At 45.7% G+C, this 57,671-nt stretch carries 44 protein-coding genes and 1 tRNA gene (2 of these 45 cut by a window edge); 31 read left to right on the top strand and 14 right to left on the bottom strand.

The features are described 5' to 3' along the window. From QUA23_RS06110 to QUA23_RS06090, 5 genes are all read left to right on the top strand, one after another. Positions 1-668, top strand: the 3' end of a protein-coding gene (locus tag QUA23_RS06110) for an AarF/ABC1/UbiB kinase family protein (protein ID WP_333038641.1). Its footprint begins 985 nt before the window's first position; only the last 668 of its 1,653 coding nucleotides appear in the window; the start codon falls outside the window, past its left edge; its stop codon occupies positions 666-668. A gap of 296 nt (positions 669-964) precedes the next feature. Further along, positions 965-1,171 carry a hypothetical protein gene (locus QUA23_RS06105; protein WP_333074364.1) on the top strand — a complete coding sequence of 69 codons (207 nt, stop codon included), beginning with the start codon at positions 965-967 and terminating at the stop codon, positions 1,169-1,171. Positions 1,172-1,404: 233 nt separating this feature from the next. Continuing rightward, positions 1,405-2,349 (top strand): UV DNA damage repair endonuclease UvsE, encoded by a 945-nt coding sequence (gene uvsE / locus QUA23_RS06100; RefSeq protein WP_333074363.1) that lies wholly within the window; start codon positions 1,405-1,407, stop codon positions 2,347-2,349. Between the two features lie 360 nt (positions 2,350-2,709). Then, entirely contained in the window at positions 2,710-3,381 is a 672-nt protein-coding gene (locus QUA23_RS06095) for an SOS response-associated peptidase (RefSeq protein WP_333074361.1), read from the top strand. Positions 3,382-3,530: 149 nt separating this feature from the next. After that, positions 3,531-3,917, top strand: coding sequence for a VOC family protein (locus QUA23_RS06090; RefSeq protein ID WP_333074360.1), 387 nt, complete (start codon positions 3,531-3,533; stop codon positions 3,915-3,917). Between the two features lie 113 nt (positions 3,918-4,030). Here the strand turns inward: QUA23_RS06090 and QUA23_RS06085 are convergent, their stop codons facing one another. Continuing rightward, positions 4,031-4,648: a CP12 domain-containing protein gene (locus QUA23_RS06085; protein ID WP_333074358.1), complete on the bottom strand. Its 618-nt coding sequence runs from the start codon at positions 4,646-4,648 to the stop codon at positions 4,031-4,033. 490 nt (positions 4,649-5,138) lie between these two features. Here QUA23_RS06085 and glpX point away from each other — a divergent pair, with 490 nt between their 5' ends. The 3 genes from glpX (at position 5,139) to QUA23_RS06070 (ending at position 10,920) form a co-directional block, all read left to right on the top strand. Further along, positions 5,139-6,176, top strand: coding sequence for a class II fructose-bisphosphatase (gene glpX / locus QUA23_RS06080; RefSeq protein WP_333038520.1), 1,038 nt, complete (start codon positions 5,139-5,141; stop codon positions 6,174-6,176). A gap of 145 nt (positions 6,177-6,321) precedes the next feature. Beyond that, the gene (locus QUA23_RS06075; RefSeq protein WP_333074356.1) at positions 6,322-7,614 is read left to right on the top strand and encodes a glutamyl-tRNA reductase; all 1,293 of its coding nucleotides are present in this window, start codon (positions 6,322-6,324) and stop codon (positions 7,612-7,614) included. A gap of 297 nt (positions 7,615-7,911) precedes the next feature. Beyond that, a complete protein-coding gene (locus tag QUA23_RS06070; RefSeq protein WP_333074355.1) occupies positions 7,912-10,920 on the top strand; it encodes a UPF0182 family protein in 3,009 nt (1,002 codons plus the stop codon). A 182-nt stretch (positions 10,921-11,102) separates the two neighbouring features. Here the strand turns inward: QUA23_RS06070 and QUA23_RS06065 are convergent, their stop codons facing one another. From QUA23_RS06065 to QUA23_RS06050, 4 genes are all read right to left on the bottom strand, one after another. After that, complete coding sequence (locus tag QUA23_RS06065) at positions 11,103-11,885, bottom strand: hypothetical protein (RefSeq protein ID WP_333074353.1); 783 nt, start codon at positions 11,883-11,885, stop codon at positions 11,103-11,105. A 138-nt stretch (positions 11,886-12,023) separates the two neighbouring features. Further along, positions 12,024-12,974: a PIN domain-containing protein gene (locus QUA23_RS06060; RefSeq protein ID WP_333074351.1), complete on the bottom strand. Its 951-nt coding sequence runs from the start codon at positions 12,972-12,974 to the stop codon at positions 12,024-12,026. Between the two features lie 240 nt (positions 12,975-13,214). Beyond that, a complete protein-coding gene (locus tag QUA23_RS06055; protein WP_333074349.1) occupies positions 13,215-14,843 on the bottom strand; it encodes a site-2 protease family protein in 1,629 nt (542 codons plus the stop codon). Positions 14,844-15,188: 345 nt separating this feature from the next. Beyond that, positions 15,189-15,262 (bottom strand) — tRNA-Arg (locus QUA23_RS06050). Positions 15,263-16,201: 939 nt separating this feature from the next. Here QUA23_RS06050 and QUA23_RS06045 point away from each other — a divergent pair. The 3 genes from QUA23_RS06045 (at position 16,202) to QUA23_RS06035 (ending at position 19,635) form a co-directional block, all read left to right on the top strand. After that, entirely contained in the window at positions 16,202-16,876 is a 675-nt protein-coding gene (locus QUA23_RS06045; protein ID WP_333074348.1) for an Npun_F0813 family protein, read from the top strand. A 559-nt stretch (positions 16,877-17,435) separates the two neighbouring features. Next, positions 17,436-18,500: a hypothetical protein gene (locus QUA23_RS06040; RefSeq protein WP_333074346.1), complete on the top strand. Its 1,065-nt coding sequence runs from the start codon at positions 17,436-17,438 to the stop codon at positions 18,498-18,500. Between the two features lie 154 nt (positions 18,501-18,654). Beyond that, positions 18,655-19,635: a hypothetical protein gene (locus QUA23_RS06035; protein WP_333074344.1), complete on the top strand. Its 981-nt coding sequence runs from the start codon at positions 18,655-18,657 to the stop codon at positions 19,633-19,635. 14 nt (positions 19,636-19,649) lie between these two features. Here the strand turns inward: QUA23_RS06035 and QUA23_RS06030 are convergent, their stop codons facing one another. Further along, positions 19,650-19,925: a LapA family protein gene (locus tag QUA23_RS06030; RefSeq protein ID WP_333074343.1), complete on the bottom strand. Its 276-nt coding sequence runs from the start codon at positions 19,923-19,925 to the stop codon at positions 19,650-19,652. Between the two features lie 368 nt (positions 19,926-20,293). Further along, a complete protein-coding gene (locus tag QUA23_RS06025; protein WP_333074342.1) occupies positions 20,294-21,727 on the bottom strand; it encodes a phosphoglucomutase/phosphomannomutase family protein in 1,434 nt (477 codons plus the stop codon). 177 nt (positions 21,728-21,904) lie between these two features. Here QUA23_RS06025 and QUA23_RS06020 point away from each other — a divergent pair, with 177 nt between their 5' ends. Further along, entirely contained in the window at positions 21,905-22,069 is a 165-nt protein-coding gene (locus tag QUA23_RS06020) for a hypothetical protein (RefSeq protein WP_333074341.1), read from the top strand. 544 nt (positions 22,070-22,613) lie between these two features. Further along, positions 22,614-23,708: a hypothetical protein gene (locus QUA23_RS06015; protein WP_333074340.1), complete on the top strand. Its 1,095-nt coding sequence runs from the start codon at positions 22,614-22,616 to the stop codon at positions 23,706-23,708. A 41-nt stretch (positions 23,709-23,749) separates the two neighbouring features. On the opposite strand, the gene QUA23_RS06010 is transcribed toward QUA23_RS06015, so the two are convergent. The 3 genes from QUA23_RS06010 to nagA all read right to left on the bottom strand — a co-directional run bounded on the left by QUA23_RS06010 (position 23,750) and on the right by nagA (position 26,551). Continuing rightward, the gene (locus QUA23_RS06010) at positions 23,750-24,142 is read right to left on the bottom strand and encodes a DUF423 domain-containing protein (protein WP_190661484.1); all 393 of its coding nucleotides are present in this window, start codon (positions 24,140-24,142) and stop codon (positions 23,750-23,752) included. 284 nt (positions 24,143-24,426) lie between these two features. Next, entirely contained in the window at positions 24,427-25,113 is a 687-nt protein-coding gene (gene bchM / locus QUA23_RS06005; RefSeq protein ID WP_333074338.1) for a magnesium protoporphyrin IX methyltransferase, read from the bottom strand. 208 nt (positions 25,114-25,321) lie between these two features. Continuing rightward, positions 25,322-26,551, bottom strand: coding sequence for an N-acetylglucosamine-6-phosphate deacetylase (gene nagA, locus QUA23_RS06000; protein WP_333074335.1), 1,230 nt, complete (start codon positions 26,549-26,551; stop codon positions 25,322-25,324). Positions 26,552-26,800: 249 nt separating this feature from the next. Between nagA and purE the strand changes: the two genes are divergently transcribed. Beyond that, positions 26,801-27,322, top strand: a complete 522-nt coding sequence (purE, locus tag QUA23_RS05995; RefSeq protein ID WP_333074333.1) for a 5-(carboxyamino)imidazole ribonucleotide mutase — start codon at positions 26,801-26,803, stop codon at positions 27,320-27,322. Between the two features lie 83 nt (positions 27,323-27,405). After that, entirely contained in the window at positions 27,406-29,007 is a 1,602-nt protein-coding gene (locus QUA23_RS05990) for an ammonium transporter (protein WP_333074332.1), read from the top strand. Positions 29,008-29,312: 305 nt separating this feature from the next. Here the strand turns inward: QUA23_RS05990 and QUA23_RS05985 are convergent, their stop codons facing one another. Next, positions 29,313-29,915, bottom strand: coding sequence for an IS607 family transposase (locus QUA23_RS05985; RefSeq protein ID WP_333074331.1), 603 nt, complete (start codon positions 29,913-29,915; stop codon positions 29,313-29,315). A 335-nt stretch (positions 29,916-30,250) separates the two neighbouring features. Between QUA23_RS05985 and QUA23_RS05980 the strand changes: the two genes are divergently transcribed. The 8 genes from QUA23_RS05980 to QUA23_RS05945 all read left to right on the top strand — a co-directional run bounded on the left by QUA23_RS05980 (position 30,251) and on the right by QUA23_RS05945 (position 43,405). Beyond that, complete coding sequence (locus QUA23_RS05980; protein WP_445243471.1) at positions 30,251-31,108, top strand: SGNH/GDSL hydrolase family protein; 858 nt, start codon at positions 30,251-30,253, stop codon at positions 31,106-31,108. Positions 31,109-31,560: 452 nt separating this feature from the next. Beyond that, complete coding sequence (locus tag QUA23_RS05975) at positions 31,561-32,964, top strand: ammonium transporter (RefSeq protein ID WP_445243470.1); 1,404 nt, start codon at positions 31,561-31,563, stop codon at positions 32,962-32,964. Between the two features lie 270 nt (positions 32,965-33,234). Then, positions 33,235-34,440 (top strand): 4-hydroxy-3-methylbut-2-enyl diphosphate reductase, encoded by a 1,206-nt coding sequence (locus tag QUA23_RS05970; RefSeq protein WP_333074325.1) that lies wholly within the window; start codon positions 33,235-33,237, stop codon positions 34,438-34,440. A 703-nt stretch (positions 34,441-35,143) separates the two neighbouring features. After that, entirely contained in the window at positions 35,144-37,096 is a 1,953-nt protein-coding gene (locus QUA23_RS05965; protein ID WP_333074323.1) for a CHASE3 domain-containing protein, read from the top strand. Then, positions 37,065-37,511, top strand: a complete 447-nt coding sequence (locus tag QUA23_RS05960; protein WP_333074322.1) for a response regulator — start codon at positions 37,065-37,067, stop codon at positions 37,509-37,511. The genes QUA23_RS05965 and QUA23_RS05960 overlap by 32 nt, the downstream gene beginning before the upstream one ends. Before the next feature lie 251 nt (positions 37,512-37,762). Then, positions 37,763-39,238: an ATP-binding protein gene (locus QUA23_RS05955; protein WP_333074320.1), complete on the top strand. Its 1,476-nt coding sequence runs from the start codon at positions 37,763-37,765 to the stop codon at positions 39,236-39,238. 404 nt (positions 39,239-39,642) lie between these two features. After that, positions 39,643-42,561, top strand: coding sequence for a response regulator (locus QUA23_RS05950; RefSeq protein WP_333074319.1), 2,919 nt, complete (start codon positions 39,643-39,645; stop codon positions 42,559-42,561). A gap of 346 nt (positions 42,562-42,907) precedes the next feature. Continuing rightward, positions 42,908-43,405: a hypothetical protein gene (locus QUA23_RS05945; RefSeq protein ID WP_333074318.1), complete on the top strand. Its 498-nt coding sequence runs from the start codon at positions 42,908-42,910 to the stop codon at positions 43,403-43,405. A gap of 65 nt (positions 43,406-43,470) precedes the next feature. On the opposite strand, the gene QUA23_RS05940 is transcribed toward QUA23_RS05945, so the two are convergent. The 3 genes from QUA23_RS05940 to QUA23_RS05930 all read right to left on the bottom strand — a co-directional run bounded on the left by QUA23_RS05940 (position 43,471) and on the right by QUA23_RS05930 (position 48,103). Next, entirely contained in the window at positions 43,471-43,836 is a 366-nt protein-coding gene (locus QUA23_RS05940; protein ID WP_039886668.1) for a response regulator transcription factor, read from the bottom strand. Between the two features lie 322 nt (positions 43,837-44,158). After that, a complete protein-coding gene (locus QUA23_RS05935; RefSeq protein WP_333074317.1) occupies positions 44,159-46,495 on the bottom strand; it encodes a polysaccharide biosynthesis tyrosine autokinase in 2,337 nt (778 codons plus the stop codon). 135 nt (positions 46,496-46,630) lie between these two features. Next, positions 46,631-48,103 carry a polysaccharide biosynthesis/export family protein gene (locus tag QUA23_RS05930; protein ID WP_333074315.1) on the bottom strand — a complete coding sequence of 491 codons (1,473 nt, stop codon included), beginning with the start codon at positions 48,101-48,103 and terminating at the stop codon, positions 46,631-46,633. 205 nt (positions 48,104-48,308) lie between these two features. Here QUA23_RS05930 and QUA23_RS05925 point away from each other — a divergent pair, with 205 nt between their 5' ends. The 8 genes from QUA23_RS05925 to QUA23_RS05890 all read left to right on the top strand — a co-directional run. After that, the gene (locus QUA23_RS05925; protein WP_333074313.1) at positions 48,309-49,730 is read left to right on the top strand and encodes an O-antigen ligase family protein; all 1,422 of its coding nucleotides are present in this window, start codon (positions 48,309-48,311) and stop codon (positions 49,728-49,730) included. A 255-nt stretch (positions 49,731-49,985) separates the two neighbouring features. Continuing rightward, the gene (locus QUA23_RS05920) at positions 49,986-51,323 is read left to right on the top strand and encodes a flippase (protein ID WP_333074310.1); all 1,338 of its coding nucleotides are present in this window, start codon (positions 49,986-49,988) and stop codon (positions 51,321-51,323) included. A gap of 449 nt (positions 51,324-51,772) precedes the next feature. Next, positions 51,773-52,537, top strand: coding sequence for a hypothetical protein (locus tag QUA23_RS05915; protein ID WP_333074308.1), 765 nt, complete (start codon positions 51,773-51,775; stop codon positions 52,535-52,537). A 19-nt stretch (positions 52,538-52,556) separates the two neighbouring features. Beyond that, positions 52,557-53,498 (top strand): glycosyltransferase family 2 protein, encoded by a 942-nt coding sequence (locus tag QUA23_RS05910; protein ID WP_333074305.1) that lies wholly within the window; start codon positions 52,557-52,559, stop codon positions 53,496-53,498. Positions 53,499-53,522: 24 nt separating this feature from the next. Continuing rightward, positions 53,523-54,782: a glycosyltransferase family 4 protein gene (locus QUA23_RS05905; protein WP_333074302.1), complete on the top strand. Its 1,260-nt coding sequence runs from the start codon at positions 53,523-53,525 to the stop codon at positions 54,780-54,782. A gap of 63 nt (positions 54,783-54,845) precedes the next feature. After that, a complete protein-coding gene (locus tag QUA23_RS05900) occupies positions 54,846-55,754 on the top strand; it encodes a glycosyltransferase family 2 protein (RefSeq protein WP_333074301.1) in 909 nt (302 codons plus the stop codon). 1 nt (position 55,755) lies between these two features. After that, the gene (locus tag QUA23_RS05895) at positions 55,756-56,916 is read left to right on the top strand and encodes a glycosyltransferase family 4 protein (protein ID WP_333074300.1); all 1,161 of its coding nucleotides are present in this window, start codon (positions 55,756-55,758) and stop codon (positions 56,914-56,916) included. Between the two features lie 99 nt (positions 56,917-57,015). After that, a protein-coding gene (locus QUA23_RS05890) for a glycosyltransferase (protein ID WP_333074298.1) crosses the window boundary here: on the top strand, positions 57,016-57,671 show its 5' portion. It continues 574 nt past the right edge of the window; the window shows 656 of its 1,230 coding nt (coding positions 1-656); the start codon lies at positions 57,016-57,018; the stop codon falls past the right edge of the window.

Below are 57,671 nucleotides of genomic sequence, written 5' to 3'. Positions count from 1 at the left end.
CTCAGCGCTGCGCTCAATTAACTTTGGAAATGGCAGAATTTGCTCAGCCGAAAAGTTTAGCAAATCTCGAAAACGATTTGGCTCGAATGCTACGCAAGTATTACAATGTGAGCTTGTCGCAAATGAACTTGTCGGAAATTTTTTATGAGGTGCTGGAAATCACCCGCAAAAATAAAATTCGACTGCCCAGCAATCTCGGTTTGTATGCAAAAACTCTAGCTAATTTGGAAGGACTGGCGCGCTCTTTTAATCCCCGATTTAATATTGTAGAGCAGGTCAAACCGCTGATGACCGATATGTTTCGGCGTCAGTTATTAGGAGACGATCCGATCCAAGCTCTGCTGAGAACTGCCCTGGATCTCAAAAGCTTATCTTTGCAATCTCCGCGACAGGTGGAAGTGCTTTTAGACCGAGTTACTTCGGAAACTTTAAAGTGGAACTTGACCCTAAAAGAACTCGACCCGCTGCGTCGCACTCTGGGGGATTCTGCGAACAGACTTTCTTTTAGTATTGTCGTGGGTTCGCTGATTGTAGGGGCAGCAATTATTTCTTCTAACGCACAAACTCCTCAGCTATCTTTTCTGAGCACTGGTTTGTTTGGGGCAGCGAGTTTTTTGGGCTTGTGGTTAGTTATTAGCATTATGCGCTCCGGCCGTTTGCGGAGTTAATTGTCAAGGAGAAATGGGGAAAATCATGAGATATATAGCCTTTCTCAATTTTAGTGAGGTACACAGGCGACCAATTCCCGATCGGATTGCCATTCGCAGAGATATCTTGAAATTATCGGCGTTAATCTGTGTTTATCTGCCTTAATCTGCGGTTTCCCTATCTACCGTACTGTTGCCAAGAAAGGCTATAGCATCCTCAACTGTTAAGCAACATCTCTGACTTAAGATAGGCGATCGCCCGCAGCAGCTAAGTCTAAGCTAGAAATTGTTCCATAAACCTAATTGAGGAAAAAAAAATGAGCAGCGGTCACGCCAGCCATAAAGGCTCTTCCACAAAACCCAATACCAACACTAACGGTCAAATTACATCCCCTGAAGACCAACCCGCTGATCCGCTAAATCAAGAAACATCCGGTTATCCGTTCCATAACGAAGCAATGGAAAATCCTGTTGCCACCGCGCGGCCCCACGAAGAGGCTGATTCTCGCGAAGAACAGCAATAGTTATATCGATTAAATTGGCATCGATATGCTATCTGCAACGCGGTTGATTAGAGGTTTGATAAAAATTAGGTTTGTACTAATTACATCTTGCACTTCCAGAGTCCGCCAGCGATTTCAATCTCTGCCGGACTCTTTAGGCAGGTTCAGTAGTACCTAAAAACTTCAAGACTAAAAACTCAAGTCCTTACGAAAAACATATTTAACATAAAATTAAAGTTAGGGATTATTGCTAAATGAGCGGGATTAACCAAGTAGTGGAACAGGAAAAATTACCGGAATTGGGATTGGTCTGCATTACAACATCCGATGCAGTGCGCTTTCGCACTGTCACCCGGAAGCGACTTTTACAGCTTTCGGAAACTGAACAAGAAAAAGTGTTGCGCGAATTGTATGCAGACAACTTAAAACGACTTGACAAAGCGATCGACTTCTGTTCAGCTAATCAGATTAAGCTCTACCGCATGACTTCTGCACTGTTCCCTTTTGCAGATACAGATTTGGGGGAAGCAGTGCTACACTCGATGGCTGAAGAATTGCGGAATATCGGCGATCGCGCCCTCTCTTTGGGCATCCGCTTGGTACTCCACCCCGATCAATTTGTCGTGCTCAGTTCCGACAAGCTTTCTGTGGTTGAAAACAGCATTAAAATTCTCGCCACTCATGCTTTAATTTTAGATATGTTGGGACAGCCCCGATCGCCCCAGGCATTGATGAACATTCACGGCGGCAAGAGCGATCGCACTTCGCAACTCAAGTCAGTCATTCGCGATTTACCCGAATCAATTCGATCGCGCTTAACCTTTGAAAATGACGAATACGCTTACAGTTCCTCGGAAATTTTAGAAGTTTGTCTCGATACCGGCGTACCAATGGTTTTTGACGCCCACCACCACGTCATTCACGAACATTTAGAAACTTACGACGATCCGAGTGTGGCCGAAATGCTCGCAGCAGCCCGCACAACTTGGTCTGTTCCTGAATGGCAATTAGTACACATATCGAATGGAAAAGAGTTTTTTACCGATCCACGCCACAGCGATTTAATTACAGAAATGCCTAATTGCTATTATCAAGCTCCTTGGATTGAAGTAGAAGCTAAATTCAAAGAATTAGCTATTGAAAAGTTGCGCGTCGAATGGTTGTCGGCGAATATTCCACAATTTAGCAGTGTCTCGTAGGGATGAGTTTTACCAAAAATAATTCCCTAAAACCAATCATCTCGAAAACCCGCCCCCACCCAACGGTAAATCCAAAGAACAGGCAAGATGCCTGTTCCACAAAGAAGGAATTTTATTGTGCAGTGTCCCGCCCGCCCGGTTTAGTCCGACAATCCGACAGGGGTTTTTAACCCCTATCTCATAGCTAAAGCCCTCTAAAAGAGGACTAAAATAGATAGATATTGAGATCGTATTTCCAGTCTGTTTTAACCGACTTGAGCTTTGATGCAGGCGTTTAAACCCCTGCCGGACTGTCGATAACCCGACCAATACTGGACTGCGGGAATTAAAAGAAAACCGCGTTAATACCAACTATAAATTATGTGCGGAAGATTCACTTTAACTACTTCAGGTCAAATCATCGCCGAGTTCTTCAAACTGTCGGAAGTTCCCGACATCAAACCGCGATACAATATCGCCCCAACTCAATCAGTTGCCACAGTAACAGTTTCTCAAAAGCAAATGCAGCGACAGTTTCAATTTATGCGCTGGGGTTTGATTCCAAGTTGGGCAAAAGACATGAAAATGGGCAGCAAGATGATCAATGCGCGATCGGAAACTGTAGCCGAAAAACCTGCTTTTCGCAGCGCCATCAAGCACAGGCGATGTTTGATAGTCGCTGATGGTTTTTACGAATGGCAGCAGCAAGGAAAGAGCAAACAGCCTTACTATTTTCAAAAGGCAGACGGCGAACCTTTTGCTTTTGCCGGTTTGTGGGAAAATTGGGAATCTCCCGAAAAAGAAAACATTGTATCTTGCACTATAATTACTACCGATGCTAACGAAACAGTGCAGCCAATGCACGATCGAATGCCTGTGATCCTTCCCGACAGCAATTGGGAACAGTGGCTAGATCCTGCTGTTAAAAATGCTCAGGAAGTTTTGCCATTGTTAAAGCCCTATGCTTCGGAAGCCATGAAAGCAAAGGCGGTAAGTGCGATCGTCAACAGTCCAAGTAGAGACAGTCCCGAATGTATTAGCGATCGGGAATAAATCATTGGATCGGACAAAACCGAGATAGTTTGAGTTATGATCTAAAATGATGTTTGAGCTGTAGCTTTAGTGGGCTAAGGATCAGTTTAACTCAATTGTTATTTGCTCAAACATTTTTTTATCTTAACATCAGTTAGAAGACAAAAAATATGATCGGATACGTTACACTCGGTACCAACGATATTGAAACGGCAGCCAAGTTTTATGATGCTTTGCTTGCTGAAATTGGCGCTAGACGATTCATGGAATTCGACGGATTTATCGCATGGAGCGTTTCTCCAGGGCGACCAGCACTTGCTATTACAAAACCCTTTGATGGTAACACAGCAACTGTTGGCAATGGAGTAATGATAGCTCTTCAAGTTGACAGTCCAGAAAAAGTCAACTTAGTTTATAAAAAAGCGATCGAACTTGGGGCTAAGGATGAAGGAGCGGCTGGGCCAAGAGGTGTGTTGCCGGGGTTTTATGCGGGATATTTTCGCGATCTTGACGGGAATAAGCTGAACGTGTTTTGTATGACTGAGCCAAACACTTAAGATTTTTATTTTTCGTGAGGCTCGCATAAAAAAAGCTCTTTCCGATCGTTAGTTATTAGTTATCAATCCATAAATAAGAGTTGATAACTAATAACTAATAACTAAGGACTAAATTAACTGTCGTATATCCGCGCTTCAGCCGCCTCGGGATTTTCCTCGCAATACTCGTCAAAAGCCGTTTTCTCAAGCTTCATCGATCGCTGGTGAGAAGCCTCAGCCTGCATTTCCTCTACAATATCCCACGCTACCGCGCACTCTCTAGAAGTAGCGCCTTTCTCGGCACAGATAGTTCTGGCATCTGCGATCGCCTGTTCGATTTGTTCGTCAAATAAAATACTCTTCGGCTTCTCAAGAAAATCGCTTTTTGTCAAGATATCCGTGACCGAAATAATGCCCACTAGCTCGTCCTTAATCACCGGCGCCCGACGGATGCGGGTATTAGCGAACAATCTAGCCACATATTCCACGCCCAAGTCAGGATTCACCGTGATGCACGGTTTGGTCATAATCTCGAAGACGCGGACTTTTTTCGGGTCTACTCCGTAGGCTGCTACTTTATAGACAATATCCGTTTCCGTGACAATGCCATATGCGTCTTGTTCGTGGCGACGTTCCACAATTAAAGCGCGCAAACACAAATCATTCATCATCGCCACTGCTTCAGCTACAGTTGCTGAACCGCGAATGGTAACAACTTCTGTGGTCATAATATCTTGGGCTTTCATCATCATTTTTTATTGCTTCCTGCTTATAAAGTCTAGTGCGTCCCGATTGGCGGCTGTCCATGTGATTCGTCATCATTAGGACTTACCCTCAGAAACCCGGTTTGTACCAAAATATTGGGTTTAGTAACGATAAATCCGGTTAGCAACCGGGTTTCTGAGAAATCGTACGATCGCAAACTAATCATAAAACCTTTAACGGCATTCGGGATGACAAGTTGCCTGAGATAACCGCTCGCTGCCTCGGAACCTCTGAAGTCCGGAATTTAGGGCTCAGACGGGGCTAGCGTGCGATCCTCCAAGCAAGAGTGAAGTATTGGGGCGATCGATCTTTGAGCTTGTTGGGATCAGATTTTCCAGCCCCAGTCTCAAAGAAGCAAAAGTTAACACAAACTAAGCCACTGCTTGCGCTCGCACAGATCCCCGCCTCTGATAAACTTGATTGCTGGGAGTGCAAAAGAGCACAAGGCACGCATCAGCAGTTGAGAGGATCTAGTTCGTGGACAATGTAATCGGTTTAGAGATTATCGAAGTAGTTGAGCAGGCAGCCATCGCCTCCGCTCGCTTGATGGGCAAAGGCGAGAAAGATGAAGCCGACAGAGTGGCTGTAGAAGCCATGCGGGAGCGCATGAACAAAATTCATATGCGCGGCCGCATCGTGATCGGCGAAGGCGAGCGCGATGACGCACCAATGCTTTACATCGGTGAACAAGTAGGTATTTGTACTCGCGAAGATGCCAAAGATGTCTGCAACATAGATGAATTGATCGAAATTGACATCGCTGTTGACCCCTGCGAAGGTACTAACCTGGTCGCTTACGGTCAAAACGGTTCGATGGCAGTTTTGGCAATCTCTGAAAAAGGTGGTTTGTTTGCGGCACCGGATTTCTACATGAACAAATTGGCTGCTCCTGCGGCTGCTAAGAATCATGTAGATATTCGCAAAACGCCGACTCAAAACCTCAAAATTATCTCTGATTGTCTCGGCCGCAGTATTGAAGATTTGGTGGTGGTGGTCATGGATCGCCCCCGACACAAAGATTTAATTAATGAAATTCGGCAAGCGGGTGCAAGAGTTCGGCTGATCAGCGACGGCGACGTTTCGGCAGCGATTTCTTGCGCGTTTTCTGGTTCCAACATCCACGCACTTATGGGTATTGGCGCAGCACCGGAAGGTGTGATTTCCGCAGCAGCAATGCGCTGCTTGGGCGGTCACTTCCAAGGGCAGTTAATTTACGATCCGGCTGTTGTAAAAACTGGTTTGATCGGTGAAAGCAAAGAGAGCAATATCGCTCGACTTAAAGACATGGGCATCACAGACCCAGACAAGATTTACAATGCTGAAGAGTTGGCATCTGGAGAAACAGTTCTGTTTGCAGCTTGCGGGATTACTCCCGGAACGCTGATGGATGGAGTTCGCTTCTTTGGCGGTGGCGCTCGCACTGAAAGTTTGGTAATTTCTTCTCAGTCGAAAACTGCTCGGTTTGTGGATACAATCCATATGTTTGACCAGCCGAAATCTTTGCAATTGAATTAGTGATTAGTTAGTGGTTAACAGTTAAATGTTAACAATTAACAGTTAACGGTTAACAGTCACCGATGATTAGCAATTAGCGATAAACTAAGAACTAATAGCAGGTGACTGTTAACAACTAAGAAATAAATAGTGACAAATCACAGATATGAATATTGCAGTCGTAGGTCTCAGCCACAAAACAGCGCCGGTAGAAGTTCGCGAAAAACTAAGCATTCCAGAACAGAAAGTTGAAGCGGCGATCGCCCAATTGCGCGGCTACCCGCACATTCAAGAGGTTGCCATCCTCAGCACTTGCAACCGCTTAGAGATTTATATTGTTACCAGCGAGTCGGAGCCGGGTGTACGAGAGGTTATTCAGTTCCTTTCAGAATGCAGTAAAGTTCCTTTGCAGTCTTTGCGTCCTCACCTGTTTATTTTGCTGCACGAAGATGCGGTGATGCACTTGATGCGAGTGGCTTCTGGCCTCGACAGTTTGGTGCTCGGAGAAGGACAAATTTTGGCTCAGGTGAAACAAACTCACAAACTAGCCCAGCAGTACAAAGGTGTAGGCAGAATTTTAGAGCGCTTGTTCAAGCAAGCTCTCACAGCAGGGAAGCGAGTTCGCACGGAAACTAGCATCGGTACCGGTGCAGTTTCGATTAGTTCGGCGGCTGCAGAATTGGCTCAAATGAAGGGTCAGCATTTAGCAAGCAGCAAAATTGCAATTATTGGTGCTGGCAAAATGTCGCGGCTTTTGGTACAGCATTTGCTCTCAAAAGGAGCTAGCCATATTTCGATCGTTAATCGCTCTGTGCGTGGCGCCCTGGAGTTGGCCGGTCAGTTTAAAGATGCTGAATTGCACCTGTATCAGCTCTCGGAAATGATGCAGATAATTGCCAGTTCTGACTTGGTTTTTACCAGTACGGCAGCTACCGAGCCACTGTTAAATAAAGCTAAATTGGAATCGGTTTTAGACCCGAATCGCCCTTTGATGTTGGTGGATATTTCTGTGCCGCGCAACATTGACTCGGATGCGAATGAACTCGCTAATGTGCGATCGTTTAATGTGGACGACTTGAAAGCAGTGGTAGCTCAAAATCACGAAAGCCGTCGCAAAATGGCAATGGAAGCTCAGGGCTTGCTGGAACAGGAAGTAGAGGCTTTCGATCTCTGGTGGCGCAGTCTGGAAACTGTTCCTACTATTAGCTGTTTGCGGGATAAGATAGAATTGATTCGGGAACAAGAGTTAGAAAAAGCTTTATCGCGTCTTGGTTCGGAATTTTCGGAGAAACATCAAGATGTGATTGAATCTTTAACAAGGGGGATTGTGAATAAGATTTTGCACGATCCGATGGTACAGTTACGCGCTCAGCAGGATATTGAGGCGCGGCGGCAAGCGATGCAAACTTTGCAAACACTGTTTAATTTGGATGTGGATGTCAATCAGCAGTACAGCTAGCTGGAGTTTTTTCGATTCAATTTTCGATTCACATTCGGTTAATTAGACGTTATATGTTGTAGGGACTTAGGCATTTGTCCATTGCTGTCAACTTAGCACTCAACTCTCAGTCAGACAGGGTTTCAAGCGCTGGCTCAAAGCTCAAGTTTTATTGCATAGGATTGAAGAAGTGATTAGTTAATTACTCTTCATACCGAAGACTTTAGCTATTAGCCTAGGACTTACGTCTAAGAGTGATATTTCGGGTTAAGTTGACAGAGATGGGCAATGCACAGTCCCTACTTCTAGCTCATTGTTATGACTTTAAGAAGGCGAATTTATCAATTAATTTTATGTATTGTAGGGCTGTGGCTGGTTTTTGAATTTGCCTCCCGCATGGCGGCAGAAATTCTCTGGTTTCAGGAAGTTGGATATCTTCAGGTTTTTTTCTTAAAGCTGAAAACTCAAGGGTTGCTGGGGACGATCGCAATTGCTGTTTCTTCTGTCTTTTTGCTCGGAAATTTAGCTTTAGCCCGCCGCCTGCAACATCCCGCAGAGGAAAGAAAATCGCCGATTGCGGGGGCGCTATTCGCTTCACTGAGGGCGAACAACACGGGGAAGAATTACGAATTACCTGTTGGTAAATCCCAAATTACTTTTTCCTGGCTGCTGTTGACGGTATTCGGATTGAGTTCGATCGCAACTTGGACAGTAATTCACTGCGGGCTGTTAGCTGCAAGCAGTATCACCTATTTCGGTATAGCTGACAATTTACCTCCACCGCCCCTGCAGTTGGGAATTGAGTCAATCCAGCAAATAGTGATCCAGCTATTTTCTCACTGGTGGCAGTTGGGCTTGCTGCTGGGGGCAATGTTAGCTGTGGTAATTAAGCCTGATTTTTGGATGCGGGGGATCGCCCTCTTTCTGAGTTTGGCGATCGGGCTGATTGTCGCCAGTCGCTGGACAAATGTTTTGCAATATTTTCACCCTATTAATTTTAACACAACCGACCCTCTTTTCAATCAAAATATTAGCTTTTATGTATTTATTTTGCCAATCTTAGATTTGCTAGGATTCGGGCTGACAGTTGTATTTTTGTACAGTTTAGTATCTTGTGCTTTAACATATTTGCTGTCGGGAAATAGCCTGAGTCAAGGGATATTTTTGGGGTTTTCTCGATCGCAGCAGCGGCACTTGTACGGGTTGGGTGCAGCTTCCATGCTAGCCGCGGCATTCCGCTACTGGCTGGGTCGCTACGCATTGCTGTATGCGCGGGGAGACGTTAGTTACGGGGCAAATTATGCTGACGTGACTGTGCGGCTGCCCTGTTATGAATTTTTGAGTATTTTAGCGGTGGCGATCGCACTTTTGATGCTGTGCCAGGTTTACCCCTTCAAAATCAAAAATGAATTAATAAAAAAAATTATTTTAGCGTGGGTAACTTTAAGTTTCTTGGGAACTTTCCTACTGCCAACAATTGTGCAGCAACTCCTAGTTAAACCCAACGAACTAGCACGAGAAAAGCCCTACATCCAGCGCAGCATTGCCTTTAGTCAAGAAGCATTTGACCTCAAAAAAATCGAAATAAAAACATTCGATCCCGCCGGAAAACTCACTTATGCCGACTTAGAAAAAAATAAACTTACTATTAGCAACATCCGGTTGTGGGACAAGCTGCCGCTGCTGCAAACCAATCGACAGTTACAGCAAATCAGACCCTATTATACCTTTCCTGATGCGGATATCGAGCGCTACACAATCAAAAATGAAAAAGCAAAAAAGGGAGATTCTGAAAGCCAACAAGTGTTTCTGGCAGCGCGGGAATTAGATTACACAGCAGTTGCCCCCGAAGCTCAAACTTGGGTGAACAAGCACCTGGTTTACACTCACGGTTACGGCTTTACTCTTTCTCCGGTAAATACAGTCGGTGTCGGCGGTTTACCCGATTATTTTGTCAAAGATATTGGAGTTGCCGCCCAGCAGGGAGAGACTGCTTTGGAAATAACCAGCGATCGAATTCGGGCCAGTATTCCGATCGGCTACCCGCGAATTTACTACGGCGAAATCACCGATACAGACGCCATGACGCCCACAAAAGTCAAAGAATTCGATTATCCCAGCGGCGAAGAAAATGTTTACAATACTTACAGCGGTAGGGGCGGAATTGCGATCGGTTCTATGTGGCGGCGCTGGCTGTTTGCTAATTATCTCAAAAATTGGCAAATGGCGCTGACGAGCAATTTTACGCCAGAAACTAAATTGCTATACCGACGAAATATTAATAAAAGAGTCCGGGCAATCGCTCCTTTTTTGCGCTACGATTCCGACCCGTATTTAGTAGTAGCTAATGCCAATCTTAGCAATGATGATATAGAAAAAGAAACAGAAGGAAATGGAAACAAGATTAAACCTTCACCCTTGGCGACTGATAAATATCCCAACTATCTTTACTGGATTATCGATGCCTATACAGCGAGCGATCGCTATCCGTATTCTGATCCGGGTAATCATGAATTTAACTACATCCGTAACTCCGTCAAAGTAGTGATTGATGCCTACAACGGGTCTGTTGACTTCTACGTTGCCTATCCCTCCGATCCGATTATTAACAGTTGGATTGCTATCTTTCCCGGACTTTTCAAACCCCTAGACAAAATGCCTCCGGCTCTCCGCAAACATATCAGATATCCAGTAGATTTGTTAAGCATTCAATCAGAACGCTTGCTAACTTATCATATGGAAGACCCGCAAGTATTTTACAATCGGGAGGATTTGTGGCGAGTTCCCAATGAAATTTATGGCAGCGAACAGCAGCCCGTAGCACCGTATTATTTGATTACAAAACTCCCAACGGAAACAACAGAAGAATTTATTTTGCTCCTCCCATTTACACCAGTAAGTCGCAATAATTTAATTGCTTGGATAGCAGGGCGATCGGATGGTAGCGAGTACGGAAAATTGCTGCTGTATTTATTCCCAAAACAGCGATTAGTTTACGGCCCGGAACAAATAGAAGCTTTAATTAACCAAGATCCCGTTATTTCCGAACAAATATCTCTATGGAATCGCCAGGGTTCAAAAGCAATTCAAGGAAACTTATTAGTAATTCCCATAGAACAATCTTTACTGTATGTGGAACCTCTTTACTTAGAAGCCGAACGCAATAGTTTGCCAACTTTAATCAGAGTTATTGTTGCCTACGAAAACCGTATCGTCATGGCAGAAAATCTTGACTTGGCACTCAAGGCACTTTTTCAGCAACAATCTACTAATAAACCGGTCATTATTCGACCTGTAGAAGGAACAGAACCAGCTTTAAATAAATAGTGAATGATCTTAATTCCGGTTGCACTCATCATGACTGTTGACCCTTCGGCTTCCCTCATGGCAAAGCTGTTGACTGTTGACTGTTGATTTTTGACTGTTAACTCTGGGTCGAAAAACTGAATGGTTGAGTGTTAAGTGTTGACTCAATTTTATTATTCCGATGCCAGCGAAAATGATATAAATTACTGCGATTTCTGTTCGCTAGCGGCCTTAATATCCTGCCACCAAACATCGACATAGGGCCACATCAATCTCTCGTCTGCTCCAGAATCTAGTTTCACTGTCACCTCATAACGGTTAATATGGGTGAGTTCGCCTGTTTTGCCATTCAAATACAATTGTTTGGGATTGTCGGTGATAATTTCTACCCTTTGATTCAATAGGGGGAGCATCTGGGTAGAAGAACCATGAAACGGATTTTTGCCTTTGATCGCATAGCTACCAATCAAAAACAAGTACATTGAAGCTAGAAAAAATACTGTACATAAACCCACAGTTACCAGTGTTTTTTGTTGTGAAAAATGGGTATAAATGCTCGTATATCCTACGATCATAGTTCCAAAAAACAACAAATTTGGCAGGTACAGCCCATCTTCCAGAAACACGCTACCAAAAAACATGAGGGCTATCTGAAAACCAAATAATGCAGCCACCCAACTCCAGCCAGTTAGCAACGATGCAGATAGTAGCCAATTCATTGCTAGAGTAAGGGCGATCGCCATTGCTATTGCCCCAAGTGGTGCTGCATAATCGTACTGTCTGAAGGGAAGAAGAACAAAAAATACTAAAGCATAAGCAAAACCCGCCAAAGCCAGTGCTAATCCACTAATTATTTCGTTCCAGTTCAGCATGGCGATGGATTTTTGGAGCGGTAAAGTGAAGCGTTCATCTTCTGTTGTGATAAGAGCCGTTGAAAATTCCCAGCGGACTAAGGCCAGAAATTCTAACCCTAGGGGACGCCACAAAAACCTTACCGCTATATTTAGGGGAGGGAAGCGATTTGTGAACCAAGCCTGCTATCCCAGTTTCCGAAGATGCAAGATTAACGATGACCGAAGACACCAGTCAGCCGGATCTGAAGGTAGAATTTTCAGACAACCAGATTATTTACGGTCGATCGACTTAACGAATTGTTGCACAGGCTGTGGTAGAGCCGGCACAAAAGTCTTTCTAAAACCCCTAACATCGAACACTCGCCACAAAATACCTACCGCTACCGTCAAGAAAAATAACGCTCCCAAAAAATTGAACACAGTAGACAGAAAACCGCTGTTCCTTTTTTTCGGAGGTGTAATATGTTTCATGCGATATACAGCCGGCTCGTAATCTCTCGACTCCTCGCGACTGCGCCGCGGCGTTTTGGGGCGCGAACTCGCACTGCGCTTCTCAGTCAAACCGGTTTTATGAGTTTTAGTAAAACTGCTGGCCGACTTCAATTCCGAAGCGCCGCGGGTTCCCGTTAACTTGCTAGCAGAAGCCGCCGTTTGGCCAACAGCAGCATCTTGAATTCTGCTGTTAGGGCGCTGAGTCGATTTGCGTTCGGCGAGGGTACGCATCAAACTTTGCAATTGCTGAGTCGCCGCCGGCGGGCGTTCCCCTTTCCTCGCCCAATTTAACAGCATCGCCCCGGTAATCCCGCAGAGATTCGTAGCGCCTACAGAAGCCAGCCGCTTCAGCAGAGGCTGGCTGTTGGACACAAAAATCACCAATGCCTCCGGGTGTTCAGTCGCCAAACCGTAAACGCACTGAGCCGTCGCCACTACCAGCATTGCTGGCTTGCTTTGATTTTTGATCGAAGGTTCGAGAGCTCGGTGTGTTTCCTGAGCGTCAGTTGCAATCCAGCCACTGTCGGCAAAAAAACGCATAAACTCTCTAGCTACTTGCTCTTGCTCTTTTTCCACCGCTTGCCCGGTCAGACGATCTATTTCGTCGTACACTACTTCCGGGATATAGCAAGTTCCCACCTTGGCATATTCTTGCCACACTTGGGTTCTGCCAGTCATTAAAACATCTGCATCAAAAGTTACCAATACAGGAGGAAGTTGATTAGCCATGACTTTATCCTATAGGCTCAGATAAGTTATTTAAACTTAATCGATCAAGTTTAAACAAATTTTGGGATATAAAAAAATCAACTTTTGGTAGTAGATAAATTGCCCTGGGCGGCGGTCTTAATTGGAAATTAGTAGTTAGGAACCCGATCGCCCTTCAGTTGCCTGTTTGATCGGTCAATTCCTAGATTCCACTAATTTACCGCAACCCAAGAGCCTATTACCAAAGATGCCAGACTACTGTTAGTTCCCGATGCCCAGACGGCCAGCCAAAGCCGGAGTCAACGGCAATAGGGCAGCAATCATCAAGAACAAAGCTAGCAAACCCAAAGCCGCGCGAGCGTCGTCAGGCTCAGTCAGCTCGTTGAGGCTCGGTCGTTCCAGATTCCGCTGTAAAATCAGAATCACGATCGCCCAATACAAAGCCAAAGGATTAACTAAAGAAACGATCGCCAGCACCACAAAAGTCGCCAAAGTAGTGCGACTGGCTATTTTCCGACCGTAGATGGCTTGCACGATTCTACCCCCGTCCAACTGTCCCGCCGGCATCAAATTAATCGCCGTTATTACCAAGCCCAACCAACCGATAACTACCAGCGGGTGAACGTCAACAATCTGCTGCTGCAACCCCGAACCCAAAACCACTTTTGCCAAAGTTCCCACCAAAACCGAACCCTTGAAAAATTCTGCGGGAATTTGAAACAAACTACCGGGGTGAGACAGCAGCAAACCCGTTACCAGCATTAGCAGAGAAACTATTCCCCCAGCCGCTGACCCGGCAAAAGCGATGTCAAACAAAACTTTACGGTTGGGCAGCAGCGACTCAAAACGGTCGATCGCTCCAAAACAACCTATCTGCAAAGTTGGTATAAAAAACGGCCAACTCAAGCCAACCTTGTACCGATTTGCCAGCACTCGGCGAGCAATTTCCCCAGATCCTAAAACCGCCCAAATTCCGGCTGCAATTGGCAGAACTTCTAGATATCTAGCCGGCGAGTTAAAGAAATCGAAACCTAACAGCAAACCGCCTGTCTCTAAGCTAGTAGCAATTGTTGCCAGCAGCAGCACGACTGCTAGGATTTTTTGAGATACGGTAGTTGGCTGCGGGTCGTTGGTGCTGGGCAAAATAATAACTACGGGCTTGTCGTCCTGATTTTCTACTAAAAATAGGCGGTAGCGATCGTGTAATTTTTCTTCCAAACTTGCCGTCAAACGTGAGTGTACTTGTTCAGGGTCTCCCCGGAGATTGCCTTTCAAGATTACCCCATCTTGATAGGGAATCGTTTCTGTGGCAAAGAAAGTATCAATTCCAAATATGCCTTTAATTGCCTTGAGGTCTTCCACTGGAACGGGAATTATTTCTGATTCATTATTCGCAGGCGAGGAAGTGACGATTTTAATGGTTTCTTGGCCTGGTGGTCGCTGCGACTCAGGAGTGGAGAATGCATCGCTTTGGGACTTTACCTCAGCAGCATCCGGCCGCGGCAGCACTGCATCCGATGCAGCCTTACGCAATTGCCGGCCCAGATAAATGTACAATCCCGTCGATGCCACTAGCAGCAACAATACCGCAACTAGATTGAGGTAAATTCCGGCGGCGAACAAACCAAAGAACAGCAGCCAGGGACTCATTAGCGCAACAGATTGCAACCAAGCCAAAATTCCTAGTTTGCCAAAAGGTCTGGCGCGATAAAATCCCCAACCCAGAATTCCCAGAGCAACCAATACGAGCGCAATTGTTGCCGTATTTTCCGATGCAACTATAGGCATTCCGGTTGCTTGCGCCAATAGGGGCTTTAATGGGTCGATCGCGCTGCGGTCGAGTAATAGCATTAAATTTTGGGGAATATGAAATAGAGTTGTTGGGAACATATCCAAACCTATCGGAAACTAGCCTGATTACTAAGGATAACCCCTGAGGGCTACTCGGCCCAAAACCTGCTGCTGGAGCTGTTTCAACATCACAGGATCTAGGCTATTGACACAATAGACTTTTTATGATATCACATCGGCTGTGGCAAGCATATACTCAGAAGGGTAGCAGTGTCGATCGCCCAGAAGCAGGCAGATTCACCCAGTTTGCCAGGTGGGGCTTTTGCTTCGGATTTGTTTCGGATTAGGGCAGGGGAAACAAAAGCGAAACAAATAAGGTTTGAGCCGCTGTCTACTTTGCGGTAAAGAACGGCTCAAAGCATTGATGTTATTAGGTTTTATTAACGGGTACGGCAGGACTTGAACCTGCGACTCGCTGCTTAGAAGGCAGCTACTCTATCCAACTGAGTTACGCACCCAACTCAAAAATCGCTAACAAGATTATTGTATCGGTGCAGTGTGCGATCGAGCAAGTAAATTATGTGATGACTTACGCAGAAACCGCTTTGAGCTACAAAAATATGGCGTGCAGCGGGATGGTTCGGGAAAAAAACCAAGGTTATGAGAGTTTCTGTGCCTCCAAGACTGTATCTGACAAAAACTGGAGGGACTCACCTGCAAACAGCACAATTGTAAATTTACAATCAAAACTAGGTAGGACGAGAACTCGGGTAAAGTATTTAGAGGTCGAGGTAAAACCCAAATATTTGGTCGATCGCATCTCTCCCCCAATTAAGACCCAGCTCAGACTGGACAAGAGTCACAGGTGCTTTTTCCCAGATTTCTATTGGTTATGTTAACATCCCCTACTGACAAAGCCTAAAACGCTGACCGCCTTAGCGAAAAACCAGAGCTCATCCCCTAATCTTAGGTATGAGTTGAGACAGAATGACTAATTGGCTGATGTTTAGTTATGTTTGCTAACATTCTGCTCGACTTGATATTTAATAAAAATGTGGTAGAACTAGATTGAAAGACTCAGGTGAAAATCCCTGATGGTACGGAGCCTCTATATAAGCTTCCTCTACGGCATCAAAGCAAAACAGTCAATCGACCGCTCGGCACGAGCGCGGAAATCAAGCGTTGCCAGTACAGCAGTTGTAAATTGTGGGCGGGGGATTTTCCTTCGTGCATTGATTGATACGCCAAGGTTGAGAGACAATCTCAGCTTAGATACTTGTTAGCATTGGTTAGCAAAAAAGTATCGGAACGCTTGAGGAGAGAACCATCTCTGGGTGATCAGGAGCAATCCTGCTAATTTAAGTGGACTCGCTGAATCAAGAATCCCCTCGCCTTTAGGCATGGGGAGTGTCAAAAGCACAGCACCTCGGCCATGACAGGAGTCAAATCGCAGTGTCATGTTTATTCTGAAACGGCAGGATGTTGAAATAACCAATTTTCAACACCCAAAACGGGATCAACAAATTCCCATTCTCAATTATCAGGGGCAGACTTTTCGCCTGATCAGCGCTTTTAACGGCAAGCAAGCAGAAGACGCCAGAGCCTTGTGGCGGGACTTAACCGACAACCGAGGCAAAGCCTGTGTTCTGCTAGAAGAGCCGGATCGATATAGCGTCTGGGGAAAAGTCCGTTTAGATCAGCTTGCCGGTGAAGAACCGGCAGGGAATGAAGCAGCCAAAGCACCACTGTTCGCGCAGGCTTGTCTGCTGCTCCTCCAAGCTGTTTACTTCGATGTAGAAGACCTCTTAGGCGCAAGGCAAGCCACATCGTTTCAGAAAGATATCGCCAAGGTATTTCAGCAGGGAAACTTCCCCCAGGCAGACTCCCCTGATGCGATCAAAAATTGGCTAACCGTTAGTCCCTTGCAAAATCACAAGGTGCCTGCTTGGCAAGAGCAACATCTCAAAACTTTATTGCAAGAACTTCACCGTTTGGGGAAATCATATTTTGGCAATACGGACTTCGCTGAGGGAGTCAGCGATGTGCTGCAAGATATGCCAGCCCCGGATCGGACTCAGTTTCTAGATTGGCTGAAACAATCAGCCCTCAACAAATTGTGGATCATAGGATAGAAAATCTTTGACAATTGCTCAGACAATTGGACTGAGATAATTTAGCTTAGATAATTGCACTGTAGGGGGTAGGGGATATACAGGTTGGGTTGCCAGCTTGTATTGACCAACCAAATTGTTGATTCGGTTTGGATGCCACCTATGGTCTGGCAATTTAACTAAGTTTCGATCGCACTCCCCACCCCGAATTATTGATATGAGTGGGGGAGTGTTAAAGCAAAAAAACCGATATCTCAACCTTTGAGGTTAGAATTTCAGAGATAGATTGGGTAGTGTAAAAACCTTAAGGGTGAAGACATCTACCGTATTTCTATCATTATATTTCCGGGTACAAGATCGACTAACGACTAATTTATTGAATTAGTAAATAGATATTATTCTTGCTTAGTCTTTCTAGAGTGTACGAGGCTCCAAGCCCCGACTGCACACTGAGGACGCCAGTTATTCCGGAAGCGTCAAAGCAAGGTTTTTTAAGGTTTTTTGGCGAAAGAATCCTCATCTACAATCAAAGATTGAGATGGGGTGAGTTCAACCGCTAGTTAGGTATCGTGGAATCCCTATGAGTAGCACTTCAGAAAAGTCATCTACATCTTCATCTTTACTGTCAGCTCAGACCCTAGTGATTGCAGGCATTGTCTGGGCTGTCATGGCGCTGCTGTTCTTTTTGCTGTTCAGCGTCCCCCTCTCAGCAGAAGAGGGTTTACCTCTTTGGTACTCGATCGGCACTTATATTTTTGAATGCGGAGCATACTTGGGAGCGGCTTTAGTCTGTTTTAGAAACTGGCAAAGCCCGCACATGGTCAGCGGGCGCAACGTCTGGCTGGGCATTGGTCTGGGGATGCTGTTCTATTTCATAGCCGGCGTGCTGTTCGGGATTTGGGAACTCTATTTCGAGTTAGACCCGGACGTGTCTCCCGCAGATGCGTTTTATCTGGGCAGCTATGTGGTACTGATCGGGGGCATGGTTGTAGCTGTGACTTCCAAGCGACTGAATCTAGAAATTTGGCAGTGGGGTTTGTTAGCAGGAATTGCAGCCTTCGGGATTGCTGTAGCTATCTGGGTCGCTGCACCTGACTCTTGGAGGGCGCAGCTCGGAATGGCTCCGGCAGCCACTCAAGAAGAAGTAGTGACATCTGCACCAGGAACGGCTGCCACAGGAAGAGCGCCTGCTTTGGACAATTCGTCTAAGATACAGGCAAAAGCAGCAGCGACTGATGATCCTGCATCCGCACTCGAAGAAGAAGAAGCAGCAGCAGAAATCAAAGCTCCGGCATGGGTGATGGCACTGGACAAGCAACTGGCGCCTCACAAAAATGCAATCAATTTGTTTTACATCGTCGGGGACGTTTTTCTGCTGATTATTGCTACGGCACTGCTGCTGGCGTTTTGGGGAGGACGTTTTTCCCAATCTTGGAGAATGATTGCGGCTGCAACTTTTTCGCTTTACATCGCAGATATGTACTTTAAATGGCGCGATACTCAGGCTGAGGGTAGTTATCAAAGCGGCAGTTTGCTGGAAGTCTTTTTTGTTTTCAGCGCCATCCTGTTCGGGATTGGAGCTATCTTGGAACATGACATCTCAACCCGCTCTCGCCAAAGCAGGCGCAGTCGTCGCGCAGCGTAGCGATTGGAGATTGGGGTTGCTTTGGCAAGCGATGGGGACGCGAAAGCTTCTTTGCCCTTGTCGGCATCTCTGAGCTTGAAATCGAAGATGAAAAATCACTGTTCGCTGACTGCTAGCCTGCGTCTTTTCAAGTCTTTTTGCTGGGAAACTTGGCATGACGCCTACAAAACTCTCCGATTCAGACAAACGCGAACTCATCAGGCTGTACCGACAGTCAAACGAGAATACTATCACTCTGGCAAAACGCTACGGAGTGAGCAGTTCCACTGTGAGGCGCATCCTTCAGGGTGCTTTGTCGGAGCCGGAATACGAATTTCTAGTCCAGCAAAAACAAAAGCGTTTGTCCGATCGCAGCAGTGTTTCTGAACCCACAGAGGCGACTACTGAGTCGTCAGCCGATGCCGCAATCAATCCTGTAGCTGTCCCCCTGTCGGAGTCAGCCCCTGTCCTGCCGTCAGCCTCAAATTCGATACCGACAATCCGAAAGCGTTCTGGATCAGTCCCTGAACCAGTTGCAGAACTCGAAATTCGAGGGAATAGAGAGTCGGATTTGGATGTTTCTGATTTGCCAGATGCCAAAGCAGCCAATATTGCAGATCAAAGTCACCGCGCTGTTGTGACTGGTGAACTAAAGGCAATGCTGCCAGCAGAAGGGCTGTTGGCAGGTGAAGACTTTAGGGATTTCGAGGGCGACGAGGATGAGGATGATGAAGACGATTTAGATGACGACTTCGACGAAGATGTAGAGGATGAAGACTCTCTGTTTGAAGGCAGTCTCCTGGGTTCATTATCGTCGGGCGAGTTGATCGAGCTTCGGGGTACAGGACTGATTCAAGTTTTGCCTTTAAGCGAAGCATCTCTGCCCAAAATTTGTTATTTGGTGGTCGATCGGGCAGCGGAGTTAATCACCAGACCTCTAAAAGCTTTTGGCGAACTGGGTCAAATTCCGGCGGCGGAAATTCGCGAGAAAACCCTGGCAGTGTTTGACAATCATCGAGTGGCCCGCCGATTTGCTACTCGCAATCAAAGGGTTTTCAAGATTCCTGACAGCAGTATGCTGCAAAAAGCAGCGCCTTATTTGCGAGCTAAGGGAATTACTCGGCTGCTGATTGACGGTCAGGTATATTCCCTCTAAGGGATCAAATCTATTTAATATTGTACGGTGTCCGATTCTTCTGGATTTGCCTGAAATTTAGGACGTGAGTTTTGGGAATCTGAAATGTTCCACAGCGGTTGCAGTAGCGCACCTCCGATCAGTCCTGCACTTAGGCTCATTGCCAATACTACTCCTACGGGCAGTTGTATCGATTGAAAAAAGATAAAGTTTAAGGATACTGGGGTGGCATTTTGCACTGAGATAATGCCGATCGCGCTTACTAAAATTGCTACTAAAAAACTAATGGCTAGCAGAGGAATTGTTTTCATAAATCTGTTGACAGGCTAATAATTTAACTTGTATACTTTTTTTATAATTGAAATATGTAGAAAACTTTTATTTTTGCAAACACCCCATTATATAATAATGTACAATAAGATTAGGGGAAAAGTCAAGTAGAAAGGGAAAAAATAGAGAACTTTTCTTAATTAATTAAAAATTAAACAAACATAAATAAATTTACAATTCCCAAACTTAAACAAATCCAAGTGTATTGCAAATATATAACTGGCCCAGCAGTATCGATGATTAATGTTCAGAGGCTTTGCTAGAGTTATAAAAAATACGTAAGGTGCGCCAAGCGCACCTCACAATCCCAAGCGCTAGGGGAAAAACCCCCGTTGGAATAGGTAGAAATTTAAACAGGTTCTAACTGGGAAATTACCTTTTCCATGTGTTGGGCAACTTGGCTTTCTTTTTCCACAGAATTGGTTTCCATGTAAACGCGCATCAAGGGTTCGGTTCCCGAAGGCCGCAGCAGTACCCAGCCACCGTCTTCAAGATAAAGTTTAATTCCGTCTTTGCGGCCGATTTCCTTAACGCCGATACCTGCTACTTCTGTGGGGGGATTCTTGGTAAAAGATTCCAAAACGGCTGCTTTGTGGGCTTCTTCTAGGTGCAAGTCCAAACGTTTGTTGTACAGGGGGCCGTCGGCTTCTTTAATGACTTCTTCGACTAGCTGAGAAAGCGGTTTGCCTTCATAGGCGATCGCCTCAGCAACTAGCATATCAGCCAAAATCCCGTCTTTTTCGGGAATGTGACCCAAAACGCTCAAACCGCCAGATTCTTCGCCACCGATGAGTACCGCAGTTTCCCGCATTTTTTCGCCGATGTATTTAAAACCGACTGCGGTTTCGTAGATTGTTAAACCATACTTGGCGGCCAAATTGTCCAGCAAGTGGGTAGTTGCGACTGTACGGACGATCGCCCCAGTCAATCCTTTATTTTTAACCAAGTGACGCGCCAGCAGCAACAGTACAGTATTTGGAGTCAAGACATTTCCCAACTCGTCAACAATACCAAAGCGATCGCTGTCGCCATCGGTAGCTAAACCCAAATCCGCCGAATCCTTCTTAACAGCTTCCACCAACTCAACTAACTGTTCCCCCTTGGGTTCGGGCATTCCGCCCCCAAACAGCACGTCGCGGTAGGTATGAAAACTTTCGACATCGCAGCCGCAGTGTTCCAAAACGCCGTCGAGATAGCCGCGAGAAGTCGAGTAGAGAGCGTCGTACTTCACCTTTAACTTAGCAGAGCGAATCCGCTCCACATCGATCAAAGTATAAAGAAACTTCAGATATTCGGGTTTCGGGTCAAAACTGGAGATTTTATCGTTGTGGCTGCCTTTGGCAGGGGCATCAGAAGCACCAGCAATATTTGCCACAATTGTATCGGTAATTTCCGGGGTTGCCGGGCCCGCGTAGTCGGGGATGTATTTGATGCCGCAGTAAGGTGCGGGATTGTGCGAAGCCGTGAACATCAGGGCTCCTGCGGAGTTGAGATGCTTGGCGCTGTAGGCGATGACTGGTGTGGGGCAATCTCGATCGACCACTTTCACAGTCCATCCCAAATCTGCCAATACTTCCGCCGAGGTGCGGGCGAACTCGTCTGCCAGAAAGCGGGTATCGTAGGAGACTAGAACTGGGCGGTCTTTGGTGTAAGCGGTTTCTAGGTAACTGGCGATCGCCCGAGTGACTTTTCGCACGTTGGCAAAAGTAAAGTCATGGGCAATCAGTCCCCGCCACCCATCGGTTCCGAACTTAATTTCTGTTGAATTGCTGCTAGCGCTCATTTTATCCACTTCCTCTCGTCCTACTAATCCTACCCGAACGCATAGCCTTAAAGACGTACTGGCCGTGCTGTTTGTGAGGATCGATCGCCCGTGGGGCCCGCATCAACCTAATCCTATCGTTGTAGGGGCAGGCTTGGGCCTCCGGCCTCCGGGATCGAACCAGTCAGAGTGGGCAAAATGTGGGAGAGATCGGGCGAGTCACTCGCTAATTCCGGTTTTGAAGGGTTGTTTGCCGATCGAATGGACGACGATCGATTGCGGGCGATTCCCTACGGGATAGCTTCGCTTCACGGGGAAGCTAAAAAACCGATCGCAAAAAAACGGCCCTGGCAATGCTATTAACTAAATGCACATAAATCTGATTTTCATCTCAAATTTAATTTTTTATTTAGAAAAGCCGATAGCTAAATTTGTTATGGTTTCCTAACAATCGCCAGACTAAAAATACATTTCTAATTCAGCTATAGAAATAAATTAACCAAAGTCACCCCTAGAGCGTGCTGTAGCCTAGCTTCTTAAAGAGATTAGGGCGCTCACCCAAAGCCCTCCAAAACAAAGATAAGGTATTTCAAGCAGCAGTTTTTTTTAAGCAGACTTAAATTTTATTCTCAGCTTTTAAGACAAATTAAATTTATTTCCAGCCTTCTTTATACATCAAAAAAATCGATTAGGGTCGCGATCACAGGGTGATGGTGATCGATCGCACAATAAATAACCTTATTAACGTGCAGTTTATAAAAGATGCAGGCACTCGAGCCAAATGGCTTATAGCTTTAAGCGTAATGGCTGATGAATGTCAGCGTACAAAGGCAGAAAATTGTAGTTAACAACATTAAAATTTAGGGGAATCCATCGGGTGCGACTTAATAAAAAAACGAGGTTTATCATGACGGGTATTTCACAAATATCTTCAAAATCTTTACCAGCAGCCGACCAACTTCAACAGGGCGCAACTCAGGCGTCTCAAGGTATTACCGGACCGGACACTGATAAACTCCCAAAAGCTAAAGGTGTCAGCGTTTCTTCCTTCGCGGTTAGCTGGGCAAAAAAATATTACAGTACAGTTGCGACACGAGAGAACCAAGCGTTACGCCAAATTCTCCCAAGCCTCGATTTAACTAATTTTGAGGGAAATAGAGCCCAAATAGTTGACAAATTGACAGATACCCTGAAATTAGCCAGCGAGATAGCTTGGAGTAGAGTAGAAGCTCTTTTAGAGAAACAAATAGAGCGGCACGATATCGATCCCATTTTAATTAATTCTTTAGAAATTGCCGCCGATTCTCGCACCTTATATAAGAAAGCAATAGACGCTTATGCGGATAGAGAACCTGTTTTCCGCTTGTCAGTGCTGGTGGGAAAGGATATTATCAAAGTGAGGCGAAAATACTCAAAGACTGATCCGTTAGTGCTGGGATTTGTGACAATGGAGTTTCAATACACTAGCAAAATCTTGTTAGGATGTCTTTCAGAGTCAGAGCGAACGGAATTTGCGCCCTACTTAAAAGTTGTAGACGACTACCTGCACATTCCCTACGGAGAGATTAACGAGGCTGCGGCGAATCACCCCCCGAATTCAAGAGCTCTATTAGCCGTTCAGCATTTGTTGCAGCACACGACTCAGATTGCCAGTGCCGTGTACGATCGAGCTAGTTCCCAGCATCAAGGATACCGCAGCAGCAGCGGGTATTTGAGCGATCGCGAGGTAAAAATTTCTGGTATCCGGGATGTCGAGATTTTTCAAAGCTATTTGTGCTGGTGCGTTTTGGAAGGTAGCATTCATCCGGTACAGCAAGAATTGTTTCCAATTTGCGTGATGTTGTACCCGAAACTTCATGTAAGTTGGGAGTTAGTGCAGGATATGCTGCTGATTTTGTTTTGGGAAATATGCGAGCGGCTTCCTGCTGAAGATTTAACGGTATTTGTACCTTACTTGCGTACTTTGACAGAGCTGTTTTCCAGGGATGTGTTTGATAATTAGGTAATTGCTAATTGGTAATTGCTTCAAAATTTACCAGTTGCCTATTTAAAACTAAAAGCTGCGACTGCCAAACATCCCCAACCAACAATAAAAGCAACTCCCCCCAGGGGCGTAATTGCACCCAGCCATTTGATGTCGCTCAAACTCAGGGCGTACAAACTGCCTGAAAAGATGATAGTGCCGGCAATAAAAGCCCATCCAGCCACTGCAAAAAAGGTTTGAGACTCTTGGGCGCGGCTCAAGAGTAAAGCGACGAGTAATAGAGCCAGGGCATGGTACATTTGATATCGGGCGCCGGTCTCAAAAATGGTTAAAGCTCGATCGCTCAATTGATTTTTCAAAGCGTGGGAGGCGAAAGCACCGCCTGCAACGGATAAACCTCCGAATACGGCTGCGGCTGCTATAAAAATGCGAATTAAAATTAGCGTTGACATAATATTTATTGAAGAAGGAAGAAGGAAGTTCGGCAACGGATTATGTAACGGATGTCATTCCGATGGAAGTCGGAAGAAGAAAGAAGAAAGAAGGAAGAAGGAGGAGGGAAAAACATTTAATTGTTGATATCGAATGTGCGCGGTGCGTGGCTTACTTGTCATTGCTAGCCTCCGCGAAGCAATCGCATAGTAGAGATGTGCACTGGCCTAACTCTGGGAAGGGAAGGTGCGCGGGGCGCACCCTAGGCTGATGATAAATTAGCTTTTTTGCAGATATTTTTAACCTATTTTCGCACAGCTTCCAGCAAGCGAGAATAGTAAAAGCTAGTGCTAGTCATCGCTGTTCTGTTAATAACAAAACCATTGCTTTCTAGGATTTTGATAATATCAGCTTCGCGGTGCTGGTAAGCGCGGGTAGTTTTGCTGGGGCCGGGGAAAAGTTCACCAATTTTTTTGAGGGCGGTGAGTGCTAAAGTTTTGGGTGCAAAACTAAGAATTAGTCGCGATTCGGCGATCGAACTTAGGTGAGCGATCATTTCTGCAGCCTTATTTTGAGGATAGTGGATTAGCACATCCAAACAAATCACTGTGTGGAATTTGCCGGTTAAAGCTTCCAAATCTTGGGCGGCGAAGGAGATGTTGTAGAGCTTGCCGGGAACTGCTGTCGCTCGATCGTAAGCTTCTGCTACCATCTTTTCCGAGATATCGCTAGCGCAAACAATTGCCCCAGCGTCAGCCAGAGGAATGCTCAGAGATCCAACACCGCAGCCAGCATCGCAGACACAAAGCCCGGACAAATTGCCGTCAGCTTGCAGCCATTCGATGACTGTATCCACCGTTTTCTGGTGCCCGGTGCGGATGTCTAGCTGAACTTTATTGACTTTGCCCTCGCCGTAAATTCGCTGCCAGCGATCGAAGCCCGTCGAGTTAAAATACTGTCTAACTATAGTCTTGTCGTCTACCAAATTCATCGATCTGCCTGCTGCTGAGTTATTGCCAACGGTTAGATATTATATAGCAATCCGGTTCCGAAAATGTGCAACTTCCAACTACAGATTTTAGATTGGCGATTTTAGATTTTTGATGAAAACGGCACATCTAAAATCTGAAATCTATCGGGTAATACCAGTTCGCGGATTCCTTCTTTTTCAATTCTTTAATCTAGAATGGTATAACAGGCTAAAAAAGTCGATGCCAAGTCAATTCCTTTGTCGTCGCATTTAAATTCCAGCGCAACAATTGAGTTGCCGATTTGCCAATAATTCCCGAAATTCCGATCGCCCTTCTCGGAGATTCAGTTGCCAGGGCGATCGCACTTTCGGCATCGCAAATCCCCCACTCCACTAAATTCTGCACTCCCGCCAACAGCGGCAGAGTTGTACCCGCCAAAGTAGCAGATTCCAGGGGCGAGTGGTAATCTAATCTTACCCAAGCTGTACCTTTTCTGACTTCAATTTGTCGGGAATCCCAAGGATAAACACCGTCAGGCAAACCCAAAGGAGCCAAAGCATCGCTCACTAAAAAAACGCCTTTTTCATACCTACCAGCGCGCAGAAAAAAATCAATCATTGTCGGAGAAACGTGCTTCCCGTCAGCAATTAAACCGCATTTTACGCCCGGATGAACAATCGCCGCTCCCAACAAACCCGGTTCTCGGTGGTGCAAACTCGGCATCGCATTAAAAGCGTGAGTTACCATTGAAGCTCCCCGCTCAAATGCTTGTTGGGCTTGCTCTGCCGTCGCTTGAGAGTGTCCCAGACTCACGGAAATTCCCAAACTTTGCAAATAGGAAATTACTTCGCCAGTGCTGTCTAACTCCGGCGCTAAAGTAATTATTTTGACAATATCGGCACAATCTCCTAAAACTTGCTTGACATTTTCTATAGTGAGCGGTAACAAAAACTCAACTGGGTGAGCTCCTCGCTTCTGGGGGTTGAGAAAAGGGCCTTCGAGGTGAACACCGAGAATTTCTGCTGTTTTGGGCTTAATTGTTGCCGGAGCAGCGGTTTGTACGGTGCGGATATAATCACCTATAGTCGAGAGCGATCGCCTAAACTTATCCAGCGAAGTTGTCACCAAAGTCGGCAAAAAAGCATCGACTCCCTGATTCCACAAAAATTGACAAATTTTCGGCAACAGTTCAATATGCTTGCTTTCTAAATCGGGAAAAGCAAAACCGAGGGCGCCGTTAATCTGCAAGTCAACACCGCCCAGAGAAAGCCAATCGCCTGCTACATCAAGCACTTGCAAATCGGGAGGACAAATCCGTTTAAATACGGCGTCCATCGGCCAAACTTCTTGAATGATGCCCATTTCGTCAACAGCAAGCATCTGCAAATCCTTGCAACCGGGGAGGCGAACATTGAGAATATCTGTGCGGGCGGCAGGTAGGGTTGTGGCTTCAGTCATCCGATTTTAGATTTTAGATTTTAGATTTTAGGTTTTAGATTTTAGATTTAATATTCGCTACGGATAAATCCGGTTGCTGGCGATGAGGAGGGGGAGCTTTTTGCTTTTTGCTGGCTCCAGGGCAGCTCAGACAGGGGCTTGTGGCCAAATTGCTTTTAAGGGTCAGTTTTTGTACAAAATATCTAAATTGGAGTTAACGCAATCATTATAAAATTAGCATTTATCTGAAATCTCAAATCTGAAAATTTTATGAATCAAGCGACAGTGGGAATTATCATGGGTAGCGATTCGGATTTGCCAACCATGAAAGATGCGATCGCAGTTTGCGAAGAATTCAGTGTTGCTTGCTCCGTGGCGATAGTCTCGGCGCACCGCACCCCTGAGCGCATGGTGGAATACGCCCACACCGCGCACCAACGAGGCTTGAAAGTCATTATTGCAGGAGCTGGGGGAGCGGCGCATCTCCCGGGTATGGTAGCATCTTTAACGCCCTTGCCAGTAATTGGCGTGCCTGTACCGAGCCGCCACCTGCAAGGCCTAGATTCGCTGTACTCGATCGTGCAAATGCCAGCGGGGATACCCGTAGCAACAGTGGGGATCGGCAACGCTAAGAATGCTGGCTTGTTGGCAGTTCAGATACTGGCAGCTCATCAGCCGGAATTGCTAGAGCGAGTCTTGCATTACCGCAAAAATTTGTCCGAATCTGTACTGAAAAAACAAAATCAATTAGAAGAGCTAGGCTATCATAACTATCTCAATCTCAACAAATAATCCATAAACTTTTGTAGTAAGATTGGAAAGTTTTCCGAATATTGCTGAGCTTACTAGCCGTAAAGAGGGTAAAAGTGATTAAAATGACTGTCGGAAAGAAAAAGTCGAAACAAGTCAGGCGGGAGACTTTAAATTTGCCAGCAGCTAAATTTTTTACGAAAGTCAACAGGTTGAAGAAGTTAGCACGGGCGATCGCCCGGCTCACTCCCAGTTGGCAAGCCTGCATACCTTTAGCTGCAATCATCGTCTTGGTGTGGGGATATGCGGCAGTAGCCCAAACAGCTCCCGCGCCAACCACCGAGGAACAATTAGCAAGCCTTAAGGTGGGCCTGGATACCATGTGGGTCATGGTGGCGGCGATGCTAGTGTTCTTTATGAACGCGGGTTTCTGTATGTTGGAAACCGGTTTTTGCCGTCAGAAAAATGCGGTTAACGTGTTGTCCAAAAACTTGATAGTTTTTGCGCTTTCTACGATCGCATTTTGGGCGATCGGCTTTGCCTTAATGTTCAGCGACGGCAACGGTTTTATCGGCACCAGCGGCGGATTTTTTCTGTGGAATGTAGCCGACAACAGCCCCGCCACAGGAGAGGCTTATCAAGGCATTTTCGACTCGCTTAACTGGACGGGAGTCCCCCTCAACGCTAAATTCTTTTTCCAATTAGTTTTTGCGGGAACTGCTGCCACGATCGTTTCGGGAGCAGTTGCAGAGCGAGTGAAATTCATTGACTTCTTAATTTTCAGCTTGCTGCTAGTAGGCATTGCTTACCCAATTACCGGACACTGGATTTGGGGCGGCGGCTGGCTGGCAGACTCAGGCTTCTACGATTTTGCCGGTTCGACAGTGATTCACTCGGTAGGCGGTTGGGCTGCTTTGATGGGAGCGGCATTTTTGGGGCCACGGATCGGCAAGTACCGCGACGGCGATACTGTGGCGATGCCGGGACACAATATGAGCATTGCCACCCTGGGCTGTTTGATTTTGTGGTTGGGTTGGTTCGGGTTCAATCCCGGTTCGACAATGGCACTCGATCCAAATGCGATCGCCCATATTGCGCTCACCACCAACACTGCGGGTGCCTTCGGCGGAGTTGCTGCAACCGTTACGGCTTGGTTGTACCTGGGCAAACCCGACCTTTCGATGATTATCAACGGCATCCTCGCAGGTTTAGTCGGGGTAACAGCGAGCTGCGCTTGGATCAACATCCCCAACTCTGCCATAATCGGCACGATCGCCGGTATCCTGGTAGTTTTCGCAGTAACTTTCTTCGACAACTTGAAAATTGACGACCCTGTAGGGGCAACTTCAGTTCACTTAGTCTGCGGCATCTGGGGAACTCTGGCAGTTGGGCTGTTTGCTGACGGTCCTACAACTGGACTTTATACCACAGGCCCGGCAGCCGGATTGCTTGTGGGCGGAGGTTTCGGTCAACTCTGGGCGCAGTTGGTCGGCATTATCTCTGTAGGCGGGATGACCGTGCTGCTGAGTACGATTTTTTGGGCCGCACTCAAAGCTTTGCTGGGTATCCGCGTTTCTGCTTTAGAGGAGGCTGAAGGTTTGGATATCGGCGAACACGGGATGGAAGCTTACACCGGGTTTGTGAAGGAAACTAGCTTGGAAAACAGAAGTGAGACCAGCTACGGCGGTTATGGTGGGGGTTCTGGAGGCAAGACTACCAAACTGTAAAGCGTGCGAAGGGAGCGACCAATTCAGCTTTCGTGTCTTAGATTAGCTATTTATCAGCTAATTCACGCCTTTATTCAGAAACACCACAATCTGAAATAGCCGCCAACTTATGGCAGTCTATCGTTGTGCTCGCGTTTAAATCTTCGATGCGAACGCGGGCATATTTTTATTGTTAGTTTACTTTTAATGGCGTACATATAGCAGTTTTCGATTGCATGAGATCTGCGCCAATAATTGTTAATTGGTAATGGGGAAATAGGAATTGAGAATCTGTAACTGACGAGCGTTGAAAACTGGTGTATTGGTTAGAGTTTATCGGCAATTGCTTTAAGTTCTTCAACGATGCGCTTGTTCTTGTGATCCCTGCTGCCATAGAGGCGGGCTGAGAACATCGTGATTATTTCTAGTAGATCTTTAGCTAAATCCTCGTCACAGCTAGTATTTTCGGTTTGATTGATAATCACTACCTCTGTCCCAAAGTGTTCGCACAAATTAAAAATTAGTTCAGAACCAAATCTCAGCATTCTGTCTTTGTGAGTTAATACCAACCTTTCTACTTGATTGTCTGCGATCGCCCGAATTAGATGTTGTAAACCCCGCTTACTGTAATTAACCCCAGAACCCACATCATCAATGATTTGGAATTGCCAGCCGTGAGATGCACAAAACAATTCCAAAACTTGTTTTTGTCTGTCTAAATCATCTTTTTGGTCGTCACTGCTAACCCGAGCGTAAGCTATGGTTAAAGCGCCGTTGGGTTTTAAGCCGAGAAGATGAGCTAGGTCATACCGTCTGTGACCGTTAGCCGTGCGTTCCGGTATTAGCTTGCCTTCGGCTTCCCACCTGCGTAATGTGGAAGCGCTCACACCTTTAATTTTGGCTGCTTCAGTTATAGTTAATTTTTTCATTTTTGGATTTTAGCATCTAAACTGAGTAAGTTCGATCACTTTTAGATATATTTTGTGCATTGCAGCAGCTTTGACAAATCCGATTGCGGTGCAAGAAAGTTTGGTAGGCAGATTTTTTATGGTAAAGTAGTGCGAAAAAGCAAAGTTCTGCATCGCCGCCCTTGCCCAACACAGCACAGTGCTTGATTCTTACAAGAATTGAGGCTTTAATTGAGCGGTAAAATTTGATGCAGCAATCAGTGCACATTATTCGGTGTGAGGCCTGCAAATAGCTTGAGTTTATGGAGAAGTTTGGAGGAGGTAGCAGAAGTAGAACTCATAAATCCCTCTTAGGAATGGAAGTTAGCCGATCGAAAACTATTCCGGTTTGGGCTTTGCTATCTTTGGTGACGAACGGGGTACTGATGTTCACAGTCGCTCAACTACTGCTGCGGGGGCACACCTTGACAGAAAGTTTCCAGGCGAATGATGCGGTGACGGCAGAAGTGGCTGAGGAACAAAATGACAAACCGATCACCTCTGCAAACGCATTGCTAGACGTGCCCGTTCCAGGACCGCGACATAAATGGACTTACCAGCAGTGGGTGACGCAGTTGGGTCGCGAAGCTGAGGCGGCGGCGGCAAATCGACCATCAAGACTGAGTGTTTTGGCTGGGGATTCTCTAAGTATGTGGTTCCCAACCAAGCTGTTACCAGTCGATCGGTTTTGGCTGAATCAAGGGATTTCGGGGGAGACTTCCGTGGGTTTGCTCAAGCGGTTGCAGTTGTTCGATAGAACCGCGCCGGATACGGTATTTGTGATGATTGGGATTAACGATTTGTTGCGGGGAACCAGCGACGAAGGGATTTTGGACAACCAGCGGCAGATTATTCGCGATTTGCGGTGGGCTCACCCCAAAGCACAAGTGGTTGTGCAGTCGATTTTGCCCCACAGCGGGGAACAAGCTACTTGGGAAAATCGCGATCGGCTGTTGGCGATTCCTAACAGTCGGATTAGGGCAATAAATCGGCGCCTGAAAGAAATTGCTAGTTCTGAGAATGTTTTGTATCTGGATTTGTACCCGCTGTTTGCGGATGCTGAGGGCAATTTGCCAACCGAACTCAGCACAGATGGCTTGCACCTTAACGATCAAGGTTATCTGGTTTGGCGATCGGCCCTGCAACTGTTCGATCAGATGCAGTTGAAAAATTAATCCTTAGTCCTTACTTAGAAAGATAAAGGATGAAGTCATATTCTCCCCCTCTCCTTCTCCCACTCTCCCCAACTCAAAAGTCTCCCCCTCTCCGATTATTTTGCGCTCGCGGGCTATGTCAAGTAGCCACGGATAGATTAAGAAATATGATAGTTAGCTATTTAGTATAGGGTGATACAGAAGAACTGTTGGTACAAATGGTGCAATCCAAAAGGCATAGACCATTGGATGGAAAGTTGACGAATTTAGATGAGTCCGGCTATACGAAGTCGGGGGGTTGAGGATTGGGGAATTATCTATTGAAGATTTGTTCCGCTAAAACAGGGACTTAAAACCAAATAACTATTGCATCTAAAATCCTCCCATCTAACATCGGCTCGGTCTTCCCTGAAAATTGCTGAGTATGAGAAGGTACAACTAACGTGATCAAAAAAAGTTTAACGATCGGCATCATGGCGCTGTGGCTGTTAAGCGTGCCACTAACGGACAATGCTTTAGCTCAAGATGCTGCTGGTGCTGCTGCTGCGGTGGCGCCGAATCCGATCGACAGCGGCGATACGGCCTGGATGTTGGTCTCCTCAGCACTGGTATTACTGATGACACCGGGGCTGGCGTTTTTCTACGGAGGACTGGTGCGATCGCGCAACGTCCTCAACACCATGATGATGAGCTTAGTGATGATGGGAGTCATCGGCGTTACATGGACGCTGTGGGGCTACAGTTTGGCCTTTGATGTTTCCACTCCAGCGTCCGAAGGCTTTGGTCAAGGGATCGAAAGCTTCATCGGCGGCTTCGACTGGATGTTCTTGAACAAGGTCACGGCGGACACACCAGATCCGATCGGCTACGCACCGACAATACCCCACCAAGTCTTCATGGTTTACCAGATGATGTTCGCCATCATCACTCCAGCCTTGATTTCCGGGGCGATCGTCGAACGGGTAACATTTAAAACCTATTTCTGGTTCGTGCTGCTGTGGTCTACCTTCATCTACTCTCCTTTAGCCCACTGGGTTTGGGGTAGAGGCTGGCTGCAGGCGATCGGATCTCTGGACTTTGCCGGCGGCACCGTCGTACACATCAGTTCCGGTGTTTCTGCCGTTGTCGCAGCTTGGATGATCGGGCCCCGCAAAGACCACTTGAACAAGCCCCACACCCCCCACAACGTACCCTACGTCTTGCTGGGAATAGGGATGCTGTGGTTCGGCTGGTTTGGCTTCAACGGCGGTAGCGCTTTGGGAGCTGGTTCTTTAGCAACAGTGGCTTTTGTCACCACGATGATTTCTGCAGCAGCCGGAGGTTTAACTTGGACAATTGTGGAATGGGTGCTCAGAGGCAAACCGACAGCAGTGGGAATTGCTAGCGGTTTCCTCGCGGGATTGGTGGGAATCACACCTGCGGCTGGATTCGTGCTTCCAGTGGGGGCGCTTTTGATCGGATCGATCACTTCGGTTGCCTGCTTCTTTGCCGTTAGTTTCCGGGCTAAGCTGGGATTTGACGACTCTTTGGATACCTTCCCGATTCACGGCGTCGGCGGAACTATAGGCGCGATTCTGACTGGCGTGTTTGCGACTAAAGCGGTTAATGCTGCCGGCAATGACGGGCTGTTTGCGGGGAATCCGGGGCTAATCGTGACCCAGTTTATAGGCGTTGTAGTTACTTACGTGTTTGCGGCTGTGGGCACTTTTGCAATCCTGAAAATTTTGGGGCAGTTTATGGAACTGCGAGTGCCGTCATCTGCTGAAGACCAAGGTTTGGATATCGGCGAGCACGGGGAAGAAGCTTACGGTGAGGATTTTGCCGGCGGTTTCAGTTCCTTTGAATCGAGTTCTCCTTTTGCGCCGAAGAAGGTTTGAAACTATCATAAGACTGACGCACTCCAGCCTGTGAAACCCGGTTTCTTGGTAGAATTATCGGCTCCCAAGCAGATTTTTCTAAGAAACCGGGTTTATTTGCCGAATTTTGCGCCGAAGAAGGTTTTAATCTGTGATTGGCCGTTAGAGTCAATAATATTTGGGTTGCCCCGTTTTGCAATTGTTGCAGGCGGGGTTTTCAAATTTGAGATAGGAATTCTCCAATCGTTCTAAAATCAAAGGTAATTAACCTAGATTTCAACTCGATACCGCATGGATACTAAAGCTTTTAAACGATCGCTCCAACAGTCTGAAAACTACCACCGCAAGGGTTTCGGACACGAAGCTGAGGTAGCTGGCGTGATGCAGACAGCTTATCAAAGCAGTCTGATCCAGCAAATTCGGGACAATAATTACAGGCTAGAACGCGGCGCAGTCACGATCCGGCTGGCTGAGGCTTTTGGATTTTGCTGGGGGGTGGAACGCGCTGTAGCTATTGCTTACGAGACTCGCCAGCATTTCCCAACCGAACGGATTTGGATTACTAATGAGATTATTCACAATCCGTCTGTAAATCAGCATTTGCGGGATATGGAAGTTGGTTTTATTGCTGTTGAGAAGGGACAGAAAGATTTTTCGGTTGTCGATAGTGGCGATGTGGTAATTTTACCTGCTTTTGGGGCGAGCGTCCAAGAAATGCAGTTACTTAATGATAAGGGCTGCAAGATTGTTGATACTACTTGTCCTTGGGTTTCTAAGGTTTGGAATACTGTTGAAAAGCACAAAAAGAGGAATTATACTTCGATTATTCACGGTCAATACAAGCATGAGGAAACTGTTGCTACGAGTTCTTTTGCGGACAAGTATTTGATTGTATTGAATTTGCAGGAAGCTGAATATGTCAGCAATTATATCTTGCATGGGGGCGACCGCGATGAGTTTATTGCTAAATTTAGCAAGGCTTATTCTGCTGGTTTTGACCCAGATGTGGATTTGGAAAGCGTGGGTATTGCTAACCAAACTACTATGCTCAAAACTGAGACAGAAAACATTGGTAAGTTGTTTGAAAAAACGATGATGCGGAAGTTTGGTCCTGAAAAATTGAACGAGCATTTTCAGAGTTTTAATACTATCTGCGATGCGACTCAGGAACGGCAAGATGCTATGTTGACTTTGGTTGAAGAAAAGTTAGATTTGATGCTGGTGATTGGGGGTTTTAATTCTTCTAATACTACGCATTTGCAGGAAATTGCGATCGACAAAAATATTCCTTCTTATCACATTGATTGTGCAGAGCGCATTTTACCCGGAAATCGCATCGAACACAAGCCTTTGGGGGCAGATTTGGTCGTAGCTGAAGGTTGGCTACCGGATGGTAAAATTGTGGTGGGCGTGACTTCGGGTGCTTCTACGCCTGATAAGGTTGTTGAGGATGCGATCGATCGCATTTTGACCATGAAACCCGCTGCAGTTGCCTAATTCTATCGTTTTCGCTGCCATCGGAATCATTCTTTTGCGAGTGCTGTGCGATCCTCTCGCAAACAGAGTATAATTCCGATGTTACCGGATTTGATATTAAATTAATTTCAATCGATGAATCCTCCGCAATTACCCGATAGCTAGCATTTTTGATACTATTGATCGGTATCATCGCTCCTATGAATTTCTCCTCTGCTTCCCTAGCTTATTTTTTAAATAAAATATCAAAGATTCGCTTTTTTTTGGGGTAAAAAGTTTGACTTGGCTAGCTTGACAATGTATATTATAAATAATGGGAGTGGTGACAAAAATGTAATTAATGTCACCACTCCCATTATTTATAATATACTCCAAAAATCCACTTAAATCAATAGGTAAAAACTCCTTTCTTTGAGCCGCAATTTGAAACTGCCAAAGGAAAACGAACGATCTAAAAATCGATGAAAAAAAGGCGAATTAAGCTTTGCAGGCTATCCTAGATTGTCTGGTGTCTGCCTGAATCACAAGAGGCAAAAAAGCGCTTTATAGAATCTCAGACTTAAGGCGGATGCAAGGAGTAACCCGACTAAACTAAAAAAATCACTCGCACATTTGAGCCTTAAATTTATAGGCTTTAGTCGCCGTTTCTGACCTCGCGAAAAATTTGGGTATTCTTAAATCCAGCTACAATAAAAAAAAGCAGGACTCGCACGCCGAGTATTTCATGAAACAATCGCTGACTCCCCAAATCACCGCAGGTATCGGAATGGTCGTGGCGCTGCTAGTTTTCAATGCGGCAACTTCCTACCGCAACACTCTCAAGTTAGTCGAAAACGAACGCTGGGTGAGCCACACTCACCAAGTTTTAACCGAACTCGAAGCTACGCTTTCCACGTTAAAAGATGCTGAAACCGGACAGCGCGGTTATTTGCTGACGGGAGAAGAACGGTATTTAGAACCCTATGACAGCGCGATCGCCCGGATCAACCAGCAAGTAGTCGGATTGCAGCAGCTAACGGCTGACAATAAGCGGCAGCAACAGCGCCTTCGCGATTTGAAAATTGCGATCGACTCTAAATTAGCCGACCTTGAAACAACCCTCAATCTGCGACGCAAACAAAACTTAGCAGCAGCCGTGCGGCAAATAAAAAGTGGTAGGGGAAAGCAAATCATGGGGGACATTCGGCAGCAGATAGCCACCATGACAGCCGAAGAAACTCAGCTATTGCAGCAGCGCGCCCGCGAATCTAAAAAAAGCGCTAATTTGACAATCCTGAGTTTTACCGTTGCGAGTTTAGTAAATTTCCTGTTGATGGTGTTGGTTTACTATTTGGTGAAGCGCGATCGAACTTTGCGCGATAATGCCGAAATTAAGCAAAATCAACTTTTAGAACAGCTAGAACACGATCGCCACTCCCTGCAATTAAGCGAAGAACGTTTCCGCAGCGCCATTCTCAACGCACCGCTGCCAATTATGCTGCACGCTGAAAACGGAGAAGTTTTACAAATTAACTGCGCTTGGACAGAACTCTCAGGCTACGAATACTCAGAAATTCCCACAATTGAAGATTGGACAGAAAAAGCTTACCACAGCCGCAAATCCCTAGTGCAAGCAGATATCGAGAGGCTGCACCGCTTAAACGCCCGCATTTCTGAAGGCGAATATATGATTGCCACAGCCAGTGGTGAAACTCGTATTTGGGAGTTTTATTCCGCACCTTTAGGCCAGCTTTGCGACGGCAGAAGTTTAGTAATTAGTACCGCCATTGACATAACTGCGCGCAAACAAGCAGAAGCGGAAATTCGGATGCTCAACGCTACCTTAGAACGGCGAGTAGAACTCCGCACCAATCAACTTCAAGCAGCTAACCAAGAATTAGAAGCTTTCGCCTATACCGTAGCCCACGATTTGCGTGCCCCCCTGCGGGGAATGCAAGGATTGGCTGAAGCTTTATTAGAAGATTACCGTGACCTCCTCGACGAACTCGGTCAAGAATACGCCCAGCAAATTGTTAATTCTGGGCAACAACTAGAAGAATTGATCCAAGATTTGCTAGCTTACAGCCGCCTGAGCAGCACAGATTTATCGATGCAAGTTTTAGACTTAGAATCTGCTGTTGCCGAGGCAATTGCTATGGTACAAGCTGACGCTAAATCCAGGCAGGCTCAAATCAGTGTTCGATCGCCCTTGCCTGCGGTAATTGCCCACCGCGTTACTTTAGTTCAAGTAATCGCCAATCTGCTCACGAATGCTATAAAATTTGTGGAAGGCACACCACCCCAAGTGCAGATCTGGGCAGAGGAAATTGAGCATCCTCAAGAGGGAGAGACAAATAGCAATACAGTGGGAGAATTGGCAGGGGCGACAGTGGGACAGTGGGAGCATTCCCAGTTACTGATGGTCAGTAGCCTATTGCCAGTCTGCATCATCCGTCTGTGGGTAGAAGACAACGGCATCGGTATTGCTGCTGAACATCAAAAACGCATTTTTCGCGTTTTTGAACGGCTGCACGGTATCGAATCTTACCCCGGAACTGGTATAGGATTAGCTATTGTAAAAAAAGGAGTCGATCGCATGGGCGGTCAAGTTGGAGTGGAATCTCAAGTAGGACAAGGCAGTCGATTTTGGATACAATTGAGGAAGCATGACGCAAATGCAGACGATTTTGCTGGTTGAAGATAACCCCGTTGATATTCTATTAATGCAGCGGGCATTTCGCAATGAGACTTTTGCTAATACTTCGCTGCAAATTGTCCGAGATGGAGATGCAGCAGTTTTTTATTTAAATGGGGACGGAGAGTACAGCGATCGCGATCGCTATCCTTTACCTGCGATAATTTTACTGGATTTGAAATTGCCCAGGCGCTCCGGTCACGAGGTTCTGGTTTGGCTAAAGCAGCAGCCGGAACTAAAACGCTTGCCGGTGGTTATGCTTACTTCTTCTAGCCAAACACTTGATGTCAAGCGAGCTTACGATTTAGGGGTAAATTCTTATTTGGTTAAACCGATCGGGTTTGCTTCTTTAGTGGAAATGATGCAGAGTTTTAGCCAGTATTGGCTCAATTATACCGAACTGCCGGAACCTCTATAATTTGCGCGTTTGTAGTGGCGGTTTCTCGATTTTTATTGCTTTTTTCCTCGTTACCAAGCTCTTTCTGGTAGTGGCGGTTTCTCGATTTTTATTACTTGTTTCCTCGTTACCAGGGTATTTTTGATAACGAGGAAATTAATTTTCGAGTGAGGAATCGCGTCCTCTATCATTTTAAAGAGTTTACCTCCAACATTTTTAGTTGGAGTGATTGCTCGGCACCCTAACGAACAGCCAAATTATAATTTTTTAAAGTGGTACACATTCTAGTAATTGACGACAATCCCACCGATCGGCTGCTCGTCAAACGCGAATTAGAACGGCAATTTTCACCATTACAAGTAACGGAAATTTCCGACAATAGATTGTTAGTGGAAGCACTGAACGGAGGTCAATTTCAACTGGTGATTACCGACTACCAACTACGTTGGACGAACGGTTTAGAAGTGCTTAAAACTATCAAAGCACGTTATCCACAATGCCCGATTGTAATGTTTACAAATACTGGCAATGAAGAAATTGCTGTAGAGGCGATGAAATCCGGATTGGACGATTACATTATCAAGTCGCCTAAGCACTACGTCCGCCTTTGCGCTGCTGTTCGCACACTGCTCGATCGAGTTGCCGCCTGGGAACGAGTCGCCAGACTAGAAAATCAACTTAATTCTCTGTTAGAACGCTTAAATGTCGGAGTTTTTCGAGCGAGTTCCCAGGGGCAGCTTTTGGAAAGCAATCAAGCTTTTTTGCGCTTGTTTGATGCCAGCAATTTAGCAGATGTCCAAGGGATTTATCTGCAGCAATTGTTTTTGCAACCGGTAGATTCAGGGGAGTCTCGGTGCCCAAATCTAGAAATTACATTTCCTTTGGCAGACGGTCGAGTAAAATGGATTCGGTTTACCCAATATGTTTACAGCGCAGAAGGTGAAAGTACGATTGACGGATTGGTCGAAGATATTACCGAACTCAAGCAAGCTGAACTTGCTTTGCGCGAATTTAATGAAACTTTGGAAGAGCGGGTGAGAGAGCGTACTGCTGAGTTAGAAGAAGTTAATGCACAGCTAGAATCGTTTACCTATTCAGTTTCTCACGACTTGCGCGCTCCTTTGCGGGGAATTTTGTTTTTTGCTGAAATGTTGCTCAACGATCAAGCTAGCAACTTGGATGCTACCTCACAAGATTACTTGTACCGGATTACGGATGCTGCAAGTCTGATGAATACTTTGATCGAAAATTTGCTAGAGTACAGCCGCCTCAGCAAAGCTAACTTGCCACTAAAAGCAGTCTCTCTTAATTTAATTGTGGCTCGCTCGATCGCGCAACTAGAGACCGAAATTGCCCAAAAACAAGCTCGCATAACGGTTGTCGAACCGCTACCTGCGGTGTTGGCACATCCTCCTACGCTGCTGCAAGTTTTGGCTAACTTGCTCTCCAATGCTATTAAGTTCGTGCAGCCTGGGATAGCTCCCCAGGTGCGAGTTTATGCAGAAGCTGAGGATGAATATATCTATCTTTGGGTAGAAGACAACGGCATTGGTATTGCCGAAAAATTTCATGGTAGGATTTTTGGATTGTTCGATCGCCTGCACGGTCAAGAAGTGTATCCAGGGACGGGAATTGGGTTGGCGATAGCGAACAAAGGAGTCGAGCGGATGGGTGGTGCGATCGGGCTAAAATCGACTTTGGGAATCGGTACCCGCTTCTGGGTAAAATTACGCAAGTGCGAGAGTTGAGGAAGCAGTGTACGGGATTTAACAGATGAGGTTCTAGACAAGAGGGTTTTAACAGCAATATTCTGCTGTAGCTCAAAGAATCAATCAACCCGCTTGTTCATACCCGAAGACAGAATAAACAATTAGTATAATGATAGTTAATTAATCTCTTGCACCTTTCCCGCCTGAGCTGGCTTTCTGATGTGTTTTACAACAACTTAGTTAATTAATTTGCTTGCGGACACGCCCCTAAAAAGCTGGTTGAGGATATTACAAGCTGTAAAATAAATAAAATACAAGCAAATACAATAAAATTATTGCAAGTCTAATTAACCCACCAAGTACATATTCAAATTGTCGAGATTGCTTAAAAACATATTATTAGATTTAAGAATGTTTGCGCCCCTATAAAAACTAAAAGGCTAATGCTCTCTATTCTGTTAATCGACGACAACCCGAACGATCGCCTGATGATCGAGCGAGAACTGAGGAAAAATTTTTCGGATTTAGAAATTAAATCCGTTATAGATATTCAAACTCTAGAATACATCCTGGCAGCCGGGGGTTTCGATATAGTAATTACCGACTACCAACTGCACTGGAGCGACGGATTAACGATTCTTCAAAAAGTTCACAGTCGCTACCCGAATTGTCCGGTAATTATGTGTACTGACAGCGGCAGCGAACAAGTGGCCGTCGAAGCTATGAAAGCGGGTTTGAGCGATTACGTATTCAAAGGGCGGTACTTAAAGCGGCTGGCGGGGGCCGTGGGCGAAAGCTTGACAAAACAGCAGTTGCGCGAGAACTACGCGAAAACGTCGGCGCAGTTGGCAATTTCGGAGGAAAGGCTGAGATTGGCGATCGAAGCCTCGAAAATGGGAACTTGGGATTGGAATGTATTAACTGGCGAGGTCGTTTGGTCCGAGGGACACGAACTGTTATTCGGGTTGGAAAAAGGCAGTTTTCCGGGAACTTATGAAGCGTATTTTGCCTGCATTCATCCGGATGACCAAGCCTCGATCGCCGACGCTGTTGCCTTTGCTTTAGAAAACAAAATAGAATACCAATACGAATTTAGAGTTTTTTGGCCCGACGGCAGCTTGCACTGGATATCCGGTAGGGGAAAGTTTTTTGATGATGATACGCGTAAATCCGTGCGATCGATCGGCGTGGTTTGGGATATTACGGATCGCAAATTATCGGAAGCGAGGGTGCAAGAAAGCGAGGAAAATTTGCGCTTTGCTCTAGAAGCAGCTAACACGATCGCTTTTACCTGGGATGTGGCATCGGGGGAAGTCCGCCGTTCGTCTAATGCCGAAACACAGATGGGTTTGGGGCCCGACAGCACGTTGGGTACTTTTGAGCAAAAAAAGAATGCGGTGCATCCAGAAGACCGGGAAAGGTTTTTGGCAGATGTGGATGCCGCATTCAGGGGCACGGGAATTTACGAGTCGGAATACCGCAAAGTGCGACCCGACGGCTCAGTGATTTGGCTTCACGACAAAGGGCGAGTGGTTTTTGACGCCTCCGGTACACCCCTTCGGCTGTCGGGCGTGGCGATCGACATTACGGAGCGCAAACAGTTAGAATACGACCGCGCGCGCGCGTTGGCCCGGGAGCGGTCGTATTTGCGCCGCCTGCAAAAGTTAACCTCGGCGTCAGTGGCTATCAACTCCACGCTGTCGGTGGCAGAAATACTTCAGTTAGCTGCCGATAGCGCGCGCCAAATTCTGGAAGTCCACCAGGTAGCGGTCAACCTCAACCCGGCAGCCAACTGGGATGAGGGAATTAGCAAGTTTTCCATGTCAGAAAAATACGCCGCGTGGCAAGATTACTGCGAGGAGCCAGACGGTACGGGCATTTACCAGCAAGTTTGCCAGCACCAACAGGCGATGCGGATGACTCAAACCGAGTTAGAGGCTGACCCGGCATGGCGGGGGTTCGGCAAGGCTGCGGGGAAGCACCCGCCAATGCGGGGCTGGCTGGCTGTACCGCTGACGACTCGGGACGGCAGAAATCTGGGATTGATTCAGTTGTCGGACAAGTATGAGGGGGAGTTTGCCGAAGATGATGAAACTATTTTAATGCAGTTGGCTCAGGCGGTGTCGGGGGCGATCGACAATGCCCGACTTTACGAGGAATCTCAGCAGGCAAATCGCATGAAAGATGAGTTTTTGGCAACTCTTTCTCATGAGCTGCGATCGCCATTAAACGCGATTTTGGGCTGGGCGCAACTGCTGCAGCAACGGAATTTCAATCCGGCTGCTACTGGGCGGGCTTTAGAAACGATCGAGCGAAATGCTAAATTGCAAACTCAATTGATTGATGATTTGCTGGATATTTCGCGAATTATTCGCGGCAAGTTGACTTTGAATCCTTGTGCGGTAAATTTGATTTCCCTGGTGGAAGGAGCGCTGAATACGGTGCGGTTGGCTGCCGATGCTAAGTCGATCAAGTTGCGGTTGGCAATTGGAGATTTGGGCTTAGAGACTGCTGAATTTTCCCAAATTGGGAAGGTTTCTGGCAATCCTGAATCTGAGTTAAATCCGAGATTTTGGGTATCAGGAGACCCTGGCCGCTTGCAGCAAGTAATTTGGAATTTGCTGACGAATGCGATTAAGTTTACGCCGCGCGGGGGGCGAGTTGAAATCCGGCTACAGCGAGTTGATTCGGAGGTTGAGCTGGCTGTTACCGACACGGGAATTGGGGTTGCACCGAATTTTTTGCCTTACGTATTTGAGTCTTTCCGCCAAGCGGATGCTACGATTACTCGCAATTATAGCGGTTTGGGGCTGGGTCTGGCGATCGTGCGGCAGTTGGTGGAACTCCACGGTGGCACGGTTTGGGCTCAAAGTCCGGGACTGGATATGGGATCGACTTTTACTGTCCGTCTCCCTTCGATGCAGGTAAATTCGATCGCCGACGAGGAAGCGCAGGTTTTGGCTGGCGCTGGTAATTTACTGGGAGTTAAGGTTTTGCTGGTTGATGACGAGGTTGATTCGCGGGAATTTATGAGGTTTGTCTTAGCAGATTCCGGGGCTAATGTCAGGGTTGCATCGTCTGCTGCTGAGGCGTTTGAGGTGGCTTCGCAGTTTAGTCCGGATGTTTTGGTCAGCGATATCGGAATGCCGCAGGAAGACGGATATTCGCTGGTACGAAGGTTGCGTTCTTTGAACACTCAGACAGGGAAATTTTGGGCGATCGCTCTGACGGCTTATGCTAGGGATGAAGACCGCGATCGTGCTTTCGCTGCCGGTTTTGACCGACATCTGCCTAAACCTGTGCAACCCGATGTGTTGCTAGAGACTATAGTCAAGTTGAGGCAGCAAGGGCTACCAACTTAAAAAATTCTATTAATAATTGGGAATTGGTAACTGGAAAGTGGTTAATTGGAATTGGGAATCGTGGTTTGAGTGACGACTTTAGTCATCGTAAAATTCGCTCGTACAGGCCTTCCTCACTACCAATCTATAATGCTGATTATATCGGACACGACCTGATTAACCCGACTTGATATCGACGGAAATCGCTCAACTGATAAATATAAAAATTTGTATTTTTCAAACTTTTAAAATTCTGCTTGTGGGGCTTTGTTTCGAGTTTGCCTAAAATATGCAATTTCTATGCCGATTAGGTGATTGGTTTGTGTTAATATGCTAAAATATCCAACAACCACGCGGTAATAATTAGGTGGACAAACTTCAGACAGATATAGAAGCAATTTACTCTCAAATTGAGGAATTGCGCCTGGAACGCCAGCAGCTTAGTATTGCCGATGTTGTCCCATCCGGTGATTCCCCCCAAGCGATCGCCGATGCTTATCGGCGTCACGCGAGGGAAACAGCACAAGTGTCGGCCGAAGTCAAGGGTATAGATGACGCGATCGCGGCTCTGTCTGCTCAACTGAGTCAGAAACAGCAGCAATCGGTAAAATTGCAAAGAATTACTCCGATGGAGCAGCAAGTTGAAGAAGGAAGAGCGCTGGCTCACGGACACGCAGAACGCATTAATGAACTGGCGGCGGAACTGGCAGCGGAAGTGAAGGGACTCAAAGCCATCGCCGACCAAATTAGCCCCAGCTACTGGCAGGTTTATTACAAGCCATTTATTACTGGTTTTAAGAGTATTACTGTTCCCTACGTGCGATCGGACGGGGATGTTTGGACTATTGTCAATCGAGTAGTTTAGAGAGGCTGCGGGAGCAGAAATAATCAGCGCTCAAGACAATTTTTTCCTGTCCCTATTCCTCTACTTCAACCCCGCAGCAGTTGCTTAATAGTGCCGACCAATTCCTGTGGGTGAAATGGCTTGGCGATGTAAGCGTCGGCTCCTTGTTTCATTCCCCAATAGCGATCGAACTCTTCGCTTTTGCTCGAACACATTACCACCGGCAAATTTTGGGTTTTAGGGTCGCTTTTGAGCCGGCGACAGACTTCGTAGCCGTTCATCCGGGGCATCACGATATCCAGAACGACTAAATCTGGGCGGTTAGCCTTGATTTGCTCTAGAGCTTCTACGCCATCACTCGCTACTGTGACGTTGAGTCCTCTACCTTTGAGCAAGTCGGCGATCATCTCCCGCAGAGTGACGCTATCATCAACAACCATAACTGTACTCATAGAATAATCCCTACCAAGTTTCTGGGTTGAAACGTTCTCATTAACGTTTACACTAACGTTCACCTTCAAAGGTGTCTTTTCATGATTGAGATTGCGCTCTGCTAGATGTAGTTTACCCATTTTTGCTGATTTCTCAATCATTTTCTGAGTAATTACCGCAAGATTGAAAGATCCGCGCAATCTCGGTTGACACACGAGGCTATGTCCGTTAGTCTATCATTTTCTTTCTCAAATGGTACTATTATCAAAAAATCAGGGTATGGCTTGGTTGTGCGTTTCCCGTTGAAGACGGCGACGCTCGGCCGCCTGCATCAACATTTGTCTAATTAGGATTTTTCGTACCTAAAGCCGATAGTTTTTGGTCGTAGAGCGTGTCTAAAACAGCCGGGCGCTGGCGGTAGCTGTGACCGGTGTTTTTGCAGCCATTAGCAACTATTCCCAAGACGGAAGCTCCAGAAATTTTTAATTCTTCTAAAACTTTGCGAACTTGCGATCGGTCTGTTTGCCCAATTTGGACGACCATAATCGTAGCGTCTGTGTGAGCTGCGATCAAGTGGCTGTCTGCCAAGCCTGCTAGTGGCGGGGTGTCATAAATTACTAAGTCAAAAAATGCTTGAAATTGCTCCATCAGATAATGCATTTTTTTGGAAGAAAGAAGCTTGATCGGATCGGGGGGAATTTGGCCGGCGGTGAGTACGAACAAATTTTCTTGGTTCGGGGCTCGTTGAATCGCGTCGTTGAGGCTGAGATCTGTGGAGATGGCCTCGCCCAGACCACGCACGTTGGGCAGTCCTAACTTAACGTGCAGTTGCGGGCAGCGCAAATCTGCATCTACTAGCAATACTCGCTGTCCCACTGCTGCTGCTGTGGCTGCCAGGTGCAAAGCTACTGTAGATTTGCCGTCTCCGGCTAAGGCTGAGCCGACTAAGAGCGATCGAATTGCCGTGCCTGCACTCAGCAAGTGAATGTTCGTGTAGAGCGATCGAAATGCTTCTAAAAATTGATAGTCCAAGTCGCTCAAAATACTCGATTCCCCGCTCATCGGACCAGTCTGTCTAGCTTCGACCGGTTCGACTACTTCCACTTTCGAGTTCGATCGAGCCGATATTAGTTTCCTCTGTCTAGCTGGCGGTCGGCGCTTGACTTTTTTGGTAAACGGAATCACACCGAGTATGGGCAATCTTGTGGCGATTCTCAGTGATTCTGGAGTGTGGAACACAGTATTTAGTACCTCTACGAGCAAGCCGACTGCTATGCCCAGCAGACTGCTTAAAATTACTGCCAGCGCTAACTGTTTTTTGGTTTGTTTGACGGTAGCTGTTAGAGGGTTGCCGAATTTGTCTAGCGGAATTTCCGGAGGATTGATCAGCACCCAGGGAATTTGCTGCTGAGCTGCATCGATCCGTAAGGCTTCTCGTTTTGCCAAGAAATCCGAAAAACTCTTAGTAACTACTTGCAGTTCCCGCTGTAAATTGTCGTATTCTCGGGTTGTAACTGAAAAGTTTCTAATTTTTTGGTTGAGAGCATTTTGCAAAGCTGTCATTTCGCGATCGCGGGCTTCAACTTCTTTGATTTGGGTCTCTAAATTTCCCATCACCACTTCTCTTGCTTGTTGAGTGGCGGTTAAAATCAGTTCTTCCCGACTTTTTCGCAGCGCTAAAACTGGCAAACTGTCTTCTCTGTACTGAGCTAATTTAAGTGACAATTCCGAGTCTATTCTCTGAATCTGACCTAAGAGTCCGCCGTAAGCTTGTCCTTGGGTCATCAGCAGCCCCTGCGGATTATTTTCGTTCAGTAGTTTTTCATAGCTTTGGTAGAGGTTTCGCATCCCTTTTAGCTGAACTCTAATTTCTACTTGCTTACCCCGAATGCTTTGAACTTGTTCAGACAGAGATTTTCCCTCTATCTGAGGTTCAAACAAGTTGCTCTGCTGCCGCAGTCTTTGGACTTGCAATTGCAGAACTTCTACTCTTTGTCGGAGCTTGGGCATCTCCATATCTATAAATTTAATACCTTGATTAATGCCCATCAGCCGTTGCTGCAAGCTGTAGTCTAGATAAGCTTTAGAAATTTTGTCCAATACGCCGTAAATTTTTTTTCTATCTGAATCTTTGTAGCGAACTTGTAAAATTTTTGTGCCTTGCTGTTTGCCATCTTTCGTGTAGCTGATGCGGTTGATAGACATTTTTGAGATCAGTTCGCTATAGTTCATTTTGGGATACCAAGCCCGCAATTCCTCAATCACTGGCTGCATCATTTTGGGACTTCGCAAAATCCTAATTTGGGTTTCGTAGTCTAGTAGGCTAATTCCTTCTATATTAATTCTTGCTAAATCGGCAGCTTGGGTGTTGTTTAATTGTTTGGATTGCAAACCTTCAGCCGTGGCTGGTTCTACTAACAGGGAAAAAGAGCCTTCATACTCGACCGTTATGCTTTTAGAAGTGGCGACGATCGCTGTTCCTGCCAGGGCGCTCAAAGCTATGGTGGCTGCTGCCATGACCAGGAAGCGACGGCGCACGACGCCTAACAGCCAGGACAAGTCTAGCTTTTCTTCTTCTCTCTCCTCTACGAAGTGATCTCTGTAGTTCTGAGCCGATAACTCCGGCAGTTTGCCATTCGATTTGGGTGTGAAGGGTTGGTAATCTTGTCTGCTATCCATATTCAGCTTGGGTATTTTTGAGGTTGATATTTTTGAGGTTGATATTTTTGAAGCGGCCAGGTCGCGGCTGGGTAATCTTATTGTTTCGTTTATTCTAGCCTTTGCCAGGAATTATCCACCTCACCCGCCGCCTTCTTACCTGAATAAAAATCGGAGAACGTTTATAAAATTTAACACTCCCGTAGCTGGCCCGACAGGTCCTATTACAGCGTTCATGCGATCGACAAAATCGACGAGACCCCTGCGAGATACGATAATCATGTCGTTGTTGCGAAGTTGAGGATTGGTTTCTTCGTTAATTCCTTGAGTTAAATTGACTTCGATCGTCCGTTTAGTAGCTGTACCGTCGTTATTGAGGCGGACTAGCTCAACTTTATCCCTTCTAGCTCTGGTATTTTCGTAGCCAAAAAATCCTCTGGAAATTAAAGCTTGATTCAGCGTGGCATTAGCTGGGAGTCTCAAGGGATCGAGGGATGTTCTGAGTTCTCCTACTACAAAAACGTTAATGCCGACAGGGGCAAAGTTAGTGCTAGCGAGCACACCAGCTTCTGCAGGGTTGACGATCGTGGCTTTGGGCACGATGATCGTGTCTCCCTCCTGGAGGATGGTATCTTGGGCGCCGTCGCCGGACTCTAGGAACTGCCACAGGTTGACTGGGATAATTTGTTCGCCTCTTCTAGTGACGCGCCGCACTTGGATTTGCCGGATGTCGGCATCGGAGGTGATGCCGCCGGCTAACTGAATAGCCCGGATGACGGTGGGGAAACCTTCGCGGCTGAGGTCGTTTGTGGTGTTGCCCCCGATGACGACGTAAGCCCCTGGGCGGGTGACTTGGCCAACGATGGAGATCGATCGAGGTTTTTCTGGGGGTGGCGAAAAGTTGGCCGTCGCAAATTGACGAGCTTCTGCTTGGTTAAAGTTGGCGACTGTGGGAATCACGATTGTGTCTCTGTCTTGCAAAATGATGTCTTGAGAGATGTCTCCTTCTTGCAAGAATTTCCACAGGTTGACGTTGAGCACTTGATCGGGGCCGTCTCGTTGGGGACGGCGGACGCGGATGTTGCGGATGTCGGCGACACCCGTGACGCCTTCTGCGAGTCTGATCGCTTGGGTGACGGTGGGGTACTGGACACTCGGTGAGGCTCCCGGCCCGGGAGTTAGGGTAATAGTGAAGTTTCCGGGCCTGGTTACTTCTCCGATGACGCCGACGTTGAGGGGGCGGGCGGCGACGAGGCTGACTGTGACTATGGGGTCTTTGAGGACGCGGCGGTAGGCGTTGCGGATGATGTTGGTGGCTTCTACTAAGGTGCGGCCACGGATGGAGACCAAGCCGATCAGGGGCAGGTTGACTGAACCGTCGGAAAGGACTTCGTAGCCGCGGCTGAGTTCGGGTACTTCGAGTATTTCTACTTGGATGCGATCGCCGCCGCCGAGTTTATAGCTTTCCGGCGCTCTCCTAACCGGCGGAACCGTCTGGGCTTGCTCTGCGCCTAGGGGGATGGGAAGTTGTGCCGGGGTGCTTCTGGCGTCAGCGATAACAGTGGAAGCAAACAAGACAACACCCACAACCGACGGGGCTATCTGTCTTGGAAAATGGGTGTTAACCATACACCACCTAATTTTATTGACTATGATTTATATAAGTGTAGCCTTTTAAGTGCGGGGCAAAAAGCTCATTATTTTAAGCTATCGCCGAAAAAAGGATGCTATATTTTTGCTTTATCCCTAATTTCTGTGTTAGCGTGGTTGCGGGTTGACGGCTATATTTTATATCTATATAATTTGATATTGTTGGTGACAAAGGAAAGCAATTATGACTCAACCAGTGTCTATACCAAATATGGTGAAAGAGCTGATTTTAGGTACTTCTTCCTTAACATGGATGCTAATTGCTATAGTCGCGATAGTAACTCTACTATTATTTCAATTTGCTAGTTATAAAAAAGTAGGTTTGGCTTTAGAAAAAAGCTTTGCTGGTCTTTACATTTTTATCTCTCCATTTCTGACACAACCTCCTTTTAATTACTTGCATTTTGTTAACTTGAAAGATCCCGAAGGTGGTATCTTAAAACTCATACCTTATTTTTTTTACCCCTGGGTAGTATTAATTTTAACTTCAAGGGTTAAAGTTTTTAGTAGCAATTTTATAGAAATTTTTGCCAAAGTATTGAGGATGAATCCTTTTTTTTTACTTTATACATTACTTCCATTACTATCTACATTATGGTCTCTAGTTCCTGAAGAAACGCTAAGAGCAGGGCTAGCTTTTTCAGGATTTACTGCTTTCGGGTTTTACATTGCAGCCCAATATAAATGGGAGGATTTATCTCGTTTTTGGCGCTGGGGATACACGGCAATCTGTTTGGCAAGTTTTGTAATGAAACCCCCTGGAGCAGGCGATTTTGTCGGCTTAACCCAATCTAAAAATTCTTTTGGGGGAGTCTTAGCTCTCTGTACGGCATTTTGGTATTTGCACTATTCTCAAGGAGCTAAAACTCAGAAAGAGCGCTGGATTGCTTTGGGAATGATGTTCTTTTCATTTTACCTAGTAAGGGCTAATAAATCGGGATCTGCTCTAGTGATTACTATCATATTAATAATTGCAGTGTCCTCACTAAATTTTTTAAAAAAATTAACTTTTCAGTGGGCATTTACTGCGATTATATGTTTCCTGGTCGTCAGCATAATTATGACTGTTTTTGTAGTAGACAACCTAGAGGATATTATTGTAGGTGGGTTAGGCAAGGACTTGACTCTAACTGGGCGGACAGAATTCTGGCCGCAGTTAATGGCTGCGGTCAATCAGCGTCCCTGGTTTGGCTACGGATACGATGGATTTTTTCAACAAGATAAGTTAGGAGCGGGTACTCCTGCTTATTTTATTTATACTCCTAGTGGGTTTCAACCTGAAAACCCTCACAATGGAGGGATTGGGATATTGTTAGCCTTCGGTTGGCCGGGCTTAATTTTAATGATGACTTCCTTGCTGCTCAATTTAGCTTACGCAGTTCGGTATTTGAGTCGTAGCACGTTGGAAGGAGCAGGAATACCTATTTGTTTTCTAGTCTCTATTATTATGAGCAACATCACAGAAGGTTATATTATAGATATAGGAAATCCTTGGCTGAGTTACGTAATGTTGACAGTTCGACTTGCTATAGATAATGCTAACAATAGTTCTAACAGTAGCACCAGTAACCCTCAAAGGCGTTCTTTAGCTCGCACTGTCCATTGAAGTAAGCTTTATTGGGAGGATCGTGGGTCAAGTTGGGGAACTTCTCATATTTGTAAAAACACTTCTTCTGGCTCCTTCCTTCTTCCTCTTTCCTTCTGCCTCCTGCCTAAAAACTCCAATTTCTAGGTCGGCTGCAAAAATAAGATGTTCCCTCGAGTTGTGATATGTTGTTATAGGATCAACCAGTCTAATTTTGCGAGATTGCCGACCCTGCTAGAACCGCGTTTGTGTTTTGTAAAGATTTAAAATATTCTGATGCTAGATAAGTTAACTGCGGTCAGTCAAAGGCTCGGCCCTAATCTGCGCCAGGTACTCAGCAACATAGCTTGGCTGTTCACTGACCAAATCTTGCAGATGGGTCTAGGCCTGTTTGTAGGCCTTTGGGTGGCTCGCTATCTTGGTCCGACACAATTTGGATTGCTCAACTACGCGATCGCCTTTGTGTCGCTGTTTAGTTCGGTGGCAACGATGGGGTTGGGTACTCTGGTAGTGAGGAATATCGCTCGCGACCCAGAATGCAAAAATGAGACCCTGGGAACGGCCTTCGGACTGCAATTTACTGGTGGCTGCATCACTTTGTTGTTAACTGTCACCGTGATTGCGCTAGTCAAGCCCAACGACACTCTGACTCGGTGGCTGGTAGGTATCATCGCAGCAGGAACTATCTTTAATGCTTTTGAGGCTATCAATTTTTGGTTCCAGTCCCAAATCCAGTCAAAATATACAGTGTTTGCTAAAAATTCGGTATGTTTTTTAGTTGCTGCTGTCAGAATTGCGTTAGTAACAATTAAAGCCCCCCTGCTTGCCTTCGCCTGGGTTAGATTGACAGAGGTCGCATTGGTAGGAATCGCTTATGTATATTTTTATAAGCTTACGGGGAATAAAATTAAGGATTGGCACTTCAGTTGGGAAAAGTGTAAAGAACTGCTATCGGAGAGTTGGCCAATAATTTTGTCGGGATTTGCAGTTTACGTGTACTCAAAAACGGATCAGATAATGCTAGGTGCGATGAATAAAAATGCCGAACTGGGCTATTATGCTGCAGCTGTTAAAATTTCTGAAATCTGCGATTTTTTGCCGATGATCATATCCAGCTCTATTTTTCCCAAATTAGCGAATTTGAGAAAGACAAATTATGAAGAATATCTAAATAAATTTCAAATTTATTCTGATATAATGATATTTTTGTGGTTGGGAGTTGCCATACCGATATCATTACTTTCTCCCTGGATAGTGCATCTACTTTACGGTGACAAATATGCACAGTCAGCAGCGGTGCTTGGAATCTATGTTTGGGCGCAATTTGGCAGTAACTTTGGAGTAGCACGGAGCACATATTTAAACATAGAAGGTCAGTTGCGCTACGGTCTTTATTTGACTGTAGTCGGATCTACTTTAAATGTAGGGTTGAACTTTTTGCTGATTCCTAAGTATGGAGCTTTGGGAGCAACCACAGCTACTCTGATAACTTATTTTTACGTAATTATATTAGTCAATTTCTTGATTAAGGAATTGCGCCCATTCGCAAATTTCATCTGGCGCTCGCTTAACTTATACAAGGCAGCTTGTAGAATCAGAGGATTAGTAAAGTGATTCAAATTAAACCTAAAATCGAACAGCGCTCGAATTGCCCCTATTGCGAAACTGAACTCAATGCCAAAAAAATTTTGTGGCAAGGGATACATATTGTTCTGGACTGTAAGTGCGCGGGATGTGGTAGCGAAATACTCGACGAGTTAAGAGTAGGTCATGGAGTCAGAAACTCTGTCCAAGTTGATACAAACAAAGGTGAAGTTTTTGCAAAATTTGCTAGCATAAAAGAATGGCTAGGCAAACCATTACTCAATTCACTCCAAAATCCTAACTCAGAAAAACTGGAGATTGTAAAAGAGATTTTTAAACCCAGCAAGCGGGTAATTATCTTAAACTGTATCGATCATCTTTATGGTCATTCCCTGCTGAAGTTGCTAAATGCACAAAGGCACTTAGAATGCAACTCGGACTTCGGGTTAGTTGTGATAGTTCCTAAGTTTTTAAGGTGGATGGTTCCTGATGAAGTTGCAGAAGTCTGGACAGTACCTATTTCTTTAAAAAATGGTCAAACTTACTACCCCAGCTTCGCCGAGTTTGTAGAGGAAGAAACTAAACGCTTTAATGAAATTTATGTCAGCCAAGCCCATTCTCATCCTAGCCAGTTTGACATCACGCGGTTTACTAGAGTTCCCAAACACAAATTTGAGGATCCAGAAACAAGAATCACTTTTATTTGGCGGGAAGATCGTTTATTAGTTAACGGTTTGCTGTTCCGAATTCTGAAAAAGCTAAATCAACGAGAAAGGGCATTGCCATTGCAAAATTTAAAAATTCAGCAGTTATTTGAGAAAATTAGGTTGCAAGTACCAGAAGCAAAATTTGCAGTAGCTGGTTTGGGGACAAAAACTAAGTTTCCAGAATGGATTGAAGACTACAGAGTGGATAGTTTTAATGAAAAAGTTGAAAAGGAAATATGCCGTGTTTATTCACAAAGCCGCTTAGTAATTGGTCTTCACGGCTCTAATATGTTGCTACCTTCGGCTCATGCTGGTATGACAATTGATTTGATAGATGAGCGTTGGGGGAACTTTGCCCAAGATATTTTATACCAAGAACGTGACCCGAGAATGGCTAGTTTTCGCTATAGATTTTTGCCCTATCAGACTAGCAATGATACACTGGCATACATAGCGGCTGTGATGCTCCAGAAGTGGTTTAATTTTAAATCGCAGATGACTGCTGAGCTTGTTAATTCCGATGTTGAAGACTACTAGAAAAAGTAGAGTCGCATAAATGTTCAATTACCAAATCCAAACACCCGTCGCTTTTATCATCTTCAAACGTCCAGATACAACCGCTAAAGTATTTGAGGCAATTCGTCAGGCAAAACCTCCCAAATTGCTAGTAATTGCTGACGGCCCACGTCCAGATAGGCCTGGAGAAGAGCAAGAATGTGCTGCTGCTAGAGCTATTATTGACCAAGTAGATTGGGACTGCGAAGTTTTGAAGAATTACGCAGACGTAAATCTCGGTTGTCGCCTGCGGGTTTCTAGCGGTATGAATTGGGTGTTCGATCAAGTGGAAGAGGCAATTATTCTTGAGGATGACTGTCTCCCTCATCCTACTTTTTTCCGCTTCGCTGAAGAATTGCTGGAGCGTTACCGAGACGATCAGCGGATTCTGTCAATATCGGGTCAAAATGTTCAGTTTGGGCGAAAAAGAACTGATTATAGTTACTACTTTTCTCGCTATAATCACTGCTGGAGCTGGGCGAGTTGGAGGCGAGCTTGGCAGCATTATGATTTAGATATGAAGTTGTGGCCGGAAATTCGGGATGGTAATTTTTTGATGGATGTACTAGGAGACTCCCATGCTGTAAAAGTTTGGACAAATACTTTTCAGCTTTGTTATGAAAAAAAATTACAGAGTTGGGCTTTTCAGTGGACATTTGCTAGTTTTATTCAAAATGGTATGAATATTCTTGCAAATGTCAATTTAGCTTCTAATATCGGACATGGTGTAGGGGGAACTAATACGGAGGATGTCAACAGTCCTTATAGTAATATGCCTGTAGAAGCTATAACATTTCCCATGAAACACCCAGCCTTTGCCATTCGGGATGTGCAAGCAGATAATTTTACTGAAAACACTTTATATGATTACGATCCGCCCTTGCTAAGGAAGGTGCAAAAAAAAGTCAATAAACTTTTGAAAAAATCAGGCCAAGTCACCTAGAAATTTAGAGGAGAGGCAGGGGAAATGAAGGTTGTACTTCTCAATAGTTCTGATAGTGAAGGGGGGGCTGCCCGCGCCGCTTATCGACTGCACCAAGGTTTCCAGGGGATTGGTGTGTCTTCCCAAATGCTGGTAAAAAATAAGAGTAGTGCCGATCGCAATGTAATTTCGTCACAGAATAGTATTGCGAATAAGTTTGACAAGATTTTTTCAACTTTATCTAACGCACCATTGCGGCTCTACCCTAAGAGAAACCCCGTTATATTTTCTACAGAAATGCTGCCCGATGCTCTATCGAATCGACTGGATCTACTCGCTCCTGATATTATTAATTTACACTGGGTTTGTGGGGGCTATTTACAAGTAGAAAGTATTCCCAAGTTTAAGCAGCCCTTAGTTTGGACGCTGCATGATATGTGGCCTTTTACAGGTGGCTGTCACTATAGTGAAGATTGCAATCGCTACACTCAATCTTGTGGTAGTTGTCCGCAACTTCAGAGTAAGAAAGATTCGGATCTGTCGCGGTGGGTGTGGCAGCGGAAAGCTAAAGCTTGGGATAAGCTTAACCTAACTTTGGTTAGTCCTAGTATTTGGTTAGCGAAATGCGCTCATTCTAGTTCTCTATTCAAAGATTTTCGAGTTGAAATAATTCCTAATGGCATCAATCCTCAAAAGTACAAACCCATAAATCGTCACTGGGCGCGAGAAATCCTGAATTTGCCTCAAGATAAACAAATTGTACTCTTTGGAGGTGCAGGTGGAACTGGCGATCGCTGGAAAGGATTTAACTTGCTCGTACCCGCTTTACAAAGCCTCAGTAAATCAGGCTGGAAAGATAGGATAGAGTTGTTGGTTTTTGGCTCTTCTGAACCAGAAAATCCCATTGAACTTGGTTTTAAAACTCACTATTTGGGGAGACTCGCAGATGATATTTCCCTAGCCACTGTTTATGCAGCAGCCGATATTTTTGTCGCCCCTTCCGTGATAGATAACTTGCCAAATACAGTCATGGAAGCCCTTGCTTGCGGCATCCCCAGCGCCGCATTTAATATTGGGGGACTGCCCGATATGATCGAACACTGCTCAAATGGCTATTTAGCTAAACCTTATGAAACAGAAGACTTAGCGCGAGGAATTGCTTGGGTTTTAGAAGATCCCAATCGGCATCAAAAACTTTGTATTCGCGCCCGCCAGAAAGTGGAACAAGAATTCACCTTGGAGATACAAGCAAATCGCTATTTGTCTGTTTTTAAGGAGGTTCTGTCAACTCCCAAGTCAAGATAAAAATCTGATTTTATTTGGTAAATTTTACCTTGCATATAGCTATAAGCCGCACAACTGGGAACAATGAACCGTACTAAAATCGCCGCCCTTTTAACGTGCTTCAACCGCAAAGAGAAAACATTAGCTTGCTTAGATGCTCTTTTTAAGCAGGCACTTCCAGCGGATGTTGATATTTTAGCCTATTTAGTCGATGATGCCAGTACCGACGGCACCAGCGAGGCAGTTCGTCAAATCTATCCTCAAGTCAATATTTTTTCCGGCGACGGAAACCTATTTTGGAACGGGGGAATGCGTGGGGCTTTCAGCGAAGCCATGAAAGACGATCCCGACTATTACCTATGGTTAAATGATGACACTCTTATTTATCCAGAAACCGTAAGTATCTTGCTAAAAACTACTCAAAAATTATCAGAAAAAGGAGAAACAAAAGCAATCGTTGGTGGCTCTACCTGCGACCCAGAAACGGGTAAAACAACATACGGCGGTGTTGTGCGAAATAACCCTTTGCACCCCTTCCGATATGGCGTCCTAGAACCAACAAAAGAGCCTCAGAGCTGCGATACTATGCACGGCAACTGCGTATTAATTCCCCGCAATGTTGTGCAAATGGTCGGCAACCTCGATCCGGCTTTTGTCCATTATATTGGCGATTGGGATTATGGTTTACGAGCCAGACAGAAAGGATGTACAGTTTGGATTGCTCCTGGCTATTTAGGTTCTTGTTCCCTCAACCCCCAGGTGACCAAAACGGCTGCTGATAATTTAAGCGAAGGATTGGATAAAATGAGCCAACCGAAAGGTTTATCGTTCAAAGATACTACCCTGCAACCGGCTCAAGAGTGGAAAGTATTTACTCAGCGACATGGTGGGTGGTTGTGGCCAATTTATTGGCTGCTACCTTATCGCAGGTTAGTTTGGCTTTCAGTGTTGAGTAAACTGGGATTGGCTAAAAACAAAACTCAAGGTGAATAGGATGGTTGATAGAAATGAAATCCGCATTGCTTGGCTTGTCCCGGAAGTGGAACTGGGAGCTTACTGGCAGCCTGTTTTGATGGAATTTACGAAAATTTTTAAGCATACTGTATTTTATACGGGTCGTGTTTGGCCGGGGTTCGATCCGAGCCTGCCGGGCGCATCGGCAATTCAGTTGGTAGGGGAGACTAAATTTGTCGAGACGGAAAAAATAGAAACAGGATACGATCGCGGATTCATTGTAGTATCGCCTCGTATTATCGGATATTTGCTAAAATTTAGACCTCATGTGGTCTTTCCCCAAGCTTTCTCTTTGTGGACTGTAATTGTTGCGTTTTTAAAACCGCTACTAAGGTGGAAAATTGCCATTATTTACGATGGTAGTTCCCCAAATACAGACTTTCGAGATTCCAGTTTTAGGACATTTGTGCGCCGCATCCTTGTCCGGTTTGCCGATGCTTTTGTTGCCAATAGCAATGCGGGTAAAAAATATCTGATGGAAGTTCTCAACGTACCGGAGGATAAAATTTTTACCAGAACCTATCTCGTACCTGATGCGCGAGCTTTGCTGAAACGATTGGATCAAACTCAGCCACCGAACGTGCAGTTAAAACGCCCGATTTTTCTGTATGTAGGGCGGATCACGGCGAGAAAGGGAATTAAAACGCTTTTAGAAGCTTGCGCTCTTCTTAAAAATCAAGGTTATGTTGATTATTCGCTGTTGATTGTTGGCAAGGGAGATCAGCGGGAAGAACTAGAAGCTTTTATTAAAGAGCGCGGTTTTGAAGAGCAAGTAACGTGGGCTGGATGGGTGGAATACGGAAATTTGGGTGCTTATTTTCAGCAAGCTGATATTTTTGTGTTTCCTACTTTTGAGGATGTCTGGGGTATGGTTGTACCGGAAGCGATGGTGTTCGGAAAACCAGTGTTGTGTTCAAATGGTGCAGCTTCCTATGAGTTAATTATGTCAGGTGATAACGGTTATATTTTCGATCCTAGCAGTGCTAAAGAGTTAGCGGATAAAATGCAAACTTTTCTAGATAATCCTGATTTGATTGAGTCGATGGGAGAGCGTTCACGACAGATAATTTCTCAAAAAACGCCAGAAACAGCAGCTAAAGCTTACGTCGAAGTTACATCTTTCTTGATGGACAATAGGTGAAAGAAGTTCGGCAACGGATTTTTTAAATGATTTAACGGAGGGATGGAAGAGGGAAGAGGGAAAAATTACCAATTACCAATTACCAATTACCACTTAGCCATGAAAGTTTTATTATCTGCGTTTGCTTGCGAACCGAATCTCGGCTCCGAAGAGGGAGTAGGATGGAATACTGTTATCCAATCTGCTAAACATCACGAAAGTTGGGTATTTACTCGCACGTTTTGTCGATCGTACATTGAAGCAGAACTAGAGCGCAACCCAGTGCCAAACCTGCACTTTGTTTATTTTGATCCGTTTGGGTGGAGCGAAGATTGGAAGGGGAAACAAGGATTGCTGCAACTTCACTACTATCTGTGGCAAATCTGGGCTTATTTTATCGCTCGGAAGCTCGATCGCGAAATTGGTTTTGACATAGTACATCACGTAACTTATGTCAAACATTGGTCTCCAAGTTTCCTGGCGCTGTTGCCACATCCTTTTATTTGGGGGCCTGTGGGAGGTGCAGAAAAAGCACCAAAGCCTTTTTGGCAAGATTTTAGCCGCCGGGGCAAAATTTACGAAACGCTGCGAGCATTGGCTCAAAGCGTAGGAGAACGCGATCCGTTTGTGGGGCTGACGGCGCGTCGCAGTGCTGTGGCGCTGGCAACTACGGAAGAAACCGCTGCCAGACTGCGATTTCTCAAAGCAAAAAACGTGAAGATTTTCTCGCAAGTCGGTTTATCGAAGCAGGAAATTCAAGAACTAGAGAAATTTCC

This window comes from Microcoleus sp. Pol1C5 (genome assembly GCF_036701115.1).
Lineage (GTDB): Bacteria > Cyanobacteriota > Cyanobacteriia > Cyanobacteriales > Microcoleaceae > Microcoleus.
Note: the sequence above shows the minus strand (reverse complement) of the source record. Positions and strands in the feature narration are given on the sequence as shown.

Excerpts from the sequence above, each read along its gene's own strand:
- QUA23_RS05925 (WP_333074313.1), top strand. The coding sequence starts at position 48,309 with ATGACTCAACCAGTGTCTATACCAAATATGGTGAAAGAGCTGATTTTA.
- QUA23_RS05915 (WP_333074308.1), top strand. The coding sequence starts at position 51,773 with ATGGTTCCTGATGAAGTTGCAGAAGTCTGGACAGTACCTATTTCTTTA.
- QUA23_RS05930 (WP_333074315.1), bottom strand. The coding sequence starts at position 48,103 with ATGGTTAACACCCATTTTCCAAGACAGATAGCCCCGTCGGTTGTGGGT.
- QUA23_RS05960 (WP_333074322.1), top strand. The coding sequence starts at position 37,065 with ATGACGCAAATGCAGACGATTTTGCTGGTTGAAGATAACCCCGTTGAT.
- purE (WP_333074333.1), top strand. The coding sequence starts at position 26,801 with ATGAATCAAGCGACAGTGGGAATTATCATGGGTAGCGATTCGGATTTG.
- QUA23_RS05985 (WP_333074331.1), bottom strand. The coding sequence starts at position 29,915 with ATGAAAAAATTAACTATAACTGAAGCAGCCAAAATTAAAGGTGTGAGC.
- QUA23_RS05910 (WP_333074305.1), top strand. The coding sequence starts at position 52,557 with ATGTTCAATTACCAAATCCAAACACCCGTCGCTTTTATCATCTTCAAA.
- QUA23_RS05935 (WP_333074317.1), bottom strand. The coding sequence starts at position 46,495 with ATGGATAGCAGACAAGATTACCAACCCTTCACACCCAAATCGAATGGC.
- QUA23_RS05900 (WP_333074301.1), top strand. The coding sequence starts at position 54,846 with ATGAACCGTACTAAAATCGCCGCCCTTTTAACGTGCTTCAACCGCAAA.
- QUA23_RS06020 (WP_333074341.1), top strand. The coding sequence starts at position 21,905 with ATGTGGGAGAGATCGGGCGAGTCACTCGCTAATTCCGGTTTTGAAGGG.
- QUA23_RS06090 (WP_333074360.1), top strand. The coding sequence starts at position 3,531 with ATGATCGGATACGTTACACTCGGTACCAACGATATTGAAACGGCAGCC.
- nagA (WP_333074335.1), bottom strand. The coding sequence starts at position 26,551 with ATGACTGAAGCCACAACCCTACCTGCCGCCCGCACAGATATTCTCAAT.
- QUA23_RS06015 (WP_333074340.1), top strand. The coding sequence starts at position 22,614 with ATGACGGGTATTTCACAAATATCTTCAAAATCTTTACCAGCAGCCGAC.
- QUA23_RS06035 (WP_333074344.1), top strand. The coding sequence starts at position 18,655 with ATGACGCCTACAAAACTCTCCGATTCAGACAAACGCGAACTCATCAGG.
- QUA23_RS06055 (WP_333074349.1), bottom strand. The coding sequence starts at position 14,843 with ATGTTCCCAACAACTCTATTTCATATTCCCCAAAATTTAATGCTATTA.
- QUA23_RS06105 (WP_333074364.1), top strand. The coding sequence starts at position 965 with ATGAGCAGCGGTCACGCCAGCCATAAAGGCTCTTCCACAAAACCCAAT.
- uvsE (WP_333074363.1), top strand. The coding sequence starts at position 1,405 with ATGAGCGGGATTAACCAAGTAGTGGAACAGGAAAAATTACCGGAATTG.
- QUA23_RS06025 (WP_333074342.1), bottom strand. The coding sequence starts at position 21,727 with ATGAGCGCTAGCAGCAATTCAACAGAAATTAAGTTCGGAACCGATGGG.
- QUA23_RS06075 (WP_333074356.1), top strand. The coding sequence starts at position 6,322 with ATGAATATTGCAGTCGTAGGTCTCAGCCACAAAACAGCGCCGGTAGAA.
- QUA23_RS05920 (WP_333074310.1), top strand. The coding sequence starts at position 49,986 with ATGCTAGATAAGTTAACTGCGGTCAGTCAAAGGCTCGGCCCTAATCTG.
- QUA23_RS05970 (WP_333074325.1), top strand. The coding sequence starts at position 33,235 with ATGGATACTAAAGCTTTTAAACGATCGCTCCAACAGTCTGAAAACTAC.
- QUA23_RS05950 (WP_333074319.1), top strand. The coding sequence starts at position 39,643 with ATGCTCTCTATTCTGTTAATCGACGACAACCCGAACGATCGCCTGATG.
- QUA23_RS06085 (WP_333074358.1), bottom strand. The coding sequence starts at position 4,648 with ATGATGATGAAAGCCCAAGATATTATGACCACAGAAGTTGTTACCATT.
- QUA23_RS06030 (WP_333074343.1), bottom strand. The coding sequence starts at position 19,925 with ATGAAAACAATTCCTCTGCTAGCCATTAGTTTTTTAGTAGCAATTTTA.
- QUA23_RS06010 (WP_190661484.1), bottom strand. The coding sequence starts at position 24,142 with ATGTCAACGCTAATTTTAATTCGCATTTTTATAGCAGCCGCAGCCGTA.
- QUA23_RS06060 (WP_333074351.1), bottom strand. The coding sequence starts at position 12,974 with ATGGCTAATCAACTTCCTCCTGTATTGGTAACTTTTGATGCAGATGTT.
- QUA23_RS05990 (WP_333074332.1), top strand. The coding sequence starts at position 27,406 with ATGACTGTCGGAAAGAAAAAGTCGAAACAAGTCAGGCGGGAGACTTTA.
- QUA23_RS05940 (WP_039886668.1), bottom strand. The coding sequence starts at position 43,836 with ATGAGTACAGTTATGGTTGTTGATGATAGCGTCACTCTGCGGGAGATG.
- QUA23_RS05905 (WP_333074302.1), top strand. The coding sequence starts at position 53,523 with ATGAAGGTTGTACTTCTCAATAGTTCTGATAGTGAAGGGGGGGCTGCC.
- QUA23_RS05980 (WP_445243471.1), top strand. The coding sequence starts at position 30,251 with ATGGAAGTTAGCCGATCGAAAACTATTCCGGTTTGGGCTTTGCTATCT.
- QUA23_RS05895 (WP_333074300.1), top strand. The coding sequence starts at position 55,756 with ATGGTTGATAGAAATGAAATCCGCATTGCTTGGCTTGTCCCGGAAGTG.
- QUA23_RS06040 (WP_333074346.1), top strand. The coding sequence starts at position 17,436 with ATGAGTAGCACTTCAGAAAAGTCATCTACATCTTCATCTTTACTGTCA.
- bchM (WP_333074338.1), bottom strand. The coding sequence starts at position 25,113 with ATGAATTTGGTAGACGACAAGACTATAGTTAGACAGTATTTTAACTCG.
- QUA23_RS06095 (WP_333074361.1), top strand. The coding sequence starts at position 2,710 with ATGTGCGGAAGATTCACTTTAACTACTTCAGGTCAAATCATCGCCGAG.
- QUA23_RS06045 (WP_333074348.1), top strand. The coding sequence starts at position 16,202 with ATGTTTATTCTGAAACGGCAGGATGTTGAAATAACCAATTTTCAACAC.
- QUA23_RS06070 (WP_333074355.1), top strand. The coding sequence starts at position 7,912 with ATGACTTTAAGAAGGCGAATTTATCAATTAATTTTATGTATTGTAGGG.
- QUA23_RS05975 (WP_445243470.1), top strand. The coding sequence starts at position 31,561 with ATGGCGCTGTGGCTGTTAAGCGTGCCACTAACGGACAATGCTTTAGCT.
- QUA23_RS05965 (WP_333074323.1), top strand. The coding sequence starts at position 35,144 with ATGAAACAATCGCTGACTCCCCAAATCACCGCAGGTATCGGAATGGTC.